Annotated in this window: 57 protein-coding genes, 2 pseudogenes and 2 riboswitches (2 of these 61 running past the window's edge); of the genes and pseudogenes, 14 read left to right on the top strand and 45 right to left on the bottom strand. The window is 41.2% G+C overall.

What is annotated here, in order from left to right; all coding sequences use genetic code 11:
- Positions 1-1,113: the 3' portion of a nitrate/nitrite transporter gene (locus tag ACZ5AE_RS12680; RefSeq protein WP_464572789.1), read on the top strand. It extends 93 nt beyond the left edge of the window; 1,113 of the gene's 1,206 nt are visible here — the last part of the coding sequence; its start codon lies off the left edge, out of view; the stop codon is at positions 1,111-1,113.
- An 81-nt stretch (positions 1,114-1,194) separates the two neighbouring features.
- Here the strand turns inward: ACZ5AE_RS12680 and ACZ5AE_RS12675 are convergent, their stop codons facing one another.
- The 6 genes from ACZ5AE_RS12675 to ACZ5AE_RS12650 form a co-directional block, all read right to left on the bottom strand.
- Positions 1,195-2,508, bottom strand: coding sequence for an ammonium transporter (locus tag ACZ5AE_RS12675; protein ID WP_464572787.1), 1,314 nt, complete (start codon positions 2,506-2,508; stop codon positions 1,195-1,197).
- Positions 2,509-2,513: 5 nt separating this feature from the next.
- Positions 2,514-2,873: a P-II family nitrogen regulator gene (locus tag ACZ5AE_RS12670; protein ID WP_464572785.1), complete on the bottom strand. Its 360-nt coding sequence runs from the start codon at positions 2,871-2,873 to the stop codon at positions 2,514-2,516.
- Between the two features lie 281 nt (positions 2,874-3,154).
- Positions 3,155-4,813, bottom strand: a complete 1,659-nt coding sequence (locus ACZ5AE_RS12665; RefSeq protein WP_464572783.1) for an AAA family ATPase — start codon at positions 4,811-4,813, stop codon at positions 3,155-3,157.
- Between the two features lie 134 nt (positions 4,814-4,947).
- The gene (locus ACZ5AE_RS12660) at positions 4,948-5,238 is read right to left on the bottom strand and encodes a hypothetical protein (RefSeq protein ID WP_464572781.1); all 291 of its coding nucleotides are present in this window, start codon (positions 5,236-5,238) and stop codon (positions 4,948-4,950) included.
- 187 nt (positions 5,239-5,425) lie between these two features.
- Positions 5,426-7,420 carry an acetoacetate--CoA ligase gene (locus tag ACZ5AE_RS12655; RefSeq protein WP_464572779.1) on the bottom strand — a complete coding sequence of 665 codons (1,995 nt, stop codon included), beginning with the start codon at positions 7,418-7,420 and terminating at the stop codon, positions 5,426-5,428.
- Between the two features lie 147 nt (positions 7,421-7,567).
- Complete coding sequence (locus tag ACZ5AE_RS12650) at positions 7,568-9,340, bottom strand: ABC transporter ATP-binding protein (RefSeq protein WP_464572777.1); 1,773 nt, start codon at positions 9,338-9,340, stop codon at positions 7,568-7,570.
- A gap of 272 nt (positions 9,341-9,612) precedes the next feature.
- Between ACZ5AE_RS12650 and pdxR the strand changes: the two genes are divergently transcribed.
- Positions 9,613-11,049, top strand: a complete 1,437-nt coding sequence (gene pdxR, locus ACZ5AE_RS12645) for a MocR-like pyridoxine biosynthesis transcription factor PdxR (protein WP_464572775.1) — start codon at positions 9,613-9,615, stop codon at positions 11,047-11,049.
- A 331-nt stretch (positions 11,050-11,380) separates the two neighbouring features.
- Here pdxR and ACZ5AE_RS12640 read toward each other — a convergent pair whose 3' ends face one another.
- The 5 genes from ACZ5AE_RS12640 to ACZ5AE_RS12620 form a co-directional block, all read right to left on the bottom strand.
- Positions 11,381-11,866 carry a hypothetical protein gene (locus tag ACZ5AE_RS12640; RefSeq protein ID WP_464572773.1) on the bottom strand — a complete coding sequence of 162 codons (486 nt, stop codon included), beginning with the start codon at positions 11,864-11,866 and terminating at the stop codon, positions 11,381-11,383.
- Positions 11,867-11,889: 23 nt separating this feature from the next.
- Positions 11,890-12,279, bottom strand: coding sequence for a DUF6010 family protein (locus ACZ5AE_RS12635; RefSeq protein WP_464572771.1), 390 nt, complete (start codon positions 12,277-12,279; stop codon positions 11,890-11,892).
- A gap of 178 nt (positions 12,280-12,457) precedes the next feature.
- Positions 12,458-13,630: an ABC transporter permease gene (locus ACZ5AE_RS12630; protein ID WP_464572769.1), complete on the bottom strand. Its 1,173-nt coding sequence runs from the start codon at positions 13,628-13,630 to the stop codon at positions 12,458-12,460.
- The gene (locus tag ACZ5AE_RS12625; RefSeq protein WP_464573615.1) at positions 13,623-14,300 is read right to left on the bottom strand and encodes an ABC transporter ATP-binding protein; all 678 of its coding nucleotides are present in this window, start codon (positions 14,298-14,300) and stop codon (positions 13,623-13,625) included. The genes ACZ5AE_RS12630 and ACZ5AE_RS12625 overlap by 8 nt, the downstream gene beginning before the upstream one ends.
- 11 nt (positions 14,301-14,311) lie before the next feature.
- Complete coding sequence (locus ACZ5AE_RS12620) at positions 14,312-15,181, bottom strand: efflux RND transporter periplasmic adaptor subunit (RefSeq protein WP_464572767.1); 870 nt, start codon at positions 15,179-15,181, stop codon at positions 14,312-14,314.
- A 181-nt stretch (positions 15,182-15,362) separates the two neighbouring features.
- Here ACZ5AE_RS12620 and ACZ5AE_RS12615 point away from each other — a divergent pair, with 181 nt between their 5' ends.
- Positions 15,363-17,063 (top strand): ribonuclease J, encoded by a 1,701-nt coding sequence (locus ACZ5AE_RS12615; RefSeq protein ID WP_464572765.1) that lies wholly within the window; start codon positions 15,363-15,365, stop codon positions 17,061-17,063.
- Positions 17,064-17,232: 169 nt separating this feature from the next.
- Here ACZ5AE_RS12615 and ACZ5AE_RS12610 read toward each other — a convergent pair whose 3' ends face one another.
- Positions 17,233-18,081 carry a gamma-glutamylcyclotransferase gene (locus ACZ5AE_RS12610; RefSeq protein WP_464572763.1) on the bottom strand — a complete coding sequence of 283 codons (849 nt, stop codon included), beginning with the start codon at positions 18,079-18,081 and terminating at the stop codon, positions 17,233-17,235.
- 178 nt (positions 18,082-18,259) lie between these two features.
- On the opposite strand from ACZ5AE_RS12610, the gene ACZ5AE_RS12605 reads away from it, so the two are divergent.
- Positions 18,260-18,826: a phosphatase PAP2 family protein gene (locus ACZ5AE_RS12605; protein ID WP_464572761.1), complete on the top strand. Its 567-nt coding sequence runs from the start codon at positions 18,260-18,262 to the stop codon at positions 18,824-18,826.
- 24 nt (positions 18,827-18,850) lie between these two features.
- On the opposite strand, the gene ACZ5AE_RS12600 is transcribed toward ACZ5AE_RS12605, so the two are convergent.
- Positions 18,851-19,636, bottom strand: coding sequence for an alpha/beta fold hydrolase (locus ACZ5AE_RS12600; RefSeq protein ID WP_464572759.1), 786 nt, complete (start codon positions 19,634-19,636; stop codon positions 18,851-18,853).
- Between the two features lie 198 nt (positions 19,637-19,834).
- Here ACZ5AE_RS12600 and ACZ5AE_RS12595 point away from each other — a divergent pair, with 198 nt between their 5' ends.
- Complete coding sequence (locus ACZ5AE_RS12595; RefSeq protein ID WP_464572757.1) at positions 19,835-20,941, top strand: AbrB family transcriptional regulator; 1,107 nt, start codon at positions 19,835-19,837, stop codon at positions 20,939-20,941.
- Between the two features lie 310 nt (positions 20,942-21,251).
- On the opposite strand, the gene ACZ5AE_RS12590 is transcribed toward ACZ5AE_RS12595, so the two are convergent.
- The 5 genes from ACZ5AE_RS12590 to ACZ5AE_RS12570 form a co-directional block, all read right to left on the bottom strand.
- Positions 21,252-21,458, bottom strand: a complete 207-nt coding sequence (locus ACZ5AE_RS12590) for a helix-turn-helix domain-containing protein (protein ID WP_464572755.1) — start codon at positions 21,456-21,458, stop codon at positions 21,252-21,254.
- Positions 21,459-21,472: 14 nt separating this feature from the next.
- Complete coding sequence (locus ACZ5AE_RS12585; RefSeq protein ID WP_464572753.1) at positions 21,473-21,724, bottom strand: response regulator; 252 nt, start codon at positions 21,722-21,724, stop codon at positions 21,473-21,475.
- A 14-nt stretch (positions 21,725-21,738) separates the two neighbouring features.
- Positions 21,739-21,927, bottom strand: a complete 189-nt coding sequence (locus tag ACZ5AE_RS12580; RefSeq protein ID WP_464572751.1) for a hypothetical protein — start codon at positions 21,925-21,927, stop codon at positions 21,739-21,741.
- Positions 21,928-22,187: 260 nt separating this feature from the next.
- Entirely contained in the window at positions 22,188-22,328 is a 141-nt protein-coding gene (locus ACZ5AE_RS12575; RefSeq protein ID WP_464572749.1) for a YrzI family small protein, read from the bottom strand.
- Positions 22,329-22,526: 198 nt separating this feature from the next.
- Positions 22,527-23,132, bottom strand: a complete 606-nt coding sequence (locus ACZ5AE_RS12570) for a TetR/AcrR family transcriptional regulator (protein WP_464572747.1) — start codon at positions 23,130-23,132, stop codon at positions 22,527-22,529.
- Positions 23,133-23,426: 294 nt separating this feature from the next.
- Between ACZ5AE_RS12570 and ACZ5AE_RS12565 the strand changes: the two genes are divergently transcribed.
- On the top strand, positions 23,427-23,708 hold the full coding sequence (locus ACZ5AE_RS12565) for a hypothetical protein (protein ID WP_464572745.1): 282 nt from the start codon (positions 23,427-23,429) through the stop codon (positions 23,706-23,708).
- 93 nt (positions 23,709-23,801) lie between these two features.
- Here the strand turns inward: ACZ5AE_RS12565 and ACZ5AE_RS12560 are convergent, their stop codons facing one another.
- The 3 genes from ACZ5AE_RS12560 to ACZ5AE_RS12550 form a co-directional block, all read right to left on the bottom strand.
- Entirely contained in the window at positions 23,802-25,172 is a 1,371-nt protein-coding gene (locus ACZ5AE_RS12560) for an MATE family efflux transporter (protein ID WP_464572743.1), read from the bottom strand.
- A 195-nt stretch (positions 25,173-25,367) separates the two neighbouring features.
- The gene (locus tag ACZ5AE_RS12555; protein WP_464572741.1) at positions 25,368-25,685 is read right to left on the bottom strand and encodes a hypothetical protein; all 318 of its coding nucleotides are present in this window, start codon (positions 25,683-25,685) and stop codon (positions 25,368-25,370) included.
- Between the two features lie 89 nt (positions 25,686-25,774).
- Positions 25,775-27,058, bottom strand: a complete 1,284-nt coding sequence (locus ACZ5AE_RS12550) for an MFS transporter (protein WP_464572739.1) — start codon at positions 27,056-27,058, stop codon at positions 25,775-25,777.
- A gap of 192 nt (positions 27,059-27,250) precedes the next feature.
- Here ACZ5AE_RS12550 and ACZ5AE_RS12545 point away from each other — a divergent pair, with 192 nt between their 5' ends.
- Together ACZ5AE_RS12545 and ACZ5AE_RS12540 are read left to right on the top strand one after the other, a co-directional pair.
- Positions 27,251-27,532: a hypothetical protein gene (locus tag ACZ5AE_RS12545; RefSeq protein WP_464572737.1), complete on the top strand. Its 282-nt coding sequence runs from the start codon at positions 27,251-27,253 to the stop codon at positions 27,530-27,532.
- Positions 27,533-27,777: 245 nt separating this feature from the next.
- Positions 27,778-27,951: pseudogene (locus ACZ5AE_RS12540) on the top strand (transposase); the annotation flags it as partial.
- 253 nt (positions 27,952-28,204) lie between these two features.
- On the opposite strand, the gene ACZ5AE_RS12535 reads toward ACZ5AE_RS12540, so the two are convergent.
- The gene (locus tag ACZ5AE_RS12535; RefSeq protein WP_464572735.1) at positions 28,205-29,035 is read right to left on the bottom strand and encodes a hypothetical protein; all 831 of its coding nucleotides are present in this window, start codon (positions 29,033-29,035) and stop codon (positions 28,205-28,207) included.
- A 213-nt stretch (positions 29,036-29,248) separates the two neighbouring features.
- Here ACZ5AE_RS12535 and ACZ5AE_RS12530 point away from each other — a divergent pair, with 213 nt between their 5' ends.
- On the top strand, positions 29,249-29,986 hold the full coding sequence (locus ACZ5AE_RS12530) for a protein-glutamine gamma-glutamyltransferase (protein WP_464572733.1): 738 nt from the start codon (positions 29,249-29,251) through the stop codon (positions 29,984-29,986).
- 79 nt (positions 29,987-30,065) lie between these two features.
- Here the strand turns inward: ACZ5AE_RS12530 and ACZ5AE_RS12525 are convergent, their stop codons facing one another.
- The 10 genes from ACZ5AE_RS12525 to ACZ5AE_RS12480 form a co-directional block, all read right to left on the bottom strand.
- Positions 30,066-31,064, bottom strand: a complete 999-nt coding sequence (locus ACZ5AE_RS12525; protein ID WP_464572731.1) for an ABC transporter substrate-binding protein — start codon at positions 31,062-31,064, stop codon at positions 30,066-30,068.
- Positions 31,065-31,086: 22 nt separating this feature from the next.
- Positions 31,087-31,854, bottom strand: a complete 768-nt coding sequence (locus ACZ5AE_RS12520) for an ABC transporter permease (RefSeq protein WP_464572729.1) — start codon at positions 31,852-31,854, stop codon at positions 31,087-31,089.
- On the bottom strand, positions 31,844-32,581 hold the full coding sequence (locus tag ACZ5AE_RS12515) for an ABC transporter ATP-binding protein (RefSeq protein ID WP_464572727.1): 738 nt from the start codon (positions 32,579-32,581) through the stop codon (positions 31,844-31,846). Before ACZ5AE_RS12515 ends, ACZ5AE_RS12520 begins: the two co-directional genes overlap by 11 nt.
- Before the next feature lie 7 nt (positions 32,582-32,588).
- The gene (tenA, locus tag ACZ5AE_RS12510; RefSeq protein WP_464572725.1) at positions 32,589-33,260 is read right to left on the bottom strand and encodes a thiaminase II; all 672 of its coding nucleotides are present in this window, start codon (positions 33,258-33,260) and stop codon (positions 32,589-32,591) included.
- Positions 33,261-33,265: 5 nt separating this feature from the next.
- Positions 33,266-34,546 carry an acetylornithine deacetylase gene (locus tag ACZ5AE_RS12505; RefSeq protein WP_464573614.1) on the bottom strand — a complete coding sequence of 427 codons (1,281 nt, stop codon included), beginning with the start codon at positions 34,544-34,546 and terminating at the stop codon, positions 33,266-33,268.
- A gap of 83 nt (positions 34,547-34,629) precedes the next feature.
- A riboswitch (TPP riboswitch) is annotated at positions 34,630-34,738 on the bottom strand.
- Positions 34,738-35,247, bottom strand: coding sequence for an energy coupling factor transporter S component ThiW (gene thiW, locus ACZ5AE_RS12500; protein WP_464572723.1), 510 nt, complete (start codon positions 35,245-35,247; stop codon positions 34,738-34,740). Its footprint overlaps the riboswitch before it by 1 nt.
- Positions 35,244-35,897, bottom strand: coding sequence for a thiamine phosphate synthase (gene thiE / locus ACZ5AE_RS12495; protein WP_464572721.1), 654 nt, complete (start codon positions 35,895-35,897; stop codon positions 35,244-35,246). Before thiE ends, thiW begins: the two co-directional genes overlap by 4 nt.
- Positions 35,894-36,706 (bottom strand): bifunctional hydroxymethylpyrimidine kinase/phosphomethylpyrimidine kinase, encoded by an 813-nt coding sequence (gene thiD / locus ACZ5AE_RS12490; protein ID WP_464572719.1) that lies wholly within the window; start codon positions 36,704-36,706, stop codon positions 35,894-35,896. Before thiD ends, thiE begins: the two co-directional genes overlap by 4 nt.
- A 2-nt stretch (positions 36,707-36,708) precedes the next feature.
- Positions 36,709-37,527 (bottom strand): hydroxyethylthiazole kinase, encoded by an 819-nt coding sequence (gene thiM, locus ACZ5AE_RS12485; RefSeq protein ID WP_464572717.1) that lies wholly within the window; start codon positions 37,525-37,527, stop codon positions 36,709-36,711.
- Between the two features lie 78 nt (positions 37,528-37,605).
- Positions 37,606-37,714: riboswitch (TPP riboswitch) on the bottom strand.
- A gap of 89 nt (positions 37,715-37,803) precedes the next feature.
- Positions 37,804-38,046, bottom strand: a complete 243-nt coding sequence (locus ACZ5AE_RS12480) for a glutaredoxin family protein (protein ID WP_464572715.1) — start codon at positions 38,044-38,046, stop codon at positions 37,804-37,806.
- Between the two features lie 361 nt (positions 38,047-38,407).
- Between ACZ5AE_RS12480 and ACZ5AE_RS12475 the strand changes: the two genes are divergently transcribed.
- Positions 38,408-39,736 carry a YheC/YheD family protein gene (locus ACZ5AE_RS12475; protein ID WP_464572713.1) on the top strand — a complete coding sequence of 443 codons (1,329 nt, stop codon included), beginning with the start codon at positions 38,408-38,410 and terminating at the stop codon, positions 39,734-39,736.
- A 108-nt stretch (positions 39,737-39,844) separates the two neighbouring features.
- Here the strand turns inward: ACZ5AE_RS12475 and ACZ5AE_RS12470 are convergent, their stop codons facing one another.
- The 8 genes from ACZ5AE_RS12470 to ACZ5AE_RS12435 all read right to left on the bottom strand — a co-directional run bounded on the left by ACZ5AE_RS12470 (position 39,845) and on the right by ACZ5AE_RS12435 (position 48,961).
- Positions 39,845-40,843, bottom strand: coding sequence for an agmatinase family protein (locus ACZ5AE_RS12470; RefSeq protein ID WP_464572711.1), 999 nt, complete (start codon positions 40,841-40,843; stop codon positions 39,845-39,847).
- On the bottom strand, positions 40,821-42,113 hold the full coding sequence (gene hutI, locus ACZ5AE_RS12465; RefSeq protein ID WP_464572709.1) for an imidazolonepropionase: 1,293 nt from the start codon (positions 42,111-42,113) through the stop codon (positions 40,821-40,823). Before hutI ends, ACZ5AE_RS12470 begins: the two co-directional genes overlap by 23 nt.
- A gap of 151 nt (positions 42,114-42,264) precedes the next feature.
- Complete coding sequence (gene hutU / locus ACZ5AE_RS12460; protein ID WP_464572707.1) at positions 42,265-43,938, bottom strand: urocanate hydratase; 1,674 nt, start codon at positions 43,936-43,938, stop codon at positions 42,265-42,267.
- Positions 43,939-44,141: 203 nt separating this feature from the next.
- Positions 44,142-45,623 (bottom strand): helix-turn-helix domain-containing protein, encoded by a 1,482-nt coding sequence (locus tag ACZ5AE_RS12455; protein WP_464572705.1) that lies wholly within the window; start codon positions 45,621-45,623, stop codon positions 44,142-44,144.
- Positions 45,624-45,750: 127 nt separating this feature from the next.
- Positions 45,751-46,149, bottom strand: a complete 399-nt coding sequence (locus ACZ5AE_RS12450) for an acyl-CoA thioesterase (protein WP_464572703.1) — start codon at positions 46,147-46,149, stop codon at positions 45,751-45,753.
- Positions 46,150-46,242: 93 nt separating this feature from the next.
- Complete coding sequence (locus ACZ5AE_RS12445) at positions 46,243-47,289, bottom strand: ATP-grasp domain-containing protein (protein ID WP_464572701.1); 1,047 nt, start codon at positions 47,287-47,289, stop codon at positions 46,243-46,245.
- Positions 47,290-47,425: 136 nt separating this feature from the next.
- Complete coding sequence (locus ACZ5AE_RS12440) at positions 47,426-47,920, bottom strand: flavodoxin domain-containing protein (protein WP_464572699.1); 495 nt, start codon at positions 47,918-47,920, stop codon at positions 47,426-47,428.
- A 114-nt stretch (positions 47,921-48,034) separates the two neighbouring features.
- Positions 48,035-48,961 carry an alpha/beta hydrolase gene (locus tag ACZ5AE_RS12435; protein ID WP_464572697.1) on the bottom strand — a complete coding sequence of 309 codons (927 nt, stop codon included), beginning with the start codon at positions 48,959-48,961 and terminating at the stop codon, positions 48,035-48,037.
- A gap of 175 nt (positions 48,962-49,136) precedes the next feature.
- On the opposite strand from ACZ5AE_RS12435, the gene ACZ5AE_RS12430 reads away from it, so the two are divergent.
- Positions 49,137-50,444, top strand: a complete 1,308-nt coding sequence (locus ACZ5AE_RS12430) for an alkaline phosphatase family protein (protein WP_464572695.1) — start codon at positions 49,137-49,139, stop codon at positions 50,442-50,444.
- A gap of 23 nt (positions 50,445-50,467) precedes the next feature.
- Positions 50,468-51,742: an MFS transporter gene (locus ACZ5AE_RS12425; RefSeq protein ID WP_464572693.1), complete on the top strand. Its 1,275-nt coding sequence runs from the start codon at positions 50,468-50,470 to the stop codon at positions 51,740-51,742.
- Between the two features lie 40 nt (positions 51,743-51,782).
- On the opposite strand, the gene ACZ5AE_RS12420 is transcribed toward ACZ5AE_RS12425, so the two are convergent.
- Positions 51,783-52,712, bottom strand: a complete 930-nt coding sequence (locus ACZ5AE_RS12420) for a carbohydrate kinase family protein (RefSeq protein WP_464572691.1) — start codon at positions 52,710-52,712, stop codon at positions 51,783-51,785.
- A 377-nt stretch (positions 52,713-53,089) separates the two neighbouring features.
- Between ACZ5AE_RS12420 and ACZ5AE_RS12415 the strand changes: the two are divergent.
- Positions 53,090-53,431, top strand: a pseudogene (locus ACZ5AE_RS12415) (transposase); the annotation flags it as partial.
- A gap of 120 nt (positions 53,432-53,551) precedes the next feature.
- Here ACZ5AE_RS12415 and copZ read toward each other — a convergent pair.
- The 3 genes from copZ to ACZ5AE_RS12400 form a co-directional block, all read right to left on the bottom strand.
- A complete protein-coding gene (gene copZ / locus ACZ5AE_RS12410) occupies positions 53,552-53,758 on the bottom strand; it encodes a copper chaperone CopZ (protein WP_464572689.1) in 207 nt (68 codons plus the stop codon).
- A 14-nt stretch (positions 53,759-53,772) separates the two neighbouring features.
- A complete protein-coding gene (locus tag ACZ5AE_RS12405) occupies positions 53,773-54,105 on the bottom strand; it encodes a metal-sensitive transcriptional regulator (protein ID WP_464573613.1) in 333 nt (110 codons plus the stop codon).
- A gap of 136 nt (positions 54,106-54,241) precedes the next feature.
- Positions 54,242-56,662 carry a heavy metal translocating P-type ATPase gene (locus tag ACZ5AE_RS12400; protein WP_464572687.1) on the bottom strand — a complete coding sequence of 807 codons (2,421 nt, stop codon included), beginning with the start codon at positions 56,660-56,662 and terminating at the stop codon, positions 54,242-54,244.
- Positions 56,663-57,081: 419 nt separating this feature from the next.
- Between ACZ5AE_RS12400 and ACZ5AE_RS12395 the strand changes: the two genes are divergently transcribed.
- On the top strand, positions 57,082-57,252 hold the full coding sequence (locus ACZ5AE_RS12395; protein WP_464572685.1) for a hypothetical protein: 171 nt from the start codon (positions 57,082-57,084) through the stop codon (positions 57,250-57,252).
- A gap of 56 nt (positions 57,253-57,308) precedes the next feature.
- On the opposite strand, the gene ACZ5AE_RS12390 is transcribed toward ACZ5AE_RS12395, so the two are convergent.
- Positions 57,309-57,671, bottom strand: the 3' portion of a protein-coding gene (locus ACZ5AE_RS12390) for a CBS domain-containing protein (RefSeq protein WP_464572683.1). The gene runs 105 nt beyond the window's last position; only the last 363 of its 468 coding nucleotides appear in the window; its start codon lies beyond the right edge, outside the window — the gene reads right to left on this strand; its stop codon occupies positions 57,309-57,311.

Below are 57,671 nucleotides of genomic sequence, written 5' to 3'. Positions count from 1 at the left end.
TTAGGGGCTCTAGGTGTCTATATTACGAATGACTTTAATCTATCACCATCTGAGAAGGGATTCATCGTCGCCATCCCGATTCTGAGCGGATCTTTTTTCCGTCTTATCTTTGGGGTTTTAACAGATCGGATCGGCCCGCGCAAAACAGCCATTTTCGGGATGATTGTATCGATGATTCCCCTGTTATGGGGCTGGCAATTGGGGAATACAATATCTGAACTATATTTTATCGGCATCTTACTTGGTGTAGCAGGGGCAAGCTTCGCTGCAGCCATACCGATGGCAAGCCGCTGGTATCCTCCTCATTTGCAAGGATTGGCGATGGGCATTGCTGGCGCAGGAAATAGCGGTACACTCTTTGCCACTTTGTTCAGCCCTCGTTTAGCTGAAGCTTATGGCTGGCACAATGTCATGGGACTGGCCTGTATCCCGCTTTTTATAGTCTTTTTTCTTTATTTAATAATGGCCAAAGATCCTCCCTCTCAGCCAGCGGCCAAACCAGTAATCGAATATTTTCGTATCTTTAAACATAAAGACACTTTGTATTTTTGCTTGTTATATAGTTTTACTTTTGGAGGATTTGTGGGGCTTTCCAGCTTTTTAGGTATCTTTTTCGTCGATCAATATCATTTAACCAAGGTACAGGCTGGGGATTTTGTGACACTGTGTGTAGCGGCTGGAAGCTTTTTTCGACCAATTGGCGGATATATTGCCGATAAAATCGGCGGTGTCCGTCTGCTTACCTTTTTATTGATTGCAGCCTCACTCAATATGTTCGCCGTAAGCCAGCTCCCATCTCTTTACATGGCGATAACTTTCTTATTTATTGGCATGCTTTGCCTTGGAATGGGGAATGGCGCAGTATTCCAATTAGTTCCACAGCGTTTTTCAAAGGAAATTGGAATGATTACAGGCATAGTTGGAGCGGCTGGAGGGGTTGGCGGATTTTTTGTCCCAAATATTCTTGGTACACTAAAACAAGTAACCGGAACATACCAAACTGGTTTTATCGTTTATGCAGTTACGGGTGTGGCAGTACTGATTGTCCTTGCAAACGCGCAGCAAGCATGGCGAAAAAATTGGTCTTCAAAGGAAGCCTCAGTTAAAATTTAAACATTTGTAATGGTGAAAATATTAGATATAGTAAAAACAAGAACTGCCAGCATACCAGAATCGATATGGCTGGCAGTTCATTCATACAGCGTCACTAGAAACTTTCTTCCCGCCGCTCGGGGCTACTGTAATTCCTGTTGTTTCTTCAAAATTATATAAACTTGTCGGCAAATCCGCGAACCGTTCTAATTCATTATAGGCCGGGATACCATGATAAGACATATCCAAGCCTTCTTCTTCCTCGCGTTCGGTTGCCCGCAGACCAACCGTTTTTTCACACACATATGCCATAAACGAACCACAGATAAGCCCCCAAACAACCACTACGATCGCACCTAAAAGTTGTATTTTTAAAAGAGAAAAGCCCCCTGTTGTTAATAACCCATGTGACTGATCAAAGAATCCCACCGCAATGGTCCCGAATACCCCATTAAACCCATGAACCGCCACAGCGCCAACGGGGTCATCCACTTTTAAATTGTCGACTATTAATGTTGCGTAAATAACAATCAAACCACTGGCAAAACCAATGATAATTGCGCTCCACTGAGATACAAAGGCACATCCGGCCGTTACAGCCACTAACCCAGATAATACTCCGTTAATCATCATACTGGGGTCCGCCTTGCCGAATTTCTTCATTGTCATAAACATCGCTGCGGTACCCCCGCTCGCTCCAGCCAGCATAGTGTTAATGGCAATGGAGGCAAAAGCTTTATTGGACGCATCTAAGGTACTGCCAGTATTAAAGGCAAACCAGCCAAACCACAAAATGAACGTGCCAGCTGAAGCTAACGGAATGTTACTTGGCGCAAATACATTTGTACTTCCATCGGAATTAAATCTTCCTTTCCTTGGCCCCAGCCATTTCGCCATAGCTAAAGCAGCAAAGCCCCCTACCGCATGTATAGCGGCAGAGCCGGCAAAATCCTTCATCCCCAACTTCGCGAGCCAGCCGTTTCCGCTCCAAATCCAATGTCCGGAAAGAGGATATACAATGATACAGATTAAAGCAGCTGTTAAAATATACGCTTTGAAATTCATTCTTTCAGCAACTGCACCTGAAACGATCGAAATGCAGGCCACAGCAAAGCCCATTTGAAACAATACAAAGGCCGTGCTTGGCAATTCAATAGAAAGAGAAATATTTTCCGGATGCCCAAAAAGTGTTGTTCCAAAAAACCCGAGAGCATCCTTCCCAAACATTACACCAAATCCAATGAGCCAGAAAGCTAAAGCACCAACCGTTAAATCCACAAAAATTTTCATTGTCACATTTACAGCGTTTTTTGTTCGGACCAAACCTGCTTCGAGCAAACTAAAGCCGCCCTCCATAAACAGCACCATCGCTGCCGCAAGCACAACCCAAACCGAATTTAAGTACATCAGTTCCATGATACTCAACCCTCCTTTTTCTGCAAATCATCAATATCATCATCCGTTTCGCCAGTCCGGATGTTATACGCTTCTAAAATCGGATAAACATAAATTTTTCCGTCCCCATCTTCTCCAGTTTGCGCAGAGCCCACAATGGTCTGAATGGTCCGTTCGACCATGTAATCAGATAAAATAATCTCCAATTTTACTTTTGGATGTAGTGTCACTTTGTAATTTTTCCCGCGGTATACACCTTGAGTATCTTTCTGTTTCCCTCTGCCAACCACCTGCGAAACGGTAAACCCAGTTATAGCTATACTCTTTAACCCTTTTATGGTCTCAGTAAGTCTTTCTGGCCTGATAATAGCTTCAATTTTTTTCATTAGGTGTACCGCCCTTCTTCATGTTAGATTTTATAACATATAATGAGTAAATAATATAACATTCGTGAAATTACTGTCAATTAAAATAAAAATACTTTAACCCATTTTAATAGAAAAAGGAGCATTCCTTTTTCAAAAAAAGAATGCTCCTTCAAATAGTTTTAAACACGTATAATATCACTAATAACAACCAGTACGTCTGCAGCCTTAACTTTGCTGGAACAGTAATTGTATCAAAAACCAGTCAGTCAATTAGATTGTCTGGTTTCAACAAAAAAAACTTATGCTCCCACTATAGGCAGCCGTGTGTTATCTGGGTTATTTAGCCCATTATATATTTCTTCAATTTCTTCACCCGTTAAATCGCCCCGCTTAAGCAATTCTTCTGCAATTGCGTGGACGAAAGCCGCATTATCCAGCACAAGCTTTTTTACTTTGGTCATTTCATCCTTTAACAGCTGGTTTATTTTTGAACGAAGAGCCCTTAGGCCATCGGCTCGCGATCCCAGGGCAAGCCAACTGAACAATTCGTCACCCATTCCAACGATGCCGAGATATGCACCTGCCAACTCTGTTGCCTGACGCAAGTCGGAAGTGACACCATTTAATTTCTTCCCAAGGAACTCTTCCTCCACTGCCCTTGCGGCGAGACATACTTGAATTTCCGCAAGAATCTCACTATCGCTGCGGTTGTATCTTTCATGGGTTGGTTTCGTGGCGGCAAGACCTAGTGCGCCTCCCCTGCGAATAATTGTTACCTTCCAAACACGTTCATGCGGCTTCAAAAGGTATTGCGCTACCGCATGACCTGCCTCATGATAAGCAACATTCCGCTTTTCATCCTCACTCATGGAACGGAGCGGCTGTTTGAGGCCCCATTCATAGGTTTCCATTGCGGCTCGAAAATCCTCGTAACTCGATTCTGCAGCGCCTCGCTGGTGTGCAATGACAATGGACTCGTTCACGATATGTTTGATTTGTGCAGGGCTGTAACCAATCGTATCGATCGCAGCGCGTTCCGGGGTCAACGTTTCATCCCGCTTTATTTTTTGAAGATAATAGAAGAAGACATCCACCCGGCCATCATAATCAGGGGAATCTACCCATAGTTTTCGGTCGAACCGGCCAGGTCTAAGCAGCGCTTGGTCAAGCACATCGGGAAGGTTAGTTGCTCCAATCGTCAAGACAGCAGGCCTTTCTGCCTTTTTCCGTCTTAAACCAAGCGAGCGGAGAAGCTTGGCAAACCAAGAATTGTCAATATTAGGGGGATCCATTTGCAGAAGGAGCTCGTTTAAAAGCCCGGCGCCGCCCATTCCCATCATTCCCATCATACCCCCGCCACCGCCGCCCGATTGCCGGCTCATGCCGATGGCATCTATTTCGTCGATGAAAATGATGCAGGCACCATATAATTTTGCAAGTTTTCTTGCTTTTTTATATAAACCCATGACTTTAAGATTTCCTACACCGAAAAACATATTTTGAAAACTAGGGGCAGATGCATAGGCGAATGGTACCTGTGCTTCATTCGCAATCACTTGGGCCAAATAGGATTTTCCTGTTCCGGGCGGCCCGCAAAGCAATAATCCCCTGATAGCTTCGCCCCCCATTTCCTTAAATTCCTTCACGCCTTTAAGGAGGGTGACAATCCGCTTTGCATTTTCTACAATTTCAGGGTTTCCTCGATAATCATCCCAGGTGGAACCCGTTTCACCAGGCAATATCCAATAGGTCCGCCCCCTGGCAAGAAACCAAAACAGAGCAACAAACTGAATAATCATAAACATCATGGCAAAAAACAATTGGAAGACAAAACCTAAAACAGTTATTGCGATATTCCATGCTGCAGGTCCTCCCATTACCAACAGCATGAATAAAAACACGAAAACCGCAGCCCAGAGGATGATTTTCCGCCACTTAACCCATTGATAGTTCCTCATGGTCACACATCCCTTCTAAATTTTTGAAATATATTATGAAAATTAGGCCTTCAAGTTGACAAGAAAGGTATCTGGCAGCAAGAAAAATATTTATAAAAAAACCCTCCAAAGCGGAGGGTTTTTACAGAGTAAGATTATTTAAATTTCTTATAAATATCAATTAAATACTTGAGAGAAATAGCAATACCGCCAATAAAATAGAAGGTTACCAATATCCATCCGGACGGGTCTATTGAAAGCATTGAAATTATGATATTTAATGGGAAGATAAAATAGAGGATATCCTTTAGGTAGTCTAATACTAATGTTGGACTGAATGAGCCTTTCCAAAATGATTTTACAAAAGCAATCAGAAAATCAATAAGCATAAGTCCGAAAGCAGCCCACAAAGTATAGAGCATCCAATCTGCAAGTGCAAAAGACATTATTCATCACCACCTTACTACATAATATTCGTGTAAGCTTAGCAGGTGAGAATAGTGAAAAATTTTATTATAAACAAAATAGTTTAAAATTAGACAAGATATTTAAGTAACTAGAATTCAATTTGCAAAAATACCCAAAGATGAAAAACAATTAAAAAGCCGCCCACCCTGTGAGCGGCCTAACAGTTTATTCTTGCAAACCGTTTAGGTTTTTCTGAAATTCTATGAAATATTGTATAGTATCAGGATTCGCTAGGGATCCTGTATTCACGGCCTTATCCACAGATGTCCCCATCAAGATTTTCTTGATTGGTACCTCAAGTTTCTTGCCGTTCAACGTTTTTGGCAGTTCCTCAACTACAAAAATTTCATTCGGAACATGTCTTGGCGAACAATCTTGACGAATGGCCTGATTAATTCGGGACTTCACATCCACCGAAAGTTCAGCCCCTTCTTTTAAAACTACAAATAACGGCATATAGGATTGCTCGCTGCTGAGCGGCAGATCGACAACTAAGCTATCAAAAACTTCAGGCACCTTTTCCAGCGCACTATATATTTCACTCGTCCCCATCCGGACTCCGCCGCGATTAATCGTTGCATCCGAACGTCCATATATGATGGCGCTTCCCCTTGAAGTGATCTTAATAAAATCACCATGGCGCCAAGTGCCTGGGTACATGTCAAAATAGCTTTCGCGGTAACGCTCCCCGCTTTCATCATTCCAAAAATAAATCGGCATCGATGGCGTCGGCTCCGTAATGACCAGTTCTCCTATCTCATCTATCAGCTCTTCGCCCTGTTCGTTAAATGCCTTTACAGCCATACCAAGTGCCCGGCACTGCAGTTCCCCAGCATGAACTGGCAGTGTTGGAGCACCGCTAACGATTGAGGTACAAATGTCCGTTCCTCCACTTGTCGAAACGAGCCAAAGGTCTTCCTTCACATGTTCATACACCCATTCAAATCCGCTGACAGGAAGAGGTGACCCCGTTGACCCAATACTTTTTAAATGGGAAAGGTCAAACTGTTCCCTTGGCTTCACTCCAGCCTTCATACAAGCCGTGATAAACCCTGCACTGGTTCCAAACATGGTCATTTTAGAGGATTCGGCAAATTTCCATAACGCATCATAATTAGGATATGCTGGATTACCATCATATAATAGAATCGTGGAACCAACCAGTAAACCACTTACAACTACATTCCACATCATCCAGCCAGTTGTGGTATACCAGAAGAAACGATCATCTTTAGAGATATTGCTTTGAAGAGCCATCATTTTAAAATGTTCTAATAAAATTCCACCCTGGCTTTGAACAATTGCCTTCGGTTTTCCTGTTGTTCCGGAAGAATATAAAATCCACAGTGGATGGTCGAATGGAACCGGTTCAAATGCTAATTCTTCTCCGGAGGAAATTGCCAGCGGATGATTCCATAAGACTGCGTTTGTTAACCGGCTAATGTTTGGCTCCTCATTTAAGTTTGGAATAATGATCGTATGCTGTAAGGTTGGCAGTTCTGCTTGGATTTTATTCACCAATTCAAGTCGGTCAAAGTTTTTTCCGCTATACCGGTAGCCATCAACGGCAAACAATACCTTCGGCTCAATTTGCTTAAAGCGGTCAATTACGCTCATGATCCCAAATTCAGGAGCACAGCTTGACCAGACTGCCCCGATGCTTGCACAAGCAAGAAAAGCTGTAATTGTTTCATGAATATTGGAGGCATACGCAACAACGCGATCTCCCGGTTGAACTCCTAGTGATTTAAGGTATTCGGCAATCGCCGCGGTGTTCTTTTTCAATTCAGCCCAAGTTATTTTCCCTTGTGGCCGGTTTTCGCTTTCGTAAATAATTGCTTCATTTTCAGGGATTTCATTCCGAAAAACATGCTCTGCATAGTTTAAAGTTGCTCCAGGAAACCACTGAGCCCCTGGCATTTTTCTTACCTTTAAAACCTCTTCGTATGGCGTTTTCGCCTGAATGTCAAAATAGTGCCAGACGGCTGACCAAAAGCCTTCAATCGAGGTAACTGACCACTTCCATAGTTGTTCGTATGTATCAAAGTGCAGTCCCCGTGTTTCTTCAAGCCATGTCATGAACTTTTTCATATTAGATTCATTTTGGAATTGTTGAGAAGGCTCCCACAACAACTTTCCTTCCATTTTTTCAATCGTCATTGCTATTCCCCCAAATGTCGTGTTCGAATTGTTTTAGCTACACTTACCAAATACGAGTTTAGTATAGTAATTTCCTTCTTAATTTTTCAAAAAATGAAAAAACTCATCAAAAAAAAGAAAAGCTGCCCCATTTTTGTGGCAGCTAAATTACGAAGCAGCAACCATCGTTTCTGGATCATTGGCTGCATTTTGTTTCGTAAACAATTCCTTATAATAACCGTCTTGCTTCAACAAACTTTGATGGCTGCCGCTTTCTACAATTCTTCCTTTTTTAATAACAAAAATGGTATCTGCAGTTAATATTGTTGAGAGGCGGTGTGCAATCATAATGATAGTCTTATCGTTTTCAAATTGATTAATGGACTCCTGAACCAGCTTTTCACTTTCATTATCAAGTGCGCTAGTAGCCTCATCGAGGATAATCAGAGATGGATTTTTTAAAAATACCCGTGCAAGGGCAATCCGCTGTTTTTGTCCGCCGGAAAGCTTAATGCCTCTTTCGCCAATTTCTGTTTCATAGCCATTAGGCATTTTTGAAATAAAATCGTGAGCAAAAGCTTTTTTTGCAGCGGTGATAACCTCGTCGTCGGTTGCATCCAATTTCCCCATTTTAATATTATCTTTAATGGAAGTGCTGTATAAAAAGTTATCCTGCGTAACAATCCCCATTTGCTCGCGAAGACTTGATAAAGAGTAATTTCTTATATTTTCATCATCTATTAGAACTTCCCCTGTCGTGGTATCATACATTCTTAACAAAAGCTGCAGGATCGTACTTTTCCCGCCCCCGCTCTCCCCAACAAAAGCGTAAGTCCTTCCTTTTTCAAGAGTCATAGACATATTTTGAATAATTTTATTCTTGCCATCGTAAGAGAAACTTACATTTTTAAATTTAATAGCATGATTAAATTGTTTTAACTCTAGCGGGTTTGAAATTTCTTTGATGGCTGATGAAGTTTTGAAGAACGCAAAGATTCTTTGCAGTGCTACACTGCCTTCCGTGATGGCAGGATATGCATTTACCAGTGCGGCAACAGGGCTTCGCATTTTATCTACATAAGCGAAAAATGCGATTAAACTTCCGACTGTCAGGCTTCCATCGATGACAAAGAGGCTTGCAACGATTGCTACAATAAACGGGGTCATATCACTTAGAACGTTTACCAAAGCCAGCATTACCGCATTAATCCGAGCATGTTTATCAGTTAATTTATCAAACTTGGCTAAATGCTGGTCAAGTTCAGCTTTGTCTCGTTTCTCCGCGGCAAACAACTTTGCTAGAAAAGCACCCTGGATTTTTTCAAAAATAAACCCACTCATCACAGATCGGTATTTCATCATACTCCTAGTGGTTCTTTTGAATTTTCTTGAAAGGAAATGGGCCAAAACAAATTGGAAGCCAACTAGCAGGATCGAAAGGATGGCAAGTTTGATATTGAGAGTCACCATAACCACAATGACAAACAATAGAACAATCATCTCAATCCAGATATTACCGAATACTGCGGTTAAGAACCCTCGAACCTTTTCAATATCATCGAAAAACCGCGTGCCAATCTCCCCGCTTTTGTTATCTACAAAATACTTTGCATCCAATGAGTGGACTTTTTGAAAGGCATCCTTTCTTAGTTGTTTAATAATATTGTTGTTGGCCTTATGAATACAAAACTGCCTTACATATTCCATTGGCGTCCTAATAAAGAGAAAAACAAAAATCATACCTACAGCTATATATAGTAGTTGCTCAAGCATTTGCCCCCGCGTTAGTTCCTCGTTTTGCAGCAATTGGTCAAAAATGTATTTTAAAATCAATGGAACGAACAGCGGAATTAAGAACCGAAACAGGCTTCCCATGAAACCAGTTAAATAGAGACTGCGAACCTGTTTAACATACGGTAAAAACAACTTGAATTCTTTCATTTTAAAAAACTCCTTTCCTCTCTATCTTTGATTTCATTCTACGGTTTTTTCCCTCCTTTCTAACCGCAGAGATTTTGAATACAAGCGCAGTGTTTTCGTACAAAACCGCAGACTTTTGTGGGGCGGCCCGCAACATTCCGTGATTTTTTTCAAAAAAATGACTTCCAATTATGGAAGCACCAAAGTTCACATCGTCACCACAAATGAAATATCCATCGAAAAAGTATACAATTATTTTAGTCGGATCTAAATTGAGTTAAAGGATGTAGCTAATGGATTGGAAACCTAACAGAGAAACTAAAATACCCATTTATAAACAACTTGCCCTATATATAGAGAACGGGATTGCGGATGGAACTTTTCCACAAGATAAGCCTTTGCCATCTGAAAGGGGCCTGGCAAAAGAGCTCGGAGTAAACAGAAGCACCATCATTGCGGCTTATGACGAGTTGGAATCAAATGGACTAATCGAGCGAAAAAAAGGCAGCGGAACAACCGTAAGCAAAGATATTTGGGGCATGGCTAAGAACCGTATTCCAAGCTGGAACAGGTATATTGAGGCAGGCTCGTTCCTTCCCAATTTACCTGTAACGCAAAGAATTCACAAAGAGATGGCTGAGCAAAAGTTAATTAATTTAGCCAGCGGCGAATTATCTCAAGATTTATTTCCCTTAACATCTCTCAGGGAAATTACTATGAACAGATCCTTTATCGGTACTTTGGGGTATGACCATCCACAGGGTAATTTAATACTAAGAAAGACACTTGCTAAGCATGTTAAGCTGTACCGAGGGATCGAAACGAATCCTTCATCTATATTGGTTACTTCGGGAGCACAGCAAGCTTTACATCTTGTTGTGCAATGCCTGTTAAAACCGGGAGACTCAGTTGCCCTTGAGAATCCTTCCTATCATTACAATCTGCCTGTATTTAAATCTGCAGGAATCAATACCTATTACTTAAAGGTTGGAAAGGATGGGATAAACCCGGACGATATAACCGATTTATATAAAAAACACCGAATTAGGATGATTTTCTTGGATCCAATTTTTCAAAATCCTACTGGATCGCTTTTGTCCCTAGAACGGAGGAAAAAAATTCTTGAAATATCATCTGAATTTGGGATTCCAGTGGTGGAGGATGACCCCTATAGTATGACTCCTTTTTCAATGGAAAAAATCTCAACTCTTAAATCATTGGACCATCTTGGGAATGTTTTATATATTAGTTCTTTGACAAAAATTATTGCCTCTGGGTTGAGGATAGGATGGATTATTGGACCAAAGCAGGTCATTGAAAGGTTAGCAGATGCCAAACAACAAGTCGATTTTGGACATGCCAGTTACTCGCAATGGATTGCGAATGATTTCTTAGAATCAAATGATTTTGAGTCTCATATGAAAAGCTTAGTTAAGAGGTTGGAAAGCCGCAGGGACCAAATTGTTTACAGCCTGGAAACGTATTTAAAAGGTCAAGTCGAATTTAATATCCCACAAGGCGGCATTCACTTGTGGTGCCGAATTAATAATGAATGTGATGAAATCCAATTGTTGGAGGAATCAATTAAAAGAGGCGTAATATTTGTCCCAGGTTCAACGATGGGGACTGAAAAGGGATTCGCCCGTTTTACCTTTGCAAGGGAAAATGAGGAAATGATCAATGAAGGAATTCAAAGGTTTGCTAATGCACTTAAGAGTGTTTCAAACTAAATGGGACAAATAATAAGACCATCCTTCAAGATGGTCTAATCAATCCCTATATAGATTCCGAGTGAAATTAAAGCGATGCCAATAATAACAACATATATTAATGTTAAGTTGGTGGTATTTCTTTTTGTTGAACCACTATAGTTTTCATCTGGTTTTCTGGAGATTAATAGAGTTGAAACTACAGAAAAAATAAGGATTAATATTACTAAACCAATCATTATAATCATACTGCACCTCTAATTAAAAGCTTTTTCTACCTTCATAATAACGAAAATGCATTGATTATTGACCAACCAATTCATCTGAAAATTGACCATCCACTTTTTTTATCTTAACTCTGTTTATTTTTATCGAAAAGAAGGGTAAAATAACCGATTAGTCCAATCATCACCACTACCAAAAGGATAATTTTTAGGAGCATGGGGAGAAATAGAAATGCTATTGCAAACCACGCGAACATCAGTGCCAGCGGACTCGTTCCCCTTAGCACTTTATAAAAAGTTTGCATTCCTCTTGTTCGGATATAAGGTGTTGCTTCCAATAACAAGATTGTAGGGTTCATGATGGTGCCATAAATTTGCGGTAAAACTACATACAGGGGAATTTCTGTTTGGAAGGATAATTCCAACAGGTAAGCCAACCCTAATGCAAACGATTGCATGAAAAAGTCAAGGTGGGCCGATTTAAGGTTTCTGGCATTCGTAAAAACCTTTGTCATAATTGTTTCTTTCTGATAATAAACTGCCGCAAGCGGTAATGATAAAACAATGCCAATCATAAAGGAGAATAATCCCCACTCTAATAATAGAGAGTTCATTTCAATCTTCCTTTCCCATCAATCTAATAAAACCTAAACACGAAAATAGCCACAATAAAATCAAATGCAGCGCACAATGGCGGAAACCATCTTACCACTTTTGTTTTAATTATTTTTGGATGATAGAGTATATCCCAGATCCCGTGTAGGATAAACCCTGCGCCAACCCAGATGGGAGAGTACAATAAGCCCCAGACAGCACAATTAAAAAACAGCAATGCCATTACAGATTCAATAGAGAGCCACGTTAACCGCGCATCCGATAATGCAGCTCCCGCGTACACACAGGCTGTAAAAGCCAGAAATAATGTAAATAATTGATACGAAACTGGGATGGTAAAACTATAAAAAAGTCTAACAGTCAGCAATGACAATAAGACACCCGCAACGATATTCCTTACATTGGATTTCATCTTGTTTTCTCCTCTCGTTGAATTATTTGGTATGCTTTTATCATATTTCAGTTTGGATCTCTTCTTACCGCAATTTATGTAGTCTCCCCCGCAAAGATATGATGGCTCCCTGCAATCTTTTTCTTTCAATCAAAAAGGCCGGATCTGCATCGGCCTCTGTCATTAATTATTTTATTTCTTATACACTTCTTAACGCGTCAATTGGATTAAGCCTTGAGGCCTTGCGTGCTGGAGCAATACCAAATATAATCCCAATAGCAGCGGAGAAGCCAAACGCTAGCACAACAGTAAATGCTGAAAGTGCAAAACTTGCCCCGATCAAAAAACATACAGCGTAAGCTATTAACACACCTAGCAATAAGCCAATCGTTCCGCCAAAGAGTGATAAAAATACCGCCTCCAGGAGAAACTGCTGTTGAATCCGCTTAGGCTCTGCTCCAAGGGCTTTTCTTAACCCGATTTCAGTCGTTCTCTCTGTGACAGAAACAAGCATCATATTCATAATCCCAATCCCGCCAACGATTAGAGAAATGGAGGCAATCCCGCCCAGCATGAGTGACATCATGGTTGTTACCCTATTTATGGATGACAGCATATCCTGCATATTAATGATGGTAAATCCGTCTTTATTGTAGTTAAATGACTGGTTTAAAACAGCTTCGATATCACTGGTTATTTTTTCAGAATCATTTGCATCACTCATAAACACGTCAACATTGTTAATATATCCGGTTCCTAGCAGGCTCATCGAAGTGGTATAAGGAATAATGACCGCATCATTATTAGACGAATCCGAAAAACTGCTTGATCTTTGAAGTGTTCCAATCACTGTGTAGGTTACGCCGGCTATCAGCATTTTTTTGCCAATCGGGTCCTCCCCCCAAAACAGTTCCTCTGCAATATCGGCCCCAATAAGGCATACATTATTTTCACTATCAATATCCAAAATATTGATGCCCCTGCCAGTTTCAATCAGGTCCTTAGTCTTAGTAAAATACACATCATTTTTCCCCTGAACGAACACATCCTTTTTTTCATTTCCGTTATAGACCACTGTTGTGTTTCCGGTAAGAGTCGGTGATACTCCGGCAACATTCTCGATTTCTGATAGTTTTTGAATGTCGCTGTCGAGTAAGCCTTGTTTAAGTGGTGTTCCGATGGCTTGAACAGTTATTTTATCGGCCCCGAAGGAAGAAAACTCGCTTGTCATCCCGTCCATCGCACCTTTCACAATCGTAATCAAGGCAATGATGGAAGCAACACCAATCACAATCCCTAGCATGGTTAAAAACGAGCGCATTTTGTTATGGATCAGATTCATCCAGGACATTTTGATATTCTCTTTAAACATAAGCAAACTCCTCTCTCAGTTTGCCATCTAATATGCGGACAATTCTGCTGGCATTTTTCGCAATTTCGATATCATGTGTAATCATGACAATCGTTTTTCCTTCTTCATGAAGCTCATGAAATAGCTCCATGATTTGCTGACCCGTTTTTTGATCGAGTGCCCCAGTCGGTTCATCAGCCAGCAAAATGGTTGGGTTCGTCACCATTGCACGTGCAATGGCTACCCTCTGCTGCTGCCCTCCGGAAAGCTGATTCGGGCGATTTTGCAGTTTTTCACCAAGTCCTACCCTTTCGAGCATTTCCCTTGCTCTTTGTTTTCGTTCCTTTTCCTGTAATCTGGCATAAACGAGAGGAAGCTCCACATTTTGTATTGCATTAAGTCGTGGCAGCAGCTGGAATTGCTGAAAAATAAAGCCGACCTCCTTGTTGCGGATAGCTGCAAGAGATGATTCATCCAGTTCATCAACCTTTTGATTCGACAAATAATAATCACCACTTGTCGGGGAATCGAGGCATCCTATAATATTCATCAATGTTGATTTCCCTGAACCAGATGGTCCTAAGATAGCTACAAAATCCCCTTTATTTACTGTTAGATTAATATTATTTAAGACAACCTGCTCTTCCTCACCCATCACGTACGTTTTTGTGATTTGAGTCATGTTTAGAATTGGTCCGCTCATTATGGATTACCTCCATGCAACATCGCCGGTGATGAATTTTCTTTATTGACGATCATCACTACATCACCCGCGTCAATACCTTCTTTAATCTCGATAATTGTACCGTCGTTAATGCCGGTTTGAACATATTTCTTGACTTGGGCACCTTTTTCTGAAGGAATTAAAACATACGGTTTATTTTTGCTGTCAAAATTGATGGCTTTCATGGAGAGCGTAATGATTCCCGATACATTTTGTTTCAATATTTTCGCTTCTGTGCTCATGCCGACTTTAATCGCTTCGTCTGGGTTGAGATCAATCGTCGCCTTAAAATAGGAAACACCATTTTCATTGGCTGCTTCCTTGGAAATGCCAGAGACTGTTCCTTTTATTTCCTTTTCCAGCGCATTTACAGTAATATTCACTTCTTGACCAACGGAAAGGTATTTTAGGTCATATTCGTCAACTTTAACAGTTGTTTGTAAAATGGCATAATCGACGATGTCGACTAATTGTGCCCCTGCCATAACCTCTGCATTTTTTTCTACATAGATTTCTGTGATTTCTCCGTTGATTGCTGCTTTTATTTTTTTACCATCCTTCGTTTCTAACAAGACATCGCCGTTTTTCACCTGGTCGCCTGTACTCACCTTTACCTCCTTAATCTGCATTGGAGCATCACTAGTAATTGTCTTTCTGTTTTTAGCTTCGACCGTACCTGAAAAGGTGTAATAGGTGGTAATGTCGTCAATTTGAGCTGTTTCCTTTTCGAAAGTCCCTAATCCCTTTGGCGTAAAGATTACTGCTGAAATAATGACTATTGCTAATAGCCCAACTATTGACCAAATTACTATCTTCTTTTTACTTTTCTTTTTTTGTTGTGTACTCATAAATGAATCCCCTCCCTTATTCATAATTTCATTTTACGGCGGTTACCTCTTCTTCTAACCGCAGACTTTTAGATAACCCACCGCAGAAATTGGTGGTACCTCCGCATCAATTTCTGCGGTATGGATTTTTCAAAAAATATGGTGTTACCGGTAAATTAATGAAGGTTTCTCTGGGTATATTATGAAAAATAGATTGTTTCGGGAGGAAGACAAAGTGAGTAACAACACCTTATCCATTTTTGCTTTAGGCGGCATAAACGAAATTGGTAAAAACATGTATGTGATTCAATATGCTAATGACATCGTGGTGATTGATGCCGGCGGAATGTTTCCTGATGAAAGCTTGCTTGGAATTGATTTAATTATCCCAGATGTGACCTATTTGGAAGAAAACCGTGAGAAAATCCGTGCTTTAGTTGTGACCCATGGGCATGAAGACCACATTGGCGGAGTCCCATATTTTTTAAAAAAATTAAATGTACCTGTTTATGCAACACGTTTTACACTCGGTTTAATTGAATTAAAATTAGATGAGCACAGGCTCAAACGGGATACAAAGCTTGTACCGATTGATGCTGATTCAGAGTTAGAATTTGGCGATATTAAAGTTTCCTTCTTCAAAGTCAGCCATAGCATTCCTGATTGTCTCGGGATTGTTTTTCATACGCCGGAGGGGAATGTCGTTCATACGGGGGACTTTAAATTTGATCTAACACCGGCCAATAACCAATATTCCGATATACATAAAATGGCTGATATTGGTCAAAAAGGCGTTTTGGCGTTAATTTCGGAAAGTACGAACGCAGAAAGAAAAGGGATCACTCCTTCTGAGCAAATGGTGGGCAGCCATATGTTGGAAGCTTTTCTTCGGGCCAGGGGAAAAATTTTCGTTTCGACTTTTGCTTCCAATGTTAATCGAGTCCAGCAAGTCGTCGAAGCATGTATGGAGACAAATCGAAAACTGGCTTTACTGGGCCGAAGTATGGTGAATGTCGTAGATGTTGCCATCGAACGTGGGTATTTGCATGTACCGGAAGGGATGCTGATAGAAGCAAGCGAAATCGAAAAACTCGCCCCTGAACGAGTCGCCATCCTATGTACTGGAAGCCAGGGCGAGCCTAATGCCGCTCTCGGGCGGCTGGCGAACGGAAGCTATCGGGATGCTTCGATTTATCCCGATGATACTGTTATTCTAGCAGCGTCACCCATTCCCGGGAACGAAAAGGATGTTTCCCGAATTATCGATAACTTGTTTCAGCGCGGCGCGCATGTTATTTACGGATCCGGAAGCTCAACCGGGATGCATGTATCGGGCCATGGTTACCAGGAAGACCTGAAGCTGATGCTTACGTTGATGAAGCCCACCTATTTTATTCCGATTCACGGCGAATACCGGATGCTTCACCATCACCGCATGCTTGCGGAATCGGTTGGAGTTGAAAAAGGAAATACCTTTATTATCCGGAATGGGGATGTAGTGGATATTCAAAACGGAGTTGCGAGGCAGACAAGATCCGTACCTGCTGGTGATACATATGTTGACGGGGTGAGTGTCGGTGATGTGGGAGAGATTGTGCTGCGTGATCGGCGGCAATTGTCTGAAGACGGCATGCTTGTAATCGTCTTAACGTTGAGCAAACGGGACCAAAGAATTATCCAAGGACCCGACACAATTACACGCGGATTTGTGTATGTAAAGGAATCTGAAAATTTAATGAGAGAAATTAACAGCCTTGTCAAGAAGACGGTCAATGACTTACAGGAAGAAAACATCCGGCAATGGAACGTCATCAAACAAAACATCAAGAAGGCTGTAGGACAGTATCTCTTCAAAGAAACGAAAAGAAAACCGATGATATTGCCAATAATTATTGAGATATGAATGTGTGGAAAAAATCGCCTGGCGCCTTCTACCCAAGTGCCAGGCAATTTTTTTTCGGTTCATAGGTGAAAATAAGGATTCACAGATATCCTTAAAAAATTCACGGATATAAATGATGGTATTCAAGATTGGCGCTTAGTTTTTATAAAAACCAATTTCCTATTAATTACTAGAGTGTTTTAACGTGTTCCTGCAACCTCGAAAGATAAGTTTCACTTAAAAAACCACTCCCGCCACGGATAATTTCCTCCAGATAATGGTCAGGCGGTACTGTTTCAGGGTCTTTTGAAACGACTATGAAGGTTAATACATCTTGGATTGTCCGGCCATCCATCTTGACGTCAATTAACGCAGGCCGGTAGAGGCGAGTATAAACTCCTTCACGCCGGTATAAATATTCGAGACATTCATATGGAATCTCGTAGACCTTCCCTTCCACGACGCCTCCCTCTTCCACAATGTCTGCCCGCCCGCCGTCAGGCAGCTTTTTTGTAAATCGAAGGGTGTAACCCTCAAGCTCTGCAACCCCTGCTAAATTTTGAAAAAAATGGTCGACCTTAGCGCGCTTAAACCTGGCATGGTCCAAACAGCTGCCATAAGCGAAATACAACACATTCCCTTTTTGTTTCTCAAACTGATATACCTTCCAGTCTCCCAATGGTATTGGCGTTTGGAGCATGCTTTTGTTGTGGTTGGCATCGGTATAAATAAAGGCTTCCGTTTCTCCCCTATCATGATAAATGATCTGCTTGTTCCGGTCATATAAATTATTGCGGCCTTGTTCTTCATAACCCTCCAATTGGTCGAGACTCCGCAATTCTTCATCTGAAACAAGGTACAATTCTCCATAAACTGTCTCAGATTGCGATTCCTTCACGGCAGGATAACCTAATCCCGTATCAAAAAGGCTCCCATTTGTCCATGCCTGCTCCACTACAAGCTCTGCACCCTTCAGTAAATGATGATAATTCTCATTTCTTCTTAATGTTCCATAAACGAAAACGAAATGTTTGTTCATTTTTTTTCAGTAGTCCCTTTCTTTACACTTTTTTCAGCAATTCTAAACCTAACTTTACTTCGTCACAAAACCTAAGATTCCTTTTTAAGTTTGTTTAATATTTTATGGGTATCTTTCAATACATGGACTTCTAGTTTTGTGGAAATAATAGCATCTAGGTAAAGAAAGGGGCTTCTTAATGGATCGTGAAATTTTCAAAGTAATTAATAAACTGGTTGGACGTTATCATTTTTTGGATATGATTATGATCATTATTTCGAAAAAAGCTCGATATATATATGTTTTATTATTAGTTAGTTTGTGGTTTAGGAATAAATACTATAAAAAACTCACATTATTAACGGGATTCTCTGTTGGGGTAACCTACATTGTCACTTCTATAATTAATTTTATCAATTATAAACCAAGACCGTTTTTGAACCATGAAGTACATGTATTACCGCCGGTTCCTTCAAAAAAGGATTCATCCTTTCTAAGTAAACATACAATACTTGCGTTTGCAGCAGCTAATTCAGTGCTTTTATATCACCGAATATTTGGCAAAATCATGTGGTATTTGGGAATATTTATTGGGATCTCGCGGATTTGGATGGGGCATCATTACCCAATTGAAGTTATTAGAAGTGCATTATTCGGAACTGCTGCTAGTTTCATTGTTCATATTACGAAAAAACTTTGGGATCCATTTTTATCCCGCTTTATTTATTCATATAATCGTTATTGCTCTTATTTTAAACTCCGATAAAAACGATATTTGCAGGAGAAACCTTTAAGGTTCCTCCCTTTTTAAATTTTGTAATTGGATAAACCCTCTTATTAATTGGTTAAACTCAGATGCAGACTTAGTTGGTATCTGGTGCTTTTCTTCAATAAACTTTAATTCATTATGAGGGAGCTTTTCATTTAATATTTTTGCATATTTATGAAAGGCTTTGTCCTTTTTACCATAAATTAACAAAACCGGGTTGCGAATGGTCTGTAATTGATTAGTACAGTTATATTGTAAGCTATAGTTGAAATATTGAGCGATGTTTCTTGTATCACCAAACAGGGATTCATGATACATTTTCTTAAAGGTTTCTTTTGTATCGGAATTGCCCAAGGAAATGCCTAATGCTAGCAAACGTTTGGCTCCTGTATTGGCAAGCATCCTTGCTAGTACAATTCTTTTTTCGTTATACCAATCAAATACCTCAGACATTCCACTGACAATAATGCCGCCTAATGCACGGTCAGGATTTGTCAATAAAAATTCCAAAACAATTGACCCTCCGGTGGAATATCCGCACAGATAAGCTTTTTCGATACTCAGGTGATCCAAGAGTTTTTGGATGTCATCCGCAATTAATCGATAGGTAAGAGGCTGTTTGGAATAAGAACTCTGACCATGTCCGCGAATATCAAAACAAATAACTTTGTAATTTTTCGATAAATTATCCATCTGGTATTTGAAATTTGCACTTGTAAGTAAGGGAGGATGGATAAACACAATAGGTATTCCCTCGCCATTTTGGGTATAGTACAAGTTGATTTCTTCCATTTCCATAACAGGCATCGTTAACACCTCCTTTATTTCATATTTCAACTAGCTTTATTCTTCAAAGTCTGTATATATGTTTACTCCTTCATGAAGCCCTTATTCCAAAAAGTATTGCTTTAAAATATCAAGGATCAGTAAATCATGGTAAAATGATGATATTAGTGGAGATTCAAACATCACACCTTATTATATTTCCAGAATGAAGGGTTATCGTTGACAAATTTTCTGAACATTGATGACAATAACACAAATCGATTTATTATAACACTCATCATTGCCTTAACCGGCGCGCTGATATTTCAAATCCTTCATACCCCCATTCCTTGGCTTTTAGGACCAATGACTGCTGTATTCATTGGCTCGAGGTTTAATCGAATTAATTTATATTGGCCTAGATGGATACGGGATATTGGATTAATTATTGTTGGTTATTCAATTGGGCTGTCCTTTACCAGAACAGCACTTTATCAAATTGCGGCAAATTTGCCTTCCATGTTGTTAATGACTACTTTACTAATATGCTTTTGTGCCGGCATTGCCTTTGTTGTAGCAAAGCTCACTGACGTTGATTATCCAACTGTTCTAACCGGAAGTATCCCCGGTGGTCTATCGCAAATGATTACTTTTGCCGAAGAGATGAAGGGAATTGATATTACAACGGTGACGTTTCTTCAGGTTGCCAGATTAATGATGATTATCTTTTTTGTTCCGTTTCTTGTGTTCGGACCGCTTTTTCAGAATACCGGAAAGGGCCATACAAGTTCATCACTTTTGCAAAGCGCAGATCAAACAATTGCTGGAAATTTTCCTCTGATGCTAATTTTATTTGCTGTCATTAGTGTTCTTAGTGCCCTGCTAGCGAAAAAAATAAAGGCTCCTACGCCGTTTTTGCTTGGACCGATATTGGGAACAGCTGTCTTGACGATTGGCGGTCTTCACGGACCAGCCCTCACGCCGTCTGAATTAGACTTGTCGCAATTTATGATTGGCGGCTATATAGGACTATTGTTGAAACCTGAAAAATTGACAAATAAAACAAAAGTCATTACCCTTGCCATTATCAGCGGGGGATTGATGATTCTCTGCTCATTAGGATTAAGTTTGCTTTTGGTATACTTTCGATATTTCACTCCTTCTACCAGTTTCTTGAGTGTCGCCCCTGGAGGAATGGATCAAATGGGCATCCTTGCTCATGCAATTGGGGCGGACTTATCAATGGTGAGTGGATTTCAGCTCTTCCGGCTGTTTTTTATATACTTTGCGGTCCCGCCGATCCTAAGATGGATATTCAAAATCAGAAAAACTGCAAAATCCTCATAGACTTTCCAAAATAACAAAAAGTGCAAAATCTAAAAAAGGTCTTACACTTTTTTTATTTTTTAAGCTCTGTTATAGCTTAATGTTGATTTAATTATGTTTGAAATAAACGGAAAAATTCCGTCTAAATTGGGAAATACCCTTATTTCCTTAACAATAAAGGAAGTTTTTCCGTTTAAATGATTCAAATCTTTTAATTTTGTCTAATTTAGAGGTGTTAATCGGAAATTCTCCGCCTATGAATTCTCATGCCTACACGACACGAAAATCAACAATGAACAATAACAGAGCCATTTTTTAAAGTGTGTCCCGCTCAGGTAGACATTTGCCTTTTTGTGGTGCCTGACACTAAATAAACGCGTTCGGGGCGGCCAACTGTACCATAGGCTAAATCGGCTTCTATTTTGTCGTCGGCAACGATATGTTCGAGGCAACGGCGGGCAGTGGTGCGGCTGACGCCGATTTCTTTGGCGACGCGTACCGCGGTGAGACCGCCCTCTGCTCGTCCAAGTACTTCCATTACCTTATCTAAAGTTAGCGGGTCGATGCCCTTTGGAAGGTAAGGCTTGTCCCCCGCTCCTGTGGAAGCCATAACACTCTTGCGAAACAGCTGGTCGATCTGTTGCTAACGTGCGGATAATCTTTTCCCAATTTGACAAGCTTTCTATGAAACTCTTGATACCGCAGCAATGATTGTTTGAAACGCTCAAAGACAACTGGTTTAATGATGTAATCAAAAACACCGATACTAATTGCCTCTTGTATAACTGTTAACGGCTGTTCCACCAATTTGGTTTCGCTTAAGATTTTTGTGAAAGGCGTTCTGTTAAATCCCAGCCACCGCCTGCCCCAGATGGTGCAACAAATGTGATGGCTTTCGTTGGATAGTCTGCCCCTTCTTCTTTTTTGGCTGCTGGGCTTGAAGATTCTTTACTGGCACCGCTGCTATATGCAGCAAGGCTTAATGCCAAAGCTCCTGCAGTCACCACTGATGCAAATTTTAATACTGAACATCTTATTAATCCCCCTTGTAAACGTTTCCTTTATTCTACGAAAAATTTAGAATATTAAAAGTTTATAAACTTAAACAGCATTAAAACCTTAATAGTCATTTTGTTCATTTTGTGCACACGATTGTCAAAAATGAGGCGTGGGAACGGTTCTCGTTATAAGCGGGCCTCTTGGGACCATTCATCCGGTTCAAACTAAGCAAAAAAAAAAGCTAGGGCCTCCGCCCTAACTTTCATGATTATTTAAAATACCTCATCGAAATACGTTGATTTTTATTCTCTTCATGTAGTTTTTCTATATAAACATCCTGTACTGCCTCTTTTAGACTTTTTGTTCGTTTTGTGATGGTGATAGTAAAAAACAATATATTTAGAGTCATAATTTTCCCACCTTCCTTTCACTTTTTAAAATGACCAGTCGGTTTATTTAATCTCTAAAAAAAATGCTTTCCCCAAATAGACTGTTAAGTCTATTTAAATTTTATTATATACTTATGCTGAATACAATGATTTTGCGCTGGAATTTTTGAAAAAGCCGCATCTGGAAAAAGTTTATTCCACATGCGGTTCTTGTCAGACTAAGCCTTTATTTTTCTTAAAAACATTTCCTTCATCTCATTAATCACATCATTACATGGGAAGTCTAGATAGATAGTTTGTATCATTGCCCCATCAATCATTGACCAAAATACATTGGCATAAATGTCTGGCTTCAGGTCCTTCTTTATCTCTCCTGAATGTTGGCCATCTTTAATGATCTGTGAAAAAAGCTGTATAAAATACTCGTGTCTTCGCTGGTTTAATTTTTCCAATAATTCTGGGTGACGAGAGGCATGAAGTTTAAATTCATCGTGGACAACAATATTGCCGATATCTTCTCGATCCTTTGGTGATAAATACATATGAAATAGATGTATGATTTTATCTATGGAATTGGCGCATTTCCCCAATTCCCCAATTAGTCTTTCATAGGTAGCTTCTGTACTCACCTTCATCAATTCCAGGAAAATTTCATCTTTGCTTTTGAAATAATTATAGATGGCACCTTTGCTAATTCCGGAATGCTGCACAATGTCGTCAACGGTAGCAACAAGGAATCCTTTCTGAGCAAAGCAGACAAGAGCGCTATCCAATATCTCCTTACGCTTTTTTTCTTTATAGGAATCGGATACAATTGGCGGCATGGCTGTTCCTCCTTTTGCTGAAAAAAAATATTATGACCAGTCGGTTTATTTTAATTATAGTTTTAGTTACCATAAATTATCAATAAATTCATCACTTTTCTACAATATTAACAAAGAGAACTATATAAAAATAATGTTTAGTTTTTTTCAGAAGTAAAAATTATCAAGATATTCCGTAAATAAAAAGGAAGATAAATTTTCCTCCGAAAATATTATTTAAATGGTAATTTGCCTATTGAGAAAAGCCAAATCTATGAATCAGCATCTAGGAGAATATGAAAAATTTGTATAAATTTGATACAAAATAACGATGGACTATTTTTAAAAGCCTGTTATAATGCAATATATAAATATATTACACACGTAAAGGTGGGCATTATGGGGAACACTTGTAGATATGTTGTCAATGCTCTTGGTAAGGGTGGGGAAACATATTATACACAATGCAGGGATAAGCAAGAATTAAAAAAGTGGATCACTGATAATCAAGAAAAATTAGTTATGAATGAACTGCAAATCACAGATAAAAACCAAAATCCATTACTAAAATTATTTGGTATAAAAAAGTTTTTTTAACAAAATGACGCCATTCTGATTGAATGGCGTCATTTCATTTATTTAATAGGATTTAAGTATTATTGATTTAGTGAAATAGTGTTTCAGGCAGAATTACCCCACGTCCAACATTTCAACGTTAGTAAACTTGTGTTTTTGGATGTAGATGAGCCGGATGGATAAGGCGATTCCTGCGGCGAGGAGACCGATAGTGAGGCCGATCCAGTAACCTCTTGCCCCTAATCCGGTATAATGTGCCAATAGGTATCCGGCGGGCAAACAGATGAGCCAGTAGGCAACTAAGGTCATGATGAATGCCAGATTCACATCTTTATATCCCCTTAACGCTGCCTGGGCAGTTGCCTGGATGGCATCAGAAATTTGAAAAAATAAGGCAAAAATCAAGAAGTTTGCTGTCAGACTAATAACGGCAGCCTCGTTCGAGTAAAACCCTGCAACCTTGTAGCGAAAAGCAACCACAAATAATCCTGTCACAAGTGCGGTTACCACCGCTAAGAAAATTCCTAACCAGCTATAGACCTTAGCATCCCTATAGCGGCGGGCACCCACTTCATATCCGACTAGGACCGTCTGAGCCATTGAAATGCTGATAGGTATCATGTACAGGAACGACACGATGTTCAAGGCCGATTGATAAGCAGCAACTGTTGTTACATTAAATTTACTAATTAATATAGTAACGACTGCAAACATGCTTGTTTCAAAAAACGTCGATAACCCCATCGGCACACCAATTTGTAAAATCTCTCTGCACTTCGTCCACGAAAACTGCTTCATATTGCTAAACACAGGGTACGCAGAGAACGGTTCTTGTTTTAAGACAATCAAAACCGTAAAAGCTAAAATCACCCAATAAGTAATCGATGTAGCATAACCGGCACCAGCACCACCTAACTCAGGAAAACCCCATTTCCCAAAAATAAACAAATAGTTTAACAGAAAATTTACCGGCAGGGAAGATATCATGATTACCATAACAACACGGGTTTTTCCCAAAGCATAAATAAACGAGCGTAATACATTAAAAATGAAAAGCGGCAAAATCCCATAACTTAGCCCGACAAGATAATTAAAAGCTGTATCCTGTACGCCTTTTGGAAGGTTCATTGTCACTAAAGCCGGTGCTAATAAAAAGAAACCAAAAACAATGATAACCAATGTTAACATGATGGAAAGATACACACCATGCTTAACAACGGCTGCAACTTCATGGCTTTTTTTTTCACCAAAATACTGTGCAGCAATCGGCGATACTGCCAGGAGAATGCCGCTCAAGCCTGTAAAAATCGGATTCCAAATCGAAGAACCAATCGCGACACCTGCAAGGTCGGTTGAATGATATTTTCCCGACATGATTGTATTGAAAAACACCATGGAAAACATCCCCAGCTGGGTAATTAAAATTGGAATTAACAGAACGAAGATTTGTTTTATTTTATCCTTCAAGGTAATAGCCTGATTCATGGGTAATAATTCTCCTTAACAATACATTCAAAAAACAATTATACTAAATATTTGTTTCATTTTCCTCTATTATTTTTGTATATGTTGGTCAACATATACGCTGGATACTAATCAATAAGCACGCAAAAATTAAAAGCAGGAGCCATAGCACCTGCTTAAATCTTCATGAACAACCTGTTCTGTTAATTAACCCTTTCAGCCTTGGCCTGGTTGGTAGGTACCGTGGCCGTGATGATACCCATGTCCCGGATAATAGCCGCTATGGCCGTGGTGATACCCGTGTCCCGGATAATAACCGCCGTGGCCGTGATGATACCCATGTCCTGGATAATAGCCGCCGTGGCCGTGATGATATCCATGTCCCGGATAAAAACCGCCATGGCCGTGATGATAGCCCATTCCCGGATAACTCGGATAACCCATGCCTGGGTGCGCTCCTGGATATCCCATTCCCGGATGCCCAGGTGGTGCATATCCTCCGCCTGGTAAACCAATTGTTACTTGTCTATCCATTCTTTATCTCTCCTCCTCAAAATGGTTACAAATTAGTATATGTGTCCAAATTGAATGAGGGATAGGCTTATCGCCTAATTAATCTAAGATTAAACAATAGCTTCTTCACTTGGCCTGTTCACTTCACGCTGATTTTCCTTGATCATCATTCCGCCAAGTAAGCCAATCAGCGCAAATGCAGCTGGAATAATAAAGCCATAGTGGTACCCCACACTTGCACCGAATGAATGAAAATGGTCTAATACCTTACCAAAAATGCTGGGTAAAAGTACCGCGCTGATAAAGCCTCCTGTGTTAGCAAATCCTGTGACCACGCCGACTTCCTTTATAGGGAAAGACTGTCGAACGACTGCAAAAGTTAGAGTACTGCCGCCATTTCCAAATCCTATTAGAAAGAAAAGAATATACAGAAGGAAAACAGGCGGATTTCCACCGCAAAGGAGGATGACAGTCCAGCTTAGCAAAATAACAACATGAACCAGGACATATGGCCTTTTGAGTGAATCAATCCGTGCTGAAACCCAGCTTGTTACAGGCGCGCCGATGATGGCGCCGATCAAGCCAATCATAACCAGCTGACTAGCAGCCGATCTTGTCATGTCATATACGTGCATTCCGTATGGCACTGCCCATGAACCAATAAATCCAACATACGTCCCGACCGCTCCAAAATGGCAGAAAAAAGCAGCCCATGCCTGACGATTTGAAAAAATACGACGCAGCATCACCAAGGTTTTTTCCTGCCGCGGCTGTTTTTTAAGATAGGACTGTTGCGGCTTAGCTTTGTTCAAGCCCATTTGATTTGGCTTCATGACCAAAACATAATATAAAAGAATTCCTATAAGGCAGAGAATAATACCCGTTGTCAGAAAAGGCGGTCTCCATCCAAAAGAAGCAATAAAAGCGGAGAAGGGAACTGTCGCCAATAAAAAACCGAGGCTTCCGGCCATTCCTGCAAAGCCAAGCAATTTTACAAATTCATTGGCTCGAAACCACCCGCTTAAAATCAGCACCAAATTGACCCAAATGGCGGCATCCCCTATTCCCACAAGCAATCTTGCCGAAAAAAGGATGGCTTCATTCAAGGCAAAACTATAAATAATTGTCCCAAGCCCCGTCAGGAGGGTTCCGCCAATAAGAAAATAATTTGGACCCAAACGGTCAGATAAAATCCCAATTGGAATTTGCAGTCCTGCATACGCTAAAAACTGTATACTTGCCAACAAACCGATCGTGGCCGCTGGTAAATGGAAATCCTTCATTAATTGATCCGAAATTAATCCAGGTGCTGTTCTTTGACTTACAATGATAAAATACGTAAACAACACTGCTGAAAAAACTAACCATCTATAATTGCTATTTTGTTTTTCCAATGTTTCATACCCCTGTTGTATTGATTATTTCCTTATTATACTCCATATTTCCCTAGATGAATTCGCTAATTTCCGATGGAGGCGATTACATATAAAAAATTTTGGGTCTCGAAATAATTCTGATTTGTGATTCCCGTCACCCCGTTCATTCATATAGTTTCCTAAAATAAGGTATAGGGGAAGGTGTTAAAATTGGAAAAAAGAATATCTAACTTTTCTATTTTTGAGAATTACCACGATAGGCAGGTCGTTTTTAACTACTATGAGGACGAAGATTTTTTATGGAAAAGAGACGGGTTTCATTTTGATACCATAAAACATTTAAATGGAATGCTTTTATTTACAAAAAAAGATGGAAAAACCTTTTCTATTTCCATTAAGGATTATGAAAGTGTATCACTAAATACTGATTTTCAAAACTATTTCATATTACGCAAGGGCTGTGACCGTATGGAAATGTATTTTCCGAATTGAACCGAAAAAAATTAGGGACCAATAAAGGCCCCTTAGGCTGTCGAAAACCTTCGGCAGCCTTTTATTTTATTCATTTTCATTAACGATTCACTGCGTTAATTTGTTATAACATCATTAATATAAGGCTTTTCAATTAGTCTGTTGATTGGCGCTCCAGGCACTTCGCTTTCCGCGGGCGTGCCGGAGAGCCTCCTGAACGTGAAATAATAAGGTTATCGCTTATTTAAATCGGGAAGAATGCTTTTAAAAAAATTGAGCGAAGCTTCGCAGATTCAAAAGAGCTGCATGGGCTTCGCTATTGCCGGTTGCGGGAATAAATAATGTAAAAGAACAGGCTCTTCATTACTGCAGCCTGCCAAAATACGAAAAAGATTGCACCACACTTATCAAGGATAGAAAATGTGTGTTGCAATACTTAAGTGGATTTTCTTCCCTGTTGATTGGAGCGGAGGGCACTCGACTCCTGCGGGATATAGAGGTCACTGGAGACCCCACAGGCGCCAAAGCGCCGAGGAGGCTCCAGGAGCTCCCCGCGGAAAGCGAGTGCCCGGAGCGGAAATCAACAGGCCAGTTTGCAGGGATAAACTAAATTTTAGGTTTGGACAAAATAAAAAATTGTCGAGAAATTTACCCTTTCTCGACAATCTGTGGGACCAATAAAGGTCCCTGTTTTTATCGTTTCGTTATTTTTGAAGGATTATTAATTTTATATAACACTGGCACTTCGACAGTGAACTCCTCCGCAACGTCCTTCCCTTTTGCAAGTTTTTTAGCGGCCACTTTCCCATCGAACTCGAGAATATCACCAGGGGCAAGCTCGAATTTTTTCAGTGTTTTGCTGTGGCTGCACCAGGCTAGTCCAAGGGCGAGAGGATTTTCCTGGACAATTTGGACATTTTCAAGGACCACGACTTCATCGTTTTCCTCATTAAAAGCATTGTAAGTCAGGGCAAACTGCTTTACAGTGGCTGTAAAATGCACTTTATCCGCAGGCAGCTCTATTTTGGGGGCCTTCACCTTTTTAGGTTTAGCCTCTTTCACTTTTGCCGGCTTGGCCGTCTCAGCTTGGGAGTTGATTTCCTTTGTTTCTGCTTTACTTTCCAGGTTGATTTTTGCTGATTCCTCTTGACTAACTGATTCATCAGCTTCCTCTACCTTCACATCCCGATTCTCAAGCGTAAGCATGCTTTCCTTCCCGAAACTTGCCTGCTGCATTTCCTTTAAGTAAGCGGGGTGAATACAGCTAAGGTTTCCATCTGAAAATTCAATTATAAGGGTGTAGTTTTGATTTCCGTACATTTCATACCCTTTTATGCTAACAAGGCATTGAAACCCTCTGTCCTTATACCAAAATTCTTTTTTGGCTGTTGACAACCCCCATTCCTTCAACTTCCCTTTAAAATCCTCTTCACTTTGAAAGCTTTCATATTCTCCTATTGGCGGTATGTATTGGGTTGGCTTCTTTTTCGTCAATTGAAATTGCTGTGCTGCCAAATATTGCACGTCCTTCCATTTTGATTTGTGTTTTTATTATAACATGTTCTTCTTGACTGGCCTAAAAACGGCGATAGTGATGATGGGTTTGTTTAAAGTTGGGGGGTTAATCCCAACTTTTTGTTTTTTAAAATAAGCAGTAAAGAATTCATTTTAAGTGTCACAACTAGGGATTATTCATAATGTAAAGGTAGGCTGATATCTGATTTAGGGGGATAGAATATGATTCGTATAAATCATCAGGTTGTTAAGGCTGAGGAGCTTTATAAACAAATCACCAGCCAAGAACAGCGGAAAATAATAAAACAAATGACCGCTTATGAAGAGGTATATTCGTATTACACCTTGGAACAGCTTAAATTCGAACTGACTTTTCGGTCTAATACGATGAGAGCTGCCCGTGAACTGAACAAAAGCGGCGTAATATTTACAACCTTTACCTATGCAATCTGCAATAAAAAATATTGGGACCGTCTCGTCAACGGAGGGTTCCTATTAAAGCCGGGGGCAAGTCCTTCAACTGCCATTCTAGACATCTTAAAAAACGGAAAGCTATATGCTTTTGAGTGTTCCACTGCTATAGCCATTGTTTTATATATTGCTACTCTTTATTCAATTGGCAGAACGCGGTTTGATTTGCTGTTTGATCGCCTTTATTTGATGGACTGGCAATTTGATGAGGATTTGCCAATCTATCAAAAATTCGGTAATGATTATTTACCAGGAGATGCTCTTCATTTCAATAATCCTGATTTCAGTCCAAAGGAGCCTCATTGGAGAGCGGAAAATGTCATCTATTTCGGCGACGATCAATACTATGGCCATGGAATCGGAATCCGAAACGCCAAAGTCATCATAGACTTCCTAAACAAAAAACGAAAACCCAGCCCCAACCACTCAGCCTACCTGATGAACATGATTTCTCGCCCAAATTATTCATATTTTCTAACATATCAGTAATAGTTCAGGCATCCGCTCGTGGACATTTGTTCACTTACGATGCCTGAACTTGACATCCTTTAATTTTCAAGATTATTTTCTATTGAAAGTTAATGTAGGCATCTTCTGGTTTGATCTCTTTATTAATAATTTTGGTATCCTTTAACCATGCAGCGGCATGTTCCCAGACCACAGGATCTTGGTAGCCGAATGGTTTATCTCCTGCATCCATCAACGGCAGCAGAATTTCGAGACTCTTCGCCTCGATGTCCTTTTCCAGTGGTGATGATTTGTCTTCATGCTTTAATAGAATGGACAACCCCTCTTCCGGATGGTCCGCAACATATTTTTGTCCATCTCTTATTGCGGCCATAAACTTCTTAAACACTTCAGGTTTTTCTTTTAACCCCTTGTCGCCTCCCACCAGCACCAATTCATAATAGTCTGGTACACCATAATCTGCTGGATTTAATGTACGCATTGGGTGTCCCTCTTTATCAAGCAATAATTTTTCATGATTGATATAACCGCCAATCAAAGCATCGGTTTTCTTCGTAGCCATCGCCGGAATCAAGTCCCAGCCGACATCGACCATTTTTATCTTTCCAGCATCTCCGCCATCTGCCTTTACCATCGTTTGAATGATTGCTTCATCCAATGGAATCGAGGGATAGCCGATGGTCCGTCCAGCCAAATCCTTCGGTGATTGAATCGGGCTATCGGCTGCAACCATTAATTGGTTAAGCGGGTGTCTAACGATAGCAGCAAATGACCGGACAGGAATATCCTCTCCACGCGCTACTAATACTTGAGGCTGGTAACTGATCGCCATGTCAAATTTTCCAGCAGCCACAAGTTTTAAAGGATCGTTCGTGTCTGCAGGCATTTGAATGTCGACATCCAGTCCTTGTTTTTTGAAATAGCCCTTTTCTTGTGCAGCAAAAAGAAACGAGTGAACGGCATTCGGATACCAGTCAAGCATCAAGCTGACTTTCTGGAGGCCCTGCTCTTTACCTGCGGACTTATCGGCCCCGGCCTTCCCGCATGCGCTAACCAACAGAAGCAGGAAACTGACCATAATTAATAAACTTTTTTTCACAATAATGACTTCCTTTCACTAATTAACGGATCTTATTTTTTATTAACCTTTTTTCTAGTAAGCTTATAAACAAAAACAACACAATTCCCATTAAAGAAAGCAGAAAAATGGCTGCAAAGACCGATTCTGCCTGGAGATTCGAAGACATCCGTCTGCTAAAATATCCCAGACCTTCACTTGCCCCTAGCCATTCACCAATGGTGGCCCCGACGACACAATAAACCACCGCCATTTTTAACCCGGACATGATGGATGGCAAAGCCATCGGAACCTGCACCTTTTGAAAAATTGTCCAGCGTCCGGCCCCCATTGTTAACAGTAATTCACGATATTCGCTTCCGCCTGTCTTTAACCCGTCATAAGTACTAACAACGATTGGGAAAAAGGCGACCAATATCGTCACCGCCACCTTGCTCCAAATAGTGTAGCCGAACCACATGATAAAAATTGGCGAAATGGCTATCATCGGGATCGTTTGCGAGATGATTAGAAAAGGATAAAGCACTTTTTCTAATATTCTAGAAAAATGCATACCAACGCCTATAAGCAGCCCTCCTATGAGCGAAAGTCCAAAGCCAATCAAAACCTCTAAGAATGTCGCCGGTAAATGCTCGCCCAAAAGAATCTCACGATTGTTCACAAGTGACTCGCCGATTGCGGTAGGTGCAGGCAGTATAAATGAAGGCACCATTCCGGCTTCAACTACCCACTGCCAAATACTGATTAAACACACGGCCGTGAGCAAAAACAAACCGTATTCTCCGGCCCATCTTTTCCATTTACTTTTCATGATGTATCAGCCGCTCCAATTCCTTACGCATCAAAATAAACTCTGATTGATAAATAGATTCTGAATTTCGTGGTCTTGGCAAGTTGAGCTTATATTCCTGGACTCCTCCATTTTGAAGGAGAAGAATTCTATCGCTTAATAAAATTGCCTCCTCGAGATCATGTGTAATGAACAGCACGGTCTTTTGAAGCTCACCCCATAGCCCCAATAACCAGCTATGCATTGTTCGTTTCGTTAACGAATCCAGCGCCCCAAACGGTTCATCCAACAATAAAAGTTCCCTGCCTGTCATAATGGTCCGTAAAAAGGCTACACGCTGTTTCATTCCCCCTGATAATTCATCTGGATAAGCATTCTCATATTCCTCTAGGCCAAAACGGGATAACCAAGCACGGATTTCGTGTGACTTTTCCCGCTTGTCCTCTTTCGCGATTTCTAAGGGCAACAGCACGTTTTCCATTACAGTCCGCCAAGGCAGCAGTAAATCTTTTTGCGGCATATAGCCAACGTTTCCTAATCTTCCTGAGGATAGGTCCCCAGCCATTTGTATTTTTCCCTGGCCTGGTTTAAGCAGTCCGGTAATTAATTTAAAAAGTGTACTTTTCCCTGAGCCGCTTGGACCAATAAGCGAAACAAACTCCCCCGCCTTTAAATCGAGAGAGAGCTGTTGAAAAATCGGCTGCTCTTCCCGATCATACGTATATGTTAAATCTTCGATGTGTAACATAGATGAATTAGACAGGCCATTCGCCTCCCTCGTAGACCATATCCCAGAACATATACTCAAACCTGGATGTTGTGAGAAAATGCTCTTCTAAAACCGCCAATTCTCGCTCTGGTTTTCCTTCCGTTATTTGGTCTAGCAAATCGAGTAGCCAGAGAGCCAGCGACCCAAACTCAGCAGAAGAGTACATCGTGACCCAGTCGCCGAATAATAGATGATTGCTAGAATTTTGATAGTTTTTTGCTAGCATTTTGCCAATCTCCCAATAACTCCACATACATGGGAGCAGGCTTGATATTAATTCCTCTAAGGAACCATTTTGAGCCACATTCAGCATGTAGCGAGTGTACGCTAAATTAATAGGAGTTGGTTTCGTGTCTTCGAGTTCTTGTTCGCTAATTCCAAACCGTTTCGCATACTCACGGTGCAGGTCCATTTCACCATTTAATGTTTCATCCAAAAGCTTTGCAAAAGCCGCCATGGTCCCAACATCTTTCGCCTTCACAGCTCCGAAGGCGAACAACTTGGAATAATCGATAAGAAACATATAGTCCTGCTTCATATAGCGAATAAATGATTCGACAGGAAGATCTCCTTTGCCCAATCCGACTACGAATGGATGCTCATGCGTTTTCTCCCAAATGCCCTTAACTTTTTCAAAAAGCCGATCAGAAAATTTCATTGGCTTTACGACTCCCTTCGTGTATTGCACCATAAAGCGATAAATTGAGCTAACACTTTTGTGAAATCTAACAATTGCCGAATCTCGACCTTCTCATTTACAGCATGGGCATCCTCTAGTTTTCCCGGCCCAAAAATAACTGTCGGAATTCCTGCTCGGCCAAGCCAGCCTGCATCTGTTACGGTCGATGACATATCAAGTACAGGCTTTTTTATAAGCGTTTTTTCAACGGATCTTGCCAGCAATCTAGTTCCCGAATGGTCCAAATCAAGCTCCAAGGAAGGGAATATTTCACCACGATCGATTATCATTGATTTACCACCCCAAACAAATTCCGGAGGATTGTCTCGAAGCCATGGGTCGGCCGCTGCAACGGCACCAATATGCTGCTCAATTTCCTTAATAACCTCTTCGTAATCCTCATCTGGGTAGAAATGAACGGTCACCCACAAAGCACAGCGGTCAGCAACAAACGCCGCATGCCTTCCACCCTCGATCACAGCAGGGTTAATCGTATTCATCCCTGGTGGAAAACCTTCGTAGCTTTTTGTCACAGCCCAGTGGCGTTCAAGCTCTTGAAGGCCTTCTATTATTTTCATCATTTTTTCAATCGTACTGGCACCATTGACGTCCCCGCCGGCATGAATCAGCCTTCTTCTCATCCCATCATGATAAGTTTCTTTGCTTTGAATCGTTATCCAGCCGGTTATGACGCCGCCCTGCCCTTGGATATGTAAGTCGCTTGTGTCTACGACTACTGCATAGTCAGCAGAATAGCCCCTTTCCAAACAAGCAAGAGTTCCTGCCTCGCCAACTTCTTCTCCGATAACAGACTGAAACTGCAAATCTCCATTAAGCGGAACCTCAAGCTCTTTTAAAAGTTTTATAGCAATGAGGGAGGCGGCAATACCGCCTTTCATATCGGCAACGCCCCGTCCATAAATATAAGGATCCTTGATTCTGGCTGAAAACGGGTCAGACCCCCATTCCTTCTCGTCGCCAACCTCAGCAACATCCACATGTCCATTGACAATTAAACTATTATATTGCTCAGAGGATTCACCTGTTAAAATTCCCACCACATTCGAATCCCCCGGATATACTTCCCACATATCAGTTTGAAATCCTAAATCTCTTAAATAGCTTTTAATAAATTCCTGGATTCCCGTTGTATTGCGAGCCGGAGGACTTTCAGTTGGAAACGCAATTAAGTCGCTCAAAAGTTTAAGCAGTTCGGCTTCCCTAGCCTCCACTTCTTGTCCAATTGTTTCTATGAAATCTTCCATATTAACCATTCCTAAAGCCTCCTAAAATCCATTCTAGTTTTATAAAAAAATAAACCCACTCTATATAGCAATGGAAAGAGTGGGTTATGATCGTTCCACTTCCCTCCGCTGGTATCTTCAACCAGTTCAGGTTCAAAGGGTTCGGAGCTGTACTCCATCTCAAGCCTGCTTAGGCTTCCCCTAGTGAGATCTTATTTAGTAATGGTGATATTTTTCTCGCTTAGAGGCACTTTCTTCCTTAAGAAAATTGTTAAAATCACAAATCCAAGCAGCGCTCCGGCAAATGAACTGAAAATAAATAATGGGATAAACCCGAATAGCGTCGCTTTCTGCCCGAGGATTAGGGTTGCAATTGGATAGGAAAGCAATGCCCCAAGAATTCCCGTCCCAACCACTTCTCCTATAACAGCAAAGTAGACTTTTCTAGTTTTCCAAAATAATAGTCCGGCCAGAAACGCCCCGACTATGCTTCCGGGAAATGCGAATAGCGAACCCGTCCCCATCATATTCCGAAGCAGGGAAACACCAAAAGCCTGGGCCACGGCATAATATGGCCCCAACAGAACCCCGGAAAGAACGTTCAAAAAATGCTGAATTGGAAAAACCTTTGTAAAGCCAATCGGTACCACGACCAGGTTACTTGAAAGAGTCCCCATCGCAATCATCATAGCAGTTAACGTAAGTTTATACGTTTTTTTCATGATTTCCTTACTCCCCCTACACTTTTTCGTAAATCCTTTGCAGCTATGAGCGGTGAATCGGCAAGGCTGATGGCGGTAATAACTGAAACACCATCTGCTCCGGCTTCCACGACCGTTGCCGCATTTTCACTTGTAATTCCACCAATTCCGACAATCGGTACAGCAATTCCTTGGCTTCGCAGTTCCTCGATAAGTGCAGTCCCTCTTGATGGCTTTGCATCGGCCTTCGTTTTCGTTGGAAAAACCGGTCCAATTCCGAAATAATCGGCACCGGCGCTAAGGGCTGCATCTGCTTCCTCCGGCGTATGAACGGATATACCAAGAATTTTATTATCGCCAATTTGACGCCTGACTGTTTCTGCCGGTTCATCCTCCTGACCGATATGAACCCCATCTGCGTCAAGTGCGATTGCCAGTTCAATATCATCATTAACGATAAACGGAATTCTGTGTTCTTTGCATAGGCTTTGCAGTTTTTTCGCAAGAGCATATTTATCTTTTCCGATTAATGCCTCTTCGCCTTTTTCCCGAAATTGATAAAGCGTAATTCCTCCAGCGATGGCTTCTTTCAATACCTCAACCGGATCCTTCCTGCAGTTAGCTGTTCCCATAATAAAATATACTTTCAAGGCTTCGCGTAAGTTTATCATGATTGAACCATCTCCATGATTCTTTTCCGGTATGCACCATGATTTGTCGGCCCATGTCCCTGCCCAATCACAATTCCATCTTCAATTGCAGCCTGAATAAAATCCTTCGCCTTGATGACCGCTTGATATACATCTGCTCCCTTAGCCAGTTCAGCGGTAATAGCTGCTGAAAAAGTGCAGCCAGTGCCGTGTGTGTTCTTAGTCGGAATTCGCTTACTTGTAAAGGTAAAGAATTCTTTTCCATCGAATAGGAGATCTGTTGATTCTGAAGGGTTTTCATCATGGCCGCCTTTCAGAACAATGTTTTGTACGCCTAAGGCATGTAATTTTTTTGCTGCTTCCCGCTTATCTTCCGCTGAACGTATAGACATCCCGGATAGAACCTCTGCCTCAGGTATGTTCGGGGTAACCACTTTGGCAAGCGGTAATAAAAACTTTTTCATGGCGGAGATTGCTTCCGTTTGCAGCAAGGAAGCGCCGCCTTTTGCGATCATTACAGGATCGACAACAACATTATCCCAATGATATTTTGTAAGGTTAACAGATACAGCTTCGATAATTTCCGCATTAAATAACATGCCCGTTTTCACCGCATCAGTTCCCATGTCTTCACCAATGGCTTTCATCTGTTCGATAACCGCTTCGGCTGACATCGGATAAACTCCATGGACGCCTAATGTATTTTGTGCAGTAACAGCCGTTATTGTAGACATTCCAAAAACCTCTAACTCCTGAAACGTTTTTAGATCGGCCTGAATTCCTGCTCCGCCGCCAGAATCGGAACCTGCAATTGTTAACGCCTTTTTCATTATTACTCTCCTCCAGCTAATTTTTTTATGGAAGCATAGAGATTGATGTCATCTGAAGCAACCTTCGAAAGCTGGTTCAAAAATTCGATTTGGAAGCTTCCTGGGCCTGATTGCACCGTTAGTTCCGCTGCCTTTTCTGCGGCTATTCCGTATATCGAGACTGCAGCAACAGATGCCTGCATTAAATTTTTTTCCACCCCGGTAAACGCACCAATGACTGAAGTTAACAAGCAGCCAGTCCCTGTCACTTTTGTTAACAATGGATGCCCATTATCCACAACGTAAGTAGACCTGCCATTCGTAATGACATCTTCCTTCCCTGTGATGACGACGATGCAGTTTAATTTTTCTGCAGCAGACATGGCTAGAGCGGTAATATTACCATTTGTGGTCCCCGCATCAACACCTTTGATTTCCCATTTCTCGCCAACGACATTGGCAATTTCAGCGGCATTCCCGCGAATAATGGATATCTTTAATTCCCTCATGATTCTTTGCGCTGTTTCCGTCCGATACGGGGTTGCCCCTGCACCCACCGGGTCAAAAATAACCGGAACGCCTTGTTCATTGGCTGCCTTCCCTGCCAAAATCATCGAATCTACCGTTTTCGGATTTAACGTACCAATATTTAAAACTAGCGAATTAGCGATCCGTGCCATATCTGCTGCTTCCTCAGCAGCATTGGCCATTACCGGTGATGCCCCAAGAGCCAAAAGTCCATTCGCAGTAAAATTGGTTACTACTACATTCGTAATATTATGTACAAGCGGTTTTACTTCTCTTACTTTTTGCAATGTTTCAAACAAGTTGTTTTTAAGCAAATCCTTCTCCTCCTTTTATAAAACAAAAAACCAGACCCTCATAAAGGACCTGGTTAAGTTAAGTAAGAAACCGTAAAAATTAAACATGGTCTACTTGCCTACGCTGGTATTATCCAGATCAGGTCCGAAGGGTTAAAAACTAGCCGTTTTCTCTCAGCCCGCTTACAGGGCACCCCTAGTAGTTACACTGGTTATGAAATTAACATCAGAATAAACCTTAAACACTGTTTTGTAAAGAAAAATGTTTTTGATGCTAGAGAGCGAGACATGAAATTATTAGCTCCCTTTCGCAAGCTCCATCAATTCTTTAAGTTCATTTGTAAAACCCTTAACGGCTCTGTTATCGACAACCGTTACAGGAACACCGAGAAAACCGTATTTCTCCACTTCTTTTTGATACTCGGAATTCTTAGCAATGTTCCTTGTCTCAAATAGGATTCCTTCTTCTGTAAGTACCTTTTTTACCATAGTGCATTCAATGCAGTCGTCCGTGGTGTACACAATAACCTTTTTATTCATAATTGAATTCTCCTTTGTTTTTTCATTGTCGAGCTTTTTCGGCTTCGGAGCGCCATCAACCGACAAAAAAAGCCTGAAAAATGTCTTATCCTGCGCTTTCCCGAGGAATAATAGAAAATATAATTAATTTCCCCGTTTATTTACAAATTCCATTATCCATCCGAATTGGGTTTAAATGCAAAATTTATTTATTATTTTAATAAAATAAACTATCTATAATACTGTTTTTCCAAACCCAAAAAAATTTAAAGGCTAACAACCAAATTGGCCACTTAGCTCCCAATTTTCCCTTTAATAAAAACAATATTAATAAAACGAACATACAATAACTTAACCACATTTATGCTAGGAGGGGAAATAATTGGAAAGTTTTTTTCGAATACGGCGTGATAGTGGACAAGTAGGCCACTTAAGTCTGCATCCAAAAGTAGCAAAATTCATCGGGCTGACTAAACCAGCTGAAAGATTAGTAAGCTTCGGCAGCCAAACTGTTCAAGCTTCTGTTCATACATCACTTGACCTAGAGGAAAACGAGGTAAGTCTTTCTTCAGATATTCTTGAGCAATTAAATATTCCTCTTGACTGTCATTATGAAATTCTATTAAAAGGAAACGAAATCCACTTTGGACCCTTTATCGGTTTATTGGCAGGGTACCACCATGATTCTTTAAAAAATAAACTCGATGATCTTTTGGATTATTTATTATATTATAGTGATATTAAGGGGGCCATTCTGGTTTTTTCCATTGAAGGTGTAAATAAAGAGAACGAAACGATTAAGGGTTATGTCTACAACCCGAATTACAAAAAGTGGGAAAAAGGTGTTTTCCCCTATCCTTCCTCACTATTTGTCCTAACAAGAAAGGCAAGTTCAAAATGGATCAAACATTTTCAAGATGTTATCGGGGACACGGTTTTTAATGATTTCAACTTAACAAAATGGACAATCCATCAAATTTTGGAATCATCTTATGTAGTGAGAGATTACCTGCCAGAGTCGATTCTCTACGAATCTCCTGAAGAACTTTATCTTTTTTTAGAAAAACACCCTAAAGTGATTGTCAAGTCGATTAGTACCTCGAAAGATTCCACCATATATAAAATCTCCATAGATAATGATTATATAGTGATTACGAATCCCCTTAAAAGGACATCTGAGAGAGTTAAATATACCTACCAAAAACAAGCCTATCAATTATTTCGTTCCTATTTTCAGGAAGGGGAGTGGATGATCCAGCAATCAATTGAGCTGCTAACCACACATGACCGGACTATCGATTTTAGTGTGATTGTCATCAAAAATCCGGAGGGTAAGTGGCAGGTCATGAACATGTTTGCAAGACAAGGAAAACCCGGGACAGTACTAAGCACCATCTATCCTTTTGTGGAATTGGGAAAGGAGACTTTAAAAGAAGTTTGGGATCTTGACGAGGTGAATACGGCCATGATGATCAAGGAAATTTCGGATAAATCGATTGCAGCCGTCAAAGCAATTGAAAGCAATGGAGTCCATTTTGCCAATGCCAGTGTAACGGTAAAGGTTGATGAAAATGAGGAAATATGGATACTCGATGTCCAATACCGCAACCCCTCCCACGAAATCGCCCTTGTCGCCGGCTACCCAGACCTATATTACGAAATACTCAAAACCAATATGCTTTATGCAAAAAAACTTGCTGGATTTATCTAATACTTGTTCAGGCTCTTGAACTGAATAATCCATGAAAAACCTCGTCAATCAGACGAGGTTTTTTAATGAACGACATAATGGAGTTTGTCTTTTTGGGGTGACTGACACCTATCGCAACATTACTCCTGTGAGAAAGGTTAAAAATACGTGCGTACCGAGTTTTACGGTCTGCTGGACAGCACTGTCTTTGAGCGGGTCAAGACAGACAATGTCCATGGCACCTACTTTTGGATGCTTAGCGGCGGCCATTACCCCTTCGAGCAGTTCGGCTGTGGTCATGCCCCCCGGCGTTGAAGCAGGTACCCCTGGGGCATAGGCGATGTCGAGGACATCCATGTCAACAGTTAAATAAATGGTGTCTACTCTTTCGGCGAGTGCATCCAGGCTTTCACAAACCGTCGCCTCAATACCTTTTTTCCGTGCCCGCCCTAAAGTAATATAATTGACTCCTTTTTCATCTGCATATTGCTTTAAATCTTTCGTGTTAAAAAACCCGTGAAGACCGATGTTGTACATATTGGAACCCTGTACAACTCCACTTTCTATCAGGTTTCTCATCGGTGTCCCATTAGTAGGACCATTATCACTTATATCGCGTAAATCAAAATGAGTGTCAAATTGAACAATTCCTATCTTCTCCTTTGGCCTCGCCTGATGAAGCCCCTTGACCATCATCGCCGTTATAGAATGATCGCCGCCAATGGCGCATATTTTGGAGCTTGTGAAATGCTGATGAAGCGCAGCAGAGGCTGTAATGATGTTATCGTGGCAGCGGTGGATATCGGTGACATACATTGGAACGTCACCAGCATCAAGTGCTGACATTTCCACCAGATCCACATCTTCATCCAGGTTATACGTAGCGAAGCCTTTCCAAGCTCTTCGAAAAGCATCCGGAAATTCCGAGGCTCCTGATGCACTAATGGACGAACGGGAAAGCGGGACACCGACAAAGACGAAGTCAGCGCCCTTAGCTTTTTCCGGGTTGGTTGCAGCAGAAATAGGCTCAATCCATTCATGAATTTTGGAAGCCTGTGTATTGCTTCCCTCCGGCCGTACCCATGTAAAGCTCGGCGGATTCAGTTTAGGATAAAGAAAACTCTTCAACGAGCTGCCCTCCCCTGACAACCACCACGCCATTTTTCACGACGGTATCCGTATGGTTGACGCCATAGGAATATTGAAGCTTCATATAGTTTTCAATGTTGAAAATAGTCACGTCACCTTTTTTGGCTACTTCCAATGAGCCAATCTCACGTCCGCGGTTGATGGCATGGGCGGCATTTATGGTTGCAGCGACTATGACCTCAGCAGGGGTCATTCCCATTTTCAAACAACCAAGGTTCATAATAAATGGAAGTGAAACGGTTGGTGATGAACCTGGGTTACAATCGGTAGAAAGAGCGACTGGAACTCCTAAATCAATCATCTTCCGGCCATTTGCCGATTCCGCCATTAGAAAGTAAGCCGTACCAGGCAGCAGCACCCCGACTACTCCTTTATCTGCCATTGCCTGCATTCCTTTTTCTGACGCTTTAAGTAGGTGATCAGCGGATATTGCCCCGACTTCCGCTGCTAGCTCCGCTCCCTCATAAGGTTCGATTTCATCAGCATGGATTTTCGGAATTAACCCATATCGCTTCCCCGCTTCCAAAATCACCCGCGATTGCTCTGGGGTGAAGACTCCGTGTTCACAAAACACATCGTTAAATTCGGCAAGTCCAAGCTCTGCCACCATCGGAATCATTTCCTCAACTAGCACCCGTACAAATTCATTCGGATTCTCCTTATATTCCTTTGGCACGGCATGGGCCCCCATAAAAGTAGAAACGACATCCACGACGTGTTTTTCCTGCAGCTCTTTCGCCACTTCCAGCTGCTTTAATTCGGTTTCCCATTCCATCCCATAGCCGCTTTTTGCCTCTACAGTCGTTACGCCATGGCGCAAAAATTGATTCAGACGATGATAGCTTTCTTTAAAAAGCTTTTCATGGGAGGCAGATTTGGTGGCTCTTGTAGTTGCATGAATCCCGCCGCCGGCATTCATGATTTCCATATAAGTTTTACCCTGCAAACGCATATTGAACTCGTTTTCTCGGCTTCCTGCATGAACAAGATGTGTATGAGGATCGACTAACCCAGGAGTCACAAGTTTCCCGCTTGCATCTACCACTTCAGCCTCACTAAGACGATTTGTATATTTAGCGGCAAGCTCTTCATCAGTGCCGACAGCCTGAATAACTCCGTCCTCAATCCATACACTGCCGTTTTCGATAATGCCGAGATCAGACATTTCCGCTTTTACCCGTGGTGCATCAGAGCCACCATGTAAAGTAACTAGTTGAGAAGCATTTCTAATAAAAATTGCTTTGGTCAATTTGAGTCATTCCTTTCAAAACGTAGACTTGCAGGATTATCTCGGGCTGCATTTCCATTTCAACACAGGAATCCGCCAATAATTGCATGTTATTCACCGAATTAACCGAGATATCCGCCAAACATGATTGCGTACCCTAATCCTGGGAATATTAGTCTTGCTTGAGCATTGGCATTTTGATGCCTTTTTCCTTAGCAGTTTTAATTGCAAGATCGTACCCAGCGTCAGCATGGCGAACTACACCCATCCCAGGGTCAGTTGTTAATACGCGCTGCAATCGAACTTCTGCTTCCTTCGTTCCATCTGCTACGATAACCATACCAGAGTGCTGGGAATATCCCATACCAACGCCGCCGCCATGGTGCAATGAAATCCAGCTCGCTCCGCCAACAGCATTGATCATTGCATTTAGAATCGGCCAGTCGGAAACTGCATCCGAACCGTCTTTCATGGCTTCCGTTTCACGGTTAGGTGATGCAACAGAACCAGCGTCTAAGTGGTCACGTCCAATAACGATTGGTGCTGAAACCTCTCCGCTAGCCACCATGTCATTAATTACTTTTCCAAAACGGGCACGGTCTCCATATCCCAGCCAGCAAATACGTGCCGGAAGTCCTTGGAATGCAATTCTTTCCTGCGCCATTCTTACCCATTTGCAAAGATGCTCATCATCTTTAAACTCGCGAAGTAATGCTTCGTCAATTTTACGGATATCTTCCGGATCACCAGATAATGCCGCCCAGCGGAAAGGTCCTTTTCCTTCACAGAATAATGGACGAATGTAAGCTGGAACAAATCCTGGGAAATCAAAAGCATTCTCCACACCTTCGTCCTTTGCTACCTGGCGGATGTTGTTACCATAATCGAATGTAACCGCACCTTTCTGTTGCATCTCAAGCATTGCCTTCACATGCACCGCCATACTTTGTTTAGAAAGCTTGACATACTCCACAGGATTTTCTACCCTTAACTTCGCGGCTGCTTCCAAAGAATAACCAATTGGCACATATCCGTTCAATGGGTCATGAGCAGAGGTTTGGTCTGTTAACACATCTGGATTGAAACCTTTTTCAATCATTAATGGTAAAATTTCTGCCGCGTTTCCAAGAAGGCCAATAGAAAGCGCCTTTCCTTCCTTCTTCGCCTCAAACGCTAAACGTAATGCTTCTTCAAGATCCTTTGTTTTTACATCCAAGTATCTTGTTTCGATCCGACGGTCGATTCTCCACTCATCGACCTCCACAGCGATACAAACACCATCGTTCATTGTTACAGCAAGCGGCTGAGCGCCGCCCATCCCGCCAAGACCAGCAGTTAGTGTAATCGAGTGTTTTAATGAACCGCCAAACTCTTGGCGAGCAAGCTCAGCAAAAGTTTCATAGGTTCCCTGAACGATTCCTTGGCTGCCAATATAAATCCAGCTGCCGGCTGTCATTTGGCCATACATCATTAGGCCCTTTTTATCAAGCTCATGGAAGTGCTCCCAATTAGCCCATGCAGGAACAAGGTTTGAATTTGCCAGTAATACACGCGGCGCATCCTTATGAGATTTCCAAACTACAACCGGCTTTCCGGACTGGATCAATAATGTTTCATCATCTTCTAACTCTAAAAGCGTTTTCACAATTGCATCAAAAGATTCCCAGTTACGTGCTGCCTTTCCGATTCCGCCATAGACTACTAAATCTTCTGGTCGTTCGGCAACCTCCTGGTCAAGGTTATTGTAAAGCATGCGAAGCGCTGCCTCTTGAATCCATCCCTTTGCATGTAATTCAGTGCCTTTATAATTTTTTACTACCCTTGGTTGTGATATTTTCGTTTCCATTTTTACACCCCTTATTGATTTAAATCTATTTTTATTATAAAAAGCTAATCTTCTGAAAAACAGGAATAAAACATTAGAAAACAGATACTATTTTTATAATAAAATGCTTTTTTTTAGGACAAACTCTCTATAAAATATATTTTTTTTAGAAAACATTAATTATTTTTACAAACCCAATAAAAAATGACTCAGTCTGCACTGAGTCATAGTTTCATTTCTTTCCGATATTCTCTTGGCGATGAACCTACCAAGTCCTTAAACAGCCTGCTAAAATAATTGGAATTTTGGAAGCCTGTCATAGCGGCAATTTCATTGATGGGCTTGTTCGTCTCCCGCAGCAGTCTTTTCGCTTCCTTCATCCTGATTCCGGTCAACACATCCGTAAAGCTCGAACCGATCGTCGAGGTTAAAAGATGACTGAAGTAAGACGGATTTCGCTCCACATATTGAGCTACTTCTTCAAGCCGCAGCTGGCTATTAGAAAAATTAGCTTCCATATATGCGATGCCTCTTTCAATTGGATCGTTTTTTAAGCTGCGGATGTTAGCCTCCACACCCTGGAATATTTTTTGCATAAATAAAATCAGATTTTGAACCGTCCGGTAAAGAACCGTATCATATAAAATAGAATTAAAAATGTAGCGATATTCCCTCTCAAAGTTCTCGTCTTCCTCAAGAGTATAGGTCTTCATAAATCTTCTTATTTGCGCCAAAATACTTGTCAACCTGATTCTGACCAGCCCTGGATCCGGATAAGGAGTTTCTAATTGTAGAAATTCATCATAAAGGCATTTCTTTATTTTTTCCAATTCAAAGTTGGTGAGCATGTCAATCCAATTCCGTTGCTCGGGAGGCGTTAAGAATGGGTCCTGATAAACCCATTTCGGAGCGTATTCAAACTCCGCCACCTGCCGGTATCCTTTATAATAAGTGAAATCCAGCATTTTTCTGGTTTGGCGATATTTTTCGTTAAGAGGCATTGGGGAATTCCCTTTATGAACGACAATCGCAAGTGAGTCGGAAAATTCCTCTTCCCATCTTCTCATTGCTTTCTGGCATTGCTCCATAATGGTGGTACAGGATTCCTTAAACAAAAGAATCACCATGTCACTTAACGGAAAAATGCCATGCAATTCCTTAAAGGAATATTCTAATAAAAAGGAATGCAAGGTACGATTCATTTCAATTTCTTCAGCTTTAAATGCGGCAATATGGTAGTTTTCGCTAAAACCTGTTTGGAAAATAAATAAGGACTCATAGGTAATATCTTTATAGAGAGTTGACTGCATTGGACCATTTGGTCTCCATTTGGTCGAAAGCTTTCTGGAAGCCTTTTGATATGCAGACTTTATTTTTACCGTCGAAAAAGGTTTGATCATTAAATCCAGTGCCTGCAAATCTATAGCCAGGCGCGCTTTCTCAAAAGTGGCCTCAGCACTAGTTAATAGCAGAATAGGTTCATAAATTTGGATCAAATCACGAAAAGCAGGCCAATCTTCTTTGCTAATCATATCTAGTTCGATTAAGACGACTTCTGGGGATTCTTTCTCAAAAAGGACGATAAATTCCTGATAATCGGCAGCCGACATGATGCGGGCAACAGGAATAGAGGAGGTTTTTAACATCCACTTCAACCCTTCTCGTTCGTTTAAGTCTCGATCTGCTATCAGCCATTTTCCTTCCATTAATGAATCCTCCATTTTTTTAACCTATCTATCATTCTATAGCATAAAATGTTTGTTTAACAGTATCCAATATAGTAGTTAAATGAAAAAAGGACAAGCACCATTGCAATGGTGTTCGTCCTTTTTTTTAGCAGTTGATTAGTTCGGCAAGCTCAGCATTTTGATGGAGCATTTGACGAATCTCATTGGGCACGGTTGTTTTAATTCTTGTTTGCCGATTAATTGTTGTCAAAATCACTTCCGCAGACGCCAGCAGTATGCCCTGTTTATTTTCCATCCTTTGCATAAGGGTAAAACTTGTATTCCCGACTCGTTCAAGCCATGTGCGAACAATTATTTCATCATTATTAAACACTTCTTTTTTATAATCAACGCCAATATGCACCGCTACTGCCTCTACACCCAGCTGCTGGGTACAAAAACGGTACCATTCCTTCCGCCCCAGGTCGAAATAATCAAAAATCTTCACATTACTAACATGAAATGTTTTTGTCTCTGCAATTAGCTCTAATTCCGAATAAGTCATTTTTTCACCTTTCCCAGCCGCACCATTTTTTTGAATTTTCCATATTTATATTATTTTACACTATCTACTATAGAAATGAAATCTTTATATGATTTAGGGTGCCTGACACCAATCATCTTTAAGAATCATTTCTCTTTCGAGATGGCTGGCGCGGATGCCGAAACGCGGGCTGACTTCTTCAATTTTCTCCCCAAGGAGGATTTTGATGGCAAGATAGGGCATATTGATACCAGAGAGGCAGCTGATATGCATGCCGCCGCTCATACGCGGATTAATTTCCAATAGCTTTGGGATACCCTTGTTATATTTTAATTGAATATTAAATATATATGGAAGCTTAAACTCAAGATGAAATCGATGGGCGAGTTGAATCAGTTCTCGATGGTCAACTAGCTCACGGATCCGTCCATCTCCTTTCATCCTTGGGATCGCAGCAAGTAATCGGTCTGGTGTTCCCAGGCAATCAATACTATATTCCTGGCCCTCTAAATATTCAAGAACCATTAAATCAGGAAACTTCTCCTGCTGGCCAAGAATTTCGCAAGCGTACCGATAAGGCATTCGGAAACTAGTGCCATGATGAAAAAGCTGATTGACGGAATCAATCTCATCCTTTATCACGCGAAAGCCGTTGGCACCCTCGCCAATGACCGGTTTAAAACAAACCTTATGTCCCTTTTCTATCAGCCTTTCATAAGCGGACTTAAATTCAGTTAATGTATTAACCACATAATGTTCAGGAATAGTAAATATAGGGCCTGCTTTTTCTGACTTATCCAAAATGATTTGATAAGCAAGGGCCTTATTATCCATCCTCTCCATTAGTTCCGCATCCGGACAGACCAATACTTTGACGCCGATTTTTTCAAAATCAGCTAGTCTTTTTGAAATTAACACATTTTCTTTGCGGGGTATAAAAATGTCGATACCATGTGTTTCACAAAACTCCAGACAGAAGGCGATATATTCATCACCGGAGAGATCCGGTTCGGTAAAAGCCTTATCACAGTACTGCAAATATAGGGCATCCTTATTAGGACTCGTTCCATAGATTGTAAATTTCCGGTTATCGGGATTGTCCCGAATCATCTCAATATAGTGGGAAACAGTTGTAAACCAGCGGTTAAACCAAATTTTCATAAAAATCCTCTCTCATGTTGTAATTTGACCCTTCCATTATGTTCAAATAGTGTTTTTTTTAAACAAATAAATATTTTTCTAAAATAAAAAACGCCTCTTTTGCTGCAGAAGCGTTTTGGAATAAAAGCCTGGCTGACTAGACCGGGATTCTTATATTATTATATCTAAGGGCAAATTCCATGATGGATTTGAAGTCTAAATGGGATTCGTCTTTTATTACGTTATCCACTTTTTTTATCATTTGTCTTTCAAAAAAATTCATTTTCGAAACTAAGAATTCGCCTCCAAACAAGCCCATTGCTAAAGAGTTTTTCCGTAAATCCTGTGGAAAGGCATGGTTAAATTGCCCTACAGCGATATCACCTTTTCGGATGCAGCAAATAAATAGACCCACTTCTTTTTCTAAAAGCTCTTCATGATGCTGATTGATAAATTGTTTAATTTTCCTTTGAATTTCGCCTGCATGAATTGATCCTCCGATAATAACCCCGTCATACTCCTCTAAATCAAAAAGAATTTTATCACGTTTCAAATCTACAGCGAGGACCTCTCCTTCAATATTCGCGGATAATACACTTACTGCTTTTTCTGTCGTACCATGGGATGAGCAATAAACAATTAACGTTTTCATGATTTGCTCCTCCTTCAAAAATCGTGTTCCTATTTATTCTCATTATATATACTGTAGAAAAGACTGGCCGTAAAAATATTGGCAATATTATTACAATTTCCGATTTGCAGGAATTCACTTTATTGTGGAGTTTTTAAAGATTCGCTCCGCAAAATACCCGATTTCGCGAATGGCTTTATGTGCCTCGGGCAGAATGCCGCCGAAGATTTGCCAAACATGCCACATTCCTTCCCAAATCTGAAAGGTGACATCAACACCTGCAACCCGCGCCTGGGCTGCAAGCTTTTTGGCATCACTTTGTAAAATTTCATGACTTCCCGATTGGATAAACAATGGCGGGAAATCGGTCAAATCAGCGAAAACTGGCGAAATCATTGGGTGATTGAGCGGTTTATCACCTGCATACATGGCAGCTGCTTTTCTCACGGCTTCCGGGTTTAAAAACGGATCAAGCTTCCTGTTTTTCTCATAACTCTCCCCGCTGCTAGTTAAATCTGCCCAAGGTGATAAACAAATAACCGCTGCCGGCAGAGGATCGTTTTGCTCCCTCAGCGTCAAGGCGGCTGCGATACTTAAGCTTGCACCCGCTGAATCCCCAGCAAAAATAATATTAGCAGATTCATAGCCGCGTTCAAGCAGCCAGTGGTACACCAATACAACATCCTCAACCGCCGCCGGGAATGGGTGTTCAGGGGCAAGCCGATACTCCGGCAAGAGCACCTTGGCACCGGAAGCCTTGCTAATTCTAGCTGCCAGTACACGGTGGGTATCTGCCGACCCATATTCATATGCGCCGCCGTGCAAATAAAGGATTACCTTGTCTTCCTTGGTATCAGTGAAGGAAAGCCATTCAGAATAGAGGCCGCCAATTTTGCAGGATTCCCTAATACAGCCCTTAGGCAGCTTACCAAGCCTGACACCAAATTCATTAAACATATGCCGTCTCTCCACCATCCCTGTTTTGCGGACTCCTTTTTTCGCCATTCTACTTACCGACAGTTTGATTAATTTTTCAATTAATATACTTTGAATGCTTGTCAAAACGGTCATCCCCCCTCCCTAGACATATATATACATTATATTGAAAAAGTTTAATTGCATAATTCTTCCTACAGGAAAATATCCTTATTTTTTATAAATATTGTAAAATTTCTGTAACACCCCTGTATCTTATTGTACAATTGGATTAGCAGCAGTTACCAATTCGGAGGGCTTTATGAATAGACTTACCGACCATCTCATCATTATTTCATTCGACTGTCTTTCCGCATTAGATTTTTCTATTATTAAGGATTTGCCTCACTTTCAGTCGATTCTGCAAAACGGAGCCTTGGTGGAAAATGTCGAGAGTATTTACCCGTCAGTCACCTACCCTTGCCATGCCACTATAGTAACAGGAAAATATCCGAACAGACACGGTGTCATTAATAATACCCTTTTGCAGCCAGGACGCTTATCTCCTGACTGGAATTGGTTTCGCAGCTCCATTCGCGGAACCACCCTTTACGATGAAGTAAAAAAAGCAGGCATGACCACAGCGGCCTTACTATGGCCGGTTACCGGAAAAGCAGCTATAGATTATAACATGCCCGAGATTTTCGCCAATCGCCCATGGCAAAATCAAATTCTTGTATCGCTCACCAGCGGTACTCCCCGCTTCCAATGGGACCTCAATAAACGGTATGGACATCTCCGCAAAGGCTTAAGACAGCCCGAATTGGATGATTTTGTTTTAGAAGCAGCGGTGGATACGATTAAAACAAAGAAACCAAACCTAATGCTAGTCCACTTTACTGACCTGGATTCCATGCGTCACTTCCATGGTTTTTCATCAGATGAGGCCATTGCCGCCATCCACCGTCATCACAGCAGGCTTGGCAGAATCATGGAAGCACTTGAGGAGAGCGGCATCAAAGATAACTCCACTGTGGCTGTCCTTGGGGACCACAGCGCTTTGGATGAAAATAAGGCCATACACATAAACATATTATTTAAAAAACATGGTCTGATTACCACCAACACACGCGGAAAACTAATAAATTGGAAGGCATACTGCAAAAGCTGTGACGGTTCAGCATATATTTATGTAAAGGATCCGCATGACACCATTACTTATGAAAAGGTAAAATATATATTTTCTGAATTACTAAAGGATCCTGCCTCGGGTATAGAACTAGTGCTTACTGGCGTTCAGGCTGCCGAACGAGGTGCAGATGGCGAATGTGCCTTTATGATCGAAGCACAACGCGGCTATTACTTTTTGGAAGACTTTGAGGGAGATTTTATCAAATCGATTACCCCCGCCGATGTAAAGGCCGATAAGAAATATACCCTTGCTACGCACGGCTATTCGCCTGTAAAAGAAGCCTACGGCACGATCCTTATGGCAGCAGGAAAAGGGATTCATTCTATCACACTTCCATCCATCCGGCTTGTTGATGAAGGTCCTACCTTTGCAAGATTGCTTGGTGTCAGCTTAGGAGATACCGATGGAAGAGTGATAGAGGAGATATTAAAACGATAAAAAATTAGTAAAGGGGAAAAAATATGAGCCGGATGACAAAGCAAGAAAAAAGCTGGGTATTTTACGATTGGGCCAACTCAGCCTATTCAATCCTGATTACCACTGCTGTTTTTCCGTTATATTTCAAAGCAGCCGCCAAAGAGGCGGGGCTTGCCGGTGCAACATCCACCGCCTATTGGGGCTATGCCAACTCTTTTGCGACACTATTAATCTCTATTTGTGCCCCAGTCCTTGGCAGCATCGCAGATTTCCGAGGCTTTAAGAAACGATTTTTCACCTTTTTCTTTGCATTAGGAGTTATTTTTACTTTTTTGCTCGCCGTGGTTCCTAGCAGTCAGTGGATGATTCTATTAATCTGCTATATGGTTACGGTTATTGGCTTCGGCGGAACGAATATTTTCTATGATGCCTTTCTTGTTGATGTCACAAATGAAGAGCGGATGGACAAAATTTCTTCACGCGGTTTTGCGATGGGCTATATTGGCAGTACCATCCCGTTCATTATGGGAATTGCCCTTATCATTTTGGCCCAACAAAACATTCTCCCATTGTCTGTCACCGTTGCCAGCCAAGTCGCTTTTGCCATCACCGCATTATGGTGGGGGCTATTCACGATTCCTATGCTAAAAAATGTAAATCAGGTCTATTACAAGGAACGCGTCCCAAACCCTGTTTCTAATGGCTTTAAGCAATTATTTCAAACGTTTAAAAAAATCAAGCTGTACCGTCCGTTGTTTCTCTTTCTACTAGCTTATTTCTTTTATATTGACGGGGTTAACACGATTATTACGATGTCAACCGCGTACGGGTCTGATTTGGGGATTGATTCTACGAACCTGTTAATTATCCTGTTTGCCACCCAAGTCGTGGCCGCACCGTTTGCCATTTTGTACGGCAAGCTTGCCGATCGGTTTAAGGGTAAAACGATGCTGCTCGTTGGCATTTTCGTTTATATCATCATCTGTACGTATGCCTATTTCTTAAAAACTGCTTTGGACTTTTGGATTCTGGCCATGCTTGTCGCCTCTTCTCAGGGCGGTATCCAAGCGCTTAGCCGCTCTTATTTTGCTAAATTGGTTCCGAAAGAAAGTGCCAACGAATTCTTTGGATTTTACAGCATCTTTTATAAATTTGCCGCAATCCTTGGACCGATTTTAGTCGGTTTTACCGCACAAATGACAGGAAACACCAACAGCGGTGTTTTTAGCTTAATTGTATTGTTTATCATAGGTGGGATTATTTTAATGAGGGTGCCGGAATCAAATCAGGTTACACAATCCAATTCAATTTCCCATTAAAAAGACAAAACAGCGAAGTTGTGTGCTTCGCTGTTTTTGTTTACAATGCCCCTGATTTCGTCGTTGCCCGCGCACCGATTTCATTGGCAAAACGGATAAATTCTTCTAATTGCAAATCATCTTGAGGTACACCATGATCATGAAAGCGGGATATAATGGCCGCCATAAAGGCATCACCTGCCCCGGTGGTATCTACAACTTTAACCTGCACACCAGGAACGAAAATGCTTTGCCCCTTATGTACGGCACAGGAGCCTTTCTCGCCCATTGTGATAAACAGAAAAGGGATCCCCCACTCAGAAATAAGCTGCAGACCTTCCTCTATGTTATTTGCTTCTGTTAAAAAGATTAACTCATCTTCAGCCATTTTAACGATATCGGCATGTTTGGCAAATGATATGGCAGTCTCCCGGCATTTCTTTTCGCTTTCCCAGCGCTGCAGGCGGATATTTGTATCAAATGCCGTCAGCATCCTCCATTTTCGGGCAAATTCCAGTGACTTTCTAGTCGTTTCCCTAGCCATTTCATGAAAGAGTGTCCCGGAACCGAAATAAAAAAGTTTCCCCCTCTGAAACAATTCCTCCGGAAGCTCCTTCGAGGTCAAAAGTAAATCAGGAGTTGGATTTTTATAGGAATGAAACTGTCTCTCACCTGATTGATTTATATGTACCTTAACACTGCAGATTCTTTTTTCAGGCGAACGGACACAATAATCGACGTTCACTTTCTCTTTTACCAGTTCCATCTCCACAAAGGCACTTTCCTCGTCCGTTCCTAGTTTCGTTAAGTAATAAGAAAGAACTCCTAATCTGCTCGTCCAAACGGCGGTATTTACCGTTGCCCCGCCTGGAAACTGGTGAAATATTGTATTAGTTGAATCCTTTGCTATATAATCAATAAACGCATCCCCTAGGGATATCACACCTTGCCTGCCCAACATTGCACCTCTTTTCAAAGCTTTAACTTCCATTCTACCACAGGTATTTTTATTAGAAAATTTGCCCTTTTAAAAGACAAAGAGGCTGTCCCAAAAGTGTAACTTATATTAGGGGCAGCCCCTTTTTATGTATAGCTCTATTAAACTTTTCTGTTGATTTCCGCTCCAGGGGCGAGCGGTTCGCGGGCGTGCCGGGAAGCCTCCTCAGCGCTAAAGCGCCTGCGGGATCTCCCCAGCCCCGTACTCCCGCAGGATTCTTCGCCCCTTCAGCTCCAATCAACAGAGCGTAAAAATTAATTAACGATTATGTACAAAAAAATATGAAAATCATTCCATTTGGTATAAGGAAGTTACCACACCACAAACACCAGAAAGGAATGATTTTCTTATGTACATAAATTATTCTATGTAAAAGAACCTATCATTCTACGGAGTGCCCAAACTGTCCCTTTCAAGAAACTTGTGCTAATGGGAAAGAAACCAAAAGTATAAAGGTCTCAATGGAAAACCAAAAACAGAGGAAGGGAGTCAGGGAACTTTTATCTACTGAAGAAGTGGAAAATAAGTATAGACAAAGGAAAATGGATGTTGAACGAGTCTTTGGCCATATTAAGCACAATCGTGGTATCAACTGCTTTTCACTGAGAGGCCTTTCCAAAAATACCACGGTATGGTGCCTTATTTGTGTTGCCCATAATCTTATAAAATGGGATTCCATTGCCAAAAAGCAAGTAAAAGTAGGCCAAGAATAAAGGGGGTAACCCCGACCTGTGAATGAAATTCTCAGAAAACAGGCCAAAAATAATGAAAATAAAAAAATGTCCCAAAAGAGTCGTTATTCAACGACCTTTTTTGGACAGCCCAGTCAATCATTATTCTACATCGTATCCTTGATCATCAATTGTTTCTTTAATCGTGCTGAGGGATACTAAGCTTGGATCAAACTCAACATCGACTTGACCTTTTTCCAGCTTAACGGAAACATTTTTTACGCCGTTCAATTTACCAACGCTTCCTTCCACCGCTTTGACACAATGGCCGCAAGACATACCGCTTACATTTAATGTTATATTTTCCATTTTTTATTCCTCCATTATTTTTTCATTAATTTTTGTACGGTTACAAGAACCTCATCTATCACGTCAAAATCACCTTCCTGAATCCGTTCCACAACACAGCTCTTCATATGGCCTTCAAGCAGAATTTTCGCTACGCTGTTTAAAGCCGACTGCGTAGCGGCGATTTGGTTGATCACTTCATCACAGTACGTGTCTTTTTCAATTAACCCTTTAATGCCGCGAATCTGCCCTTCAATTCTGTTCAGTCTTATCACAAGATTGCTTTTTACCTTATCAGAATGATGACTTTTGCGGTGATTTTCCTCATTATGGCAGCAGGATTCCTCCAATAATTCCTCTTCATTCATTGACAACCCGCCTCCCTTTTTGCTCATTATATCATACCCCCGTACCGTAAATCGATGAGTACGACAAGTTATTTAAGTTAAATTGTTTTGGTTGTATGGATAGGAGCCAAGCAGTCCGCTCCCCATCTATCTGTTGTTAAAGCTTCACTCTTTGTAATCGCAGTGCGTTTAATACGACTGACACGGAACTAAATGCCATGGCCGCTCCGGCAAGCCATGGGGCTAGAAAGCCGATTGCAGCAATTGGAATCCCCAATGTATTGTATCCAAATGCCCAGAAAAGATTTTGTTTAATGTTTTGGATTGTCTTTTTACTCATAAAAATGGCACCAGCGATACTGTTTAAATCGCCTCTCATCAGCGTAATATCCGCCGCTTCCATGGCGACATCGGTGCCAGTTCCGATTGCCATGCCAATATCTGCGACCGCAAGTGCCGGTGCATCGTTTATACCATCACCGACCATAGCGACTTTGCGCCCCTGCTTCTGAAGCAATTTCACTTCCGTTGCTTTTCCCTCTGGTAAAACCTCAGCAATAACCCTATCTACTCCTACTTCATTGGCTATCGCAGTAGCCGTGCGGATATTGTCACCGGTCATCATTATGACTTCTAGGCCCATATTCTTTAGTTTTTGAATCGCTGCTTTCGAAGTTTCTTTCACAGTGTCGGCTACTGCAACGATACCGGCAAACTTTTCATCAATCGCAACCAGCATTGACGTTTTACCGGTTTCTTCAAGGGCTTCCATCTTTTCTGCAGCAGCCTCAAATGACACCCCGTATTTATCCATTAATTTTCTAGTACCAATCAATATTTCCTGTCCATTGATGTTCGTTTTTATTCCACACCCCGGTATGGCTTCGAAATCGCCGACAGCTTCTAATAAGTTGATCCCTTTTTCTTTAATGCCATTTACTATGGCCTCAGCAAGCGGATGCTCAGATTGTTTTTCAGCCGAACCGACTAACTGCAAGAAGGAATTCTCGGAGTAATTATCTTCAATGATCACATCAGTTAACACAGGTTTTCCATTTGTAACTGTTCCTGTTTTATCAAGCACCACTGTTGTGATCCGGTGGGTTGTTTCCAAATGCTCGCCGCCTTTGAATAGGACGCCAGCCTCTGCGGCCCGGCCGGAACCGGCCATAATCGAAGTTGGTGTTGCAAGCCCCAATGCACAAGGGCAGGCAATTACCAGGACAGCAATCATTTTTTCCAACGCTTCAGCGAAGTTGCCTGTGCTTACCCAGATGAACCAAACCAAGAAGGTTAAGACAGCAATTCCAACCACGATTGGTACAAAAATTCCTGAAATTTGGTCCGCGAGCCGTTGAATCGGCGCTTTTGAACCCTGTGCTTCTTCAACTACTTTAATGATTTGCGCGAGTGCAGTGTTTCTGCCAACTTTTGTGGCTTTTATTTTTAAAAAGCCGTTTTTGTTAATGGTAGCGCCGATGACTGGGTCACCAATGGTTTTATCAATAGGGACGCTTTCGCCTGTTAACATCGATTCATCAAGGGCAGAGCGGCCTTCGATGATTTCTCCGTCGACAGGAATCTTTTCGCCAGGCTTTACATAGATAATGTCCCCGACTACTACTTCTGCTAATTCGATTTCAAGTTCTTTTCCATCCCTCAATACAGTTGCCGTTTTTGCTTGGAGCCCCATTAACTTTTTGATGGCTTCAGATGAGCGTCCTTTGGCGCGGGTTTCGAACAATTTTCCTAAGATGATTAAGGTTATCAGGACCGCACTGGTTTCAAAATAGAGTTCCACCATTTGTTCGCCTGACACAATGGTCATAATGGTTAAATATAAGCTGTAAAAGTAGGCAGCAGATGTACCAAGTGCGACAAGAACGTCCATGTTGGCACTTCCGTTTCTTAGCGCCTTATAGGCTCCTACATAAAACTGCCATCCAACAACAAATTGAACTGGTGTCGCCAAGGCCAATTGAACCCATGGGTTCATCAGCAAGTCAGGCAGGTAAATGAAGGATGTAAACTCAAAGTGGCTGACCATCGCCCATAATAACGGGAATGACAGAATAAGTGAGAAAATAAATTTACCTTTTTGTTTTTCGATTTCCTTTTGACGGTGGTCGACGCTTTCAGAATTTTTATCCTGTTTCACTTTGGCTTCATAGCCGATTTTTTCTACCTTTTGGATGATTTCCTGAATATTGACTTGGGCCGAATTGTATTCGACGGATGCTGTTTCAAGTGCCAGGTTGACAGTGGCTTTTGTGACTCCCTCGAGTTTGTTAATCCCCTTTTCGATTCTCGTAGCGCAAGCAGAACAGGTCATTCCGATGATGTCAAATTCGGTTTTTTCCGTGACAACCCCATAGCCGAGATCATTTATTTTTTTAACAAAGGTTTCCGTGTTAGTTTGGGATGGGTCATACTTGATTGCTGCTTTTTCAAGTGCCAGGTTCACGTTAGCTTCCTGAACACCTTCTAATTTATTTAAGCCCTTTTCTATTCGTGTTGCACAGGCTGCACAGGTCATTCCTGTTATCGGTAATTGGACTTCTTTGGCGGCATTACTCATTTTAATTTTCCCCCTTACTGTTTGGAGTTGATTTTAACTTTACTATTTCCTTTATGTTTATACTATACCCCCCTATCCTATAATGTCAACGGTAATTTTCCAGATTTTTATAATTAGGCTAATTTTGGACGAAATTTTGGTATGGAAGTGTAAGTCAGAAAAATACTGAAAGAAATATTACATCCTTACTATCAACCTAATACAAGTAGCGTATTTTTTGAAAAGTCAATGGAAAACAAGGTTTAATCAAGAGGATATTGGAGGGATTGTATGGATCTGCAGGTTCAGGAAACTAGAGACCATCTCAGTCCAAAATATAACAAGATTTCCCATTTTACGGGCTTTGTCGAAAAAAACTGTTCAATGGTAAGATTAAAACCTAATAACTAAAGGAGGGTTTTAACATCCAACATTTACGTTTGAAGTACACGAGTGAAATGGAGAAAGCACTTCTTAATGCCCATGGTGTTTGTTATAAGGTTTATTGCCGAAATCATGACATACGGATATTAGTTGAAAAAAGACGGGAACAGGATTATATTACATCACAAATGATGCTCGCAGATATTGGACGCAAATTTCATACTTAACACCAAAAAAGGTGTCAGGCTATCTTTTCATGAAGTACCTGGCACCTTTTCATTCTTCAATCCATCTCATCAATAATTGTTTGTTGGATGCTTCGAATCACATCTCCCCTGCTGAGGACACCGATGACACGATTATTTCCATTTAACACAGGCAATTTTTTAAAATGGTGCTTGGATAAAAGAGAGACAACTTTTTTCATGTCATCATCTGGAAGAACAGTGACAATCCCATTTGTTTTGGCAATTTTAATGATTTCCCTGCCCGCCATTTCACTCAAGCGACTTTCTAAATCCTCCTCGGCAATATAAGTCATAAAGGTTAAATAATTATAAATTTGCCGATCAATGGGTTTAATGGCTCTTAAGATATCCCCGTCTGTTACAATGCCGCATAATTTACCTTCGGTATCCACAACAGG

Source organism: Neobacillus sp. S1227, from assembly GCF_055385255.1.
The sequence above is the reverse complement of the archived record's forward strand: the minus strand, read 5'-3'. Positions and strand labels throughout refer to the sequence as shown.

Bases quoted from the DNA above. Each gene is read 5' to 3' on its own strand.
- ACZ5AE_RS12675 (WP_464572787.1), bottom strand. From the start codon at position 2,508: ATGGAACTGATGTACTTAAATTCGGTTTGGGTTGTGCTTGCGGCAGCG.
- ACZ5AE_RS12670 (WP_464572785.1), bottom strand. From the start codon at position 2,873: ATGAAAAAAATTGAAGCTATTATCAGGCCAGAAAGACTTACTGAGACC.
- ACZ5AE_RS12665 (WP_464572783.1), bottom strand. From the start codon at position 4,813: ATGAGGAACTATCAATGGGTTAAGTGGCGGAAAATCATCCTCTGGGCT.
- ACZ5AE_RS12660 (WP_464572781.1), bottom strand. From the start codon at position 5,238: ATGTCTTTTGCACTTGCAGATTGGATGCTCTATACTTTGTGGGCTGCT.
- ACZ5AE_RS12655 (WP_464572779.1), bottom strand. From the start codon at position 7,420: ATGACGATTGAAAAAATGGAAGGAAAGTTGTTGTGGGAGCCTTCTCAA.
- ACZ5AE_RS12650 (WP_464572777.1), bottom strand. From the start codon at position 9,340: ATGAAAGAATTCAAGTTGTTTTTACCGTATGTTAAACAGGTTCGCAGT.
- pdxR (WP_464572775.1), top strand. From the start codon at position 9,613: ATGGATTGGAAACCTAACAGAGAAACTAAAATACCCATTTATAAACAA.
- ACZ5AE_RS12640 (WP_464572773.1), bottom strand. From the start codon at position 11,866: ATGAACTCTCTATTATTAGAGTGGGGATTATTCTCCTTTATGATTGGC.
- ACZ5AE_RS12635 (WP_464572771.1), bottom strand. From the start codon at position 12,279: ATGAAATCCAATGTAAGGAATATCGTTGCGGGTGTCTTATTGTCATTG.
- ACZ5AE_RS12630 (WP_464572769.1), bottom strand. From the start codon at position 13,630: ATGTTTAAAGAGAATATCAAAATGTCCTGGATGAATCTGATCCATAAC.
- ACZ5AE_RS12620 (WP_464572767.1), bottom strand. From the start codon at position 15,181: ATGAGTACACAACAAAAAAAGAAAAGTAAAAAGAAGATAGTAATTTGG.
- ACZ5AE_RS12615 (WP_464572765.1), top strand. From the start codon at position 15,363: ATGAAAAATAGATTGTTTCGGGAGGAAGACAAAGTGAGTAACAACACC.
- ACZ5AE_RS12610 (WP_464572763.1), bottom strand. From the start codon at position 18,081: ATGAACAAACATTTCGTTTTCGTTTATGGAACATTAAGAAGAAATGAG.
- ACZ5AE_RS12605 (WP_464572761.1), top strand. From the start codon at position 18,260: ATGGATCGTGAAATTTTCAAAGTAATTAATAAACTGGTTGGACGTTAT.
- ACZ5AE_RS12600 (WP_464572759.1), bottom strand. From the start codon at position 19,636: ATGCCTGTTATGGAAATGGAAGAAATCAACTTGTACTATACCCAAAAT.
- ACZ5AE_RS12590 (WP_464572755.1), bottom strand. From the start codon at position 21,458: ATGGAAGTACTTGGACGAGCAGAGGGCGGTCTCACCGCGGTACGCGTC.
- ACZ5AE_RS12575 (WP_464572749.1), bottom strand. From the start codon at position 22,328: ATGACTCTAAATATATTGTTTTTTACTATCACCATCACAAAACGAACA.
- ACZ5AE_RS12570 (WP_464572747.1), bottom strand. From the start codon at position 23,132: ATGCCGCCAATTGTATCCGATTCCTATAAAGAAAAAAAGCGTAAGGAG.
- ACZ5AE_RS12560 (WP_464572743.1), bottom strand. From the start codon at position 25,172: ATGAATCAGGCTATTACCTTGAAGGATAAAATAAAACAAATCTTCGTT.
- ACZ5AE_RS12555 (WP_464572741.1), bottom strand. From the start codon at position 25,685: ATGGATAGACAAGTAACAATTGGTTTACCAGGCGGAGGATATGCACCA.
- ACZ5AE_RS12530 (WP_464572733.1), top strand. From the start codon at position 29,249: ATGATTCGTATAAATCATCAGGTTGTTAAGGCTGAGGAGCTTTATAAA.
- ACZ5AE_RS12520 (WP_464572729.1), bottom strand. From the start codon at position 31,854: ATGAAAAGTAAATGGAAAAGATGGGCCGGAGAATACGGTTTGTTTTTG.
- ACZ5AE_RS12515 (WP_464572727.1), bottom strand. From the start codon at position 32,581: ATGTTACACATCGAAGATTTAACATATACGTATGATCGGGAAGAGCAG.
- tenA (WP_464572725.1), bottom strand. From the start codon at position 33,260: ATGAAATTTTCTGATCGGCTTTTTGAAAAAGTTAAGGGCATTTGGGAG.
- ACZ5AE_RS12505 (WP_464573614.1), bottom strand. From the start codon at position 34,546: ATGGAAGATTTCATAGAAACAATTGGACAAGAAGTGGAGGCTAGGGAA.
- thiW (WP_464572723.1), bottom strand. From the start codon at position 35,247: ATGAAAAAAACGTATAAACTTACGTTAACTGCTATGATGATTGCGATG.
- thiE (WP_464572721.1), bottom strand. From the start codon at position 35,897: ATGATAAACTTACGCGAAGCCTTGAAAGTATATTTTATTATGGGAACA.
- thiD (WP_464572719.1), bottom strand. From the start codon at position 36,706: ATGAAAAAGGCGTTAACAATTGCAGGTTCCGATTCTGGCGGCGGAGCA.
- ACZ5AE_RS12480 (WP_464572715.1), bottom strand. From the start codon at position 38,046: ATGAATAAAAAGGTTATTGTGTACACCACGGACGACTGCATTGAATGC.
- hutU (WP_464572707.1), bottom strand. From the start codon at position 43,938: ATGGAAACGAAAATATCACAACCAAGGGTAGTAAAAAATTATAAAGGC.
- ACZ5AE_RS12455 (WP_464572705.1), bottom strand. From the start codon at position 45,623: ATGGAAGGAAAATGGCTGATAGCAGATCGAGACTTAAACGAACGAGAA.
- ACZ5AE_RS12450 (WP_464572703.1), bottom strand. From the start codon at position 46,149: ATGACTTATTCGGAATTAGAGCTAATTGCAGAGACAAAAACATTTCAT.
- ACZ5AE_RS12445 (WP_464572701.1), bottom strand. From the start codon at position 47,289: ATGAAAATTTGGTTTAACCGCTGGTTTACAACTGTTTCCCACTATATT.
- ACZ5AE_RS12440 (WP_464572699.1), bottom strand. From the start codon at position 47,920: ATGAAAACGTTAATTGTTTATTGCTCATCCCATGGTACGACAGAAAAA.
- ACZ5AE_RS12430 (WP_464572695.1), top strand. From the start codon at position 49,137: ATGAATAGACTTACCGACCATCTCATCATTATTTCATTCGACTGTCTT.
- ACZ5AE_RS12425 (WP_464572693.1), top strand. From the start codon at position 50,468: ATGAGCCGGATGACAAAGCAAGAAAAAAGCTGGGTATTTTACGATTGG.
- ACZ5AE_RS12420 (WP_464572691.1), bottom strand. From the start codon at position 52,712: ATGGAAGTTAAAGCTTTGAAAAGAGGTGCAATGTTGGGCAGGCAAGGT.
- copZ (WP_464572689.1), bottom strand. From the start codon at position 53,758: ATGGAAAATATAACATTAAATGTAAGCGGTATGTCTTGCGGCCATTGT.
- ACZ5AE_RS12405 (WP_464573613.1), bottom strand. From the start codon at position 54,105: ATGAATGAAGAGGAATTATTGGAGGAATCCTGCTGCCATAATGAGGAA.
- ACZ5AE_RS12400 (WP_464572687.1), bottom strand. From the start codon at position 56,662: ATGAGTAATGCCGCCAAAGAAGTCCAATTACCGATAACAGGAATGACC.